Consider the following 56445-nt stretch of genomic DNA (forward strand, 5'->3'; position numbering starts at 1 on the left):
CGCGCACACCTTCGGCTTCAAGCCGGCCTACGGCCTGGGTCACCTCGTCACGGGCCACCTCAGCGAGTGCCTGGGCCGCGAGGTCAGGGTTGGAGCTCTGGAACGAATTGTCTGCGGCTGTTTCCGGGTTGGGCGTAAACGCATGGGGCCTGACCATCACCACCGCAGCGGGAGCTTGAATCGAACGCGTTGGAAGTCGCATCTGGGAATACCGGTCTGTGAGCTGGGGCAAACGTCAGGCGACGCGTCGGATGTGGCGCTTGGCTGCGCGGCCACGGGTGTGGCTGAACAGGTCCTTGGGGTCGTCTTCTACCCAGGGCACCAGGTCGATCTTGGTCCCCATGCCGCGTTTTTGCGCTTGATCGAGCACGTAGCGCAGTACGGTGTAGTCTTCCAGGGCAAAGCCTACCGAGTCGAACACGGTCACCTGGCTGTCGCTTTGCCGGCCGTCCACTTCGCCGCAGAGCACGCGCCACAGGTCAACCACCGGGAAGTCGGCGGGCAACTGCTGAATGTCGCCCTCGATGCGCGTTTGCGGTTCGTATTCAACGAAGACCCTGGCCTTGCGCAGCACATCGGCGTGCAGTTCGGTCTTGCCTGGGCAGTCACCGCCCACGGCGTTCAAGTGCATGCCGGGCTCGAGCATCTCTGGGGTGATGATGGTGGCGTAGGCTTTGTCGGCAGTGACGGTGGTGATGATGTCGACACCTTTGACGGCCTCGGCCACCGAGCCGGCCTTGCGGATCGTCAGCCCTGGGTAGTCCTGCAGGTTGCGGATCAGCTTGGCCGTGGCGAGCGGGTCGGTGTCATAGGCGACGATCTCTTCGATGCCCAGGTGCTTGTGGAATGCCAGCGCCTGGAACTCGCTCTGGGCACCGTTGCCAATCAGGGCCATCTTGCGCGAGTTGGGGCGTGCCAGGGCTTGGGCCGCCATCAAGGAGGTCGCGGCAGTGCGCAGCGCCGTGGCGATGGTCAGTTCAGACAACAGTACGGGATACCCACTGTCGACATCGGCCAATACCCCAAATGCCATCACGGTGTGCAGGTCACGCGCGGTATTAGCAGGATGACCATTAACATACTTGAAGGCATAGCGGTGGGTGTCTGCCACCGGCATCAGTTCAATAACACCTAATTGCGAATGGCTAGCCACCCGCGCCGACTTGTCGAACTCCGGCCAGCGTTTGAAGTCTTCGCGCAGGGCGGCGGCCATTTCGCCAATGAAGGGCGCTACGCCGATATCGTGAACAAGATCGGACATAGTGGGGACATCGATAAAGTAAGTCATGACTGTGCACCTGGTGAGTGCGTTTTCGCAGCTGAGGGGCCGCGTATACGCTTGAGATTATTGGGTGTTCTCCGCTGTGAAAATTCTGATGAAAGATTGAGTCAATATGAACCCTACAGGTTGCCATTTTTGCTGTCTTTCTAGACAATCTGTTCACTAATAATAGCAATATGAGCGGTTGAGTCGTCATCATGGATAATGTGGATCGGGAGCTTATCGCTCTGCTGCGGGACAATGCCCGCACCCCCGTCTTGACCTTGGCCAAGAAACTGAAGGTCGCCAGGGCCACGGTGCAAAACCGCATCACCAAGCTCGAAGAGCAGGGCATCATCATCGGCTACACCGTCCGCCTGCGCTCCGACGCGCTGGACCAGGGCGTCCGCGCGATCACCAGCATCGGCATCAGCGGCCATCATGCCGCCGAGGTCAAGCATTCGCTGCGGGGGCACCCTAATGTCGTCGCCATCCATACCACCAACGGCCGCTGGGACCTGATGGCAGAGTTGCGTGCAGATACCCTCGAGGCCTTTGATCGGGCGTTGAACACCATTCGCTCGATACCGCACATCGAGAACACCGAAACGAGCATTCTGCTCTCGACGATCAAAATGTAAGGGCTTTGCCACACGCGTTTGAAGGGTGTTGTAGAACACACTGTCAGGTGCACCTATCACTTTGTAAGCATATTGAATGCCCATGAGCACTTTGTAGCGTTCCGATTGACCCCTGTGGCTGGCAAAATGAGTCGCGCTGTTAGTGGCGTCTTGTTTTTAAATGGGTGGGCTACGGATTAACGATCAGAACATGTGACGCCTACACGGTGTGCCTTCAATGTGCATAGTTGCCGAGGCCTTGAAGTTCGCGAGAGTGGCGAATATCTGCACTAACGTCCCGATAAAGACGGCGGTGCAGGAAGTGCCGAGGTGTTTCAGAAAAAGAATAAGAGGTCAGTTATGCATCAGACGTGCAACTCGCAAGACGCTACAGCCCATGATGGCCGGGTATTGAAGCGACGGCTCGAAAACCGACACATTCAACTTATATCAATCAGCGGCGCGATCGGTACCGGCCTGTTCATGGGCTCGGGCAAGATTATCGCGCTGTCCGGGACCTCGATCATCCTGGTCTACGCGATCATCGGTTTCTTCGTTTTCTGCATCATGCGTGCGATGGGCGAGATGCTCCTTGCCGACTTGAACATGGGCTCGTTTGCCGACCTCGTCCACCATTACCTGGGGCCACGCGCCGGGTATATCCTCAGTTGGTCATACTGGCTCAGTTGGGTGGTGGCGGCCGTTGGCGATGTGGTGGTCGTTGCGGGTTTTCTGCAGTACTGGTACCCCGACGTACCGACCTGGCTGCCGGCATTTGCCACCATGTTCATCCTGTTGGCGCTCAACATGCTCGCGGTGAAGGCATTCGGTGAGGTCGAGTTCTGGTTTGGCCTGATCAAGGTGGTCGCCATCGTGCTCCTGGTGATGACGGGGTTGGTCATGGTCGCGACGTCCTATACCTCGCCTGGCGGGGTGACGGCGTCGTTCAGCCACCTGGTGGCGCCGGGGGTGATGATGCCGCACGGTATCGTCGGCTTCCTGGCGGGTTTCCAGATCGCCATCTTCTCGTTTGTCGGGACCGAGCTCATCGGCACGGCGGCAGCCGAGGCCAAGGACCCGGAAAAGACCCTGCCCAAGGCGATCAACACGATCCCTGTGCGCATCCTGCTGTTCTACATCGCATCGCTGGTGTGCATCATCAGTGTGATTTCCTGGGCCAACGTGCCGGCCAATCGCAGCCCGTTCGTGGAGCTGTTCCTGCTGGGCGGCTTGCCGGCGGCGGCGGGCATCATCAACTTCGTGGTGCTGACGTCGGCGGCATCGTCGGCCAACAGCGGCGTCTATTCGGGCTCGCGGATGCTCTACGGCCTGTCGCATCAAAGCCAGGCGCATCCCGCGTTCGGCCGCCTTTCGGGCTCGGGTACTCCGGTGCGCGCGCTGATGTTCTCGGGCGCGTGCATGGCCATCGCGCTGACGTTGCTGTTCGTGATCCCTGATGTGATGACTGTGTTCACCCTGGTCTCGACCATTTCGGCGGTGATGATCATCGTCACCTGGTCGCTGATCCTGATGTCGTACTTCGCCTACCGTCGGGAAAATGCCCAGGCTCACCAGCGCAGCACGTTCAAGCTGCCCGGGGGCAAGGTCACCGCAGCGTTGTCGCAGCTGTTCCTGATCTTCGTCCTGTGCCTGCTGGCGCTGGAGCCTGATACCCGTTCGGCGCTGTATGTGATGCCGCTGTGGTACATCGGCTTGCTGCTGGCGTATCAACGCCGGGCGAAAGTGACTGCTCGCCAGCTGGCGGCAGGTGCTGCTGCGAGCTGACGGGAACAGAGCCCCGCCGAGCGCGGGGCTTGTTTGTCTAGCGGGGCGCTCAAAATCGGCATTAGGGCCTATAATCGCTTGTGGCGTCGGTCGCATTTAGCTTGATTTTGAGCCGCCGCCCTGTATAACGTGATTCGTATGAATCAGCGAATTTGGGTGATCCAAGATGACAGTCAAAGAAGCTGCTCAACGCCGCTCCAACGTAGCCCACGTCCAGGCCACCAATAACCTCGAGGGCGCCCGCTTGAGCGCCTACATGTCTTCCAAGATGGCCGACTACGAGAAAGGACGGATCAACTCGGCAGAGCTCGTAGCCGCCGCGAAGGCCCGCTACGGCATCAATGGCTGAACCTAGTGATCCGCCTCACGGACCGGGCGTAGACGATCACTACTACGTCGCAGGCTATACCGTTGAAGACGATCCTTTCGTCGACGCAAACGGCGTACTCCTCAATAACCTTGGGCTCACCGACACTGCTTCGTTAAGTGTCGCGGAAGCTGACCTTTCCTCCGCTCGCTTGATCGAGTTGCTTGAGAACCCCATTAAAGGGGAGTTCTCGCTGGCGCACCTTTGCGCTATCCATGGTCACATCTTTCAGGATGTGTATCCCTGGGCGGGTCAACCTCGGCTGGTTGATACCGGAAAAGGCGATACCATGTTTCTCCCTCACCAGCTGATTGAAGAGCGATTCCGTGGGGTGACTGAAAGGCTCTCACGCACGAGGTTTCTGAGTGACCTCCATGGCGACCTGGAGGCGTTCAGTAATGAAGCGGGGACAGTCTTTGCCGAGATCAACCATATCCATACCTTTCGTGAAGGGAATGGCCGCACCCAGCGGGAGTTCCTGGCGTTATTGGCAGCTCGAGCTGGCTTTGAGATTAGCTGGGCAGGTGTCTCAGATCGCGCGATGATTGAGGCCTGCGCTGAAGCTCGGCAACTGCATGAGCCATCCTGTCGGAAGCTGATCCGCCTCATCAAGTTGAACGCTACGCGACTCGTAACTTATTGATGCTTCGATACGGTCTTGCGAATTCTCCAGGTTAACGCTTAGCCCCGGCCGTCCTTGTTTTCTATGTGACGACACGGGGGGAGGGGGCAGAGCGAATCTGCCCCCCATTATCAGAAGTCTACCGTCGCCGACAATTCGTAAGTCCGCGGCGCTCCCAGCCCCAGGGTCTGCGTCAGCGGTACGCCCCAATAGTCCTTGTCGCCCAGGTTCGAGATGTTCGCGCGCAAGGTGACTGGCCGGCTGGCAACGTGCGTGGCGAACCGGGCGCCAACGTCGAAGATCGTGTACCCGGGAATCGACAGGCTGTTGTCGGCACTGATGTACTGCTTGGACTGCGAGGTGGCGTTACCGGTCAGGGTCAGCCCGTCCACGGCCGGAATGTCCCATTCCACGCCCAGCTTGCCTTGCAGTTTCGGGTAGGCGGTGGCGGTCTTGCCTTCGTTGACGCCGCCTTCGGTCTTGGTCAACGTCGGGTCGACATAGGCTACGCCACCCATCAGGCGTACATCGGCCCGGGGCGCGCCGAAGAAGCTCCACTCCACGCCGCGGTTACGCTGCTCGCCGCCAAACGAAAAGACATTGGTGACCGGGTCGGTATAGCTGCTCGGCCGCTCGATCTGGTACAGCGCCAGGGTGTGGCTGAACGTGCCCAGGTCGAGCTTCAGGCCGACCTCCTTCTGCTTGGATTTGTAGGGCGCGAACACCTCGCCGTAGTTGGCGGCTGTGATCGGTGCGGAGGCGCCCTTGCTCAGGCCTTCGATGTAGTTGGCGTACAGCGACAACTCATCGGTCAGCTTGAACAGGATCGCACCGGCGGGCGTGGTGGCGTGGGTGTCGTAGCCGGGCTTGTTGCGCGCGCCGGTGGCGACGTTGAAGGTGTCGGTGATGACTTCCTGACGACGTACGCCCAGGGTCAGTTGCACACGCTCGTCCAGCACCGACAAGGTGTCGGCAATGCCGTAGCTCTTCAGGTCGTTTTCGGTGTGGGCGATCTGCGGCCAGGCCTCGGAGACTTTCGGGCCCCAGACCGGCGCATAGATGTTGGTCGTCCAGTTGGAGCCCGTAGCGCGGCGGCCGAAGTCCTTTTGCGTGTCGCTGTACTGGGTGGCGTTGAGCGACCACTGATGGCCGATGCCGACGGTGTCGAAGTGGCCACGCAGCCCTACCTCGGCGGAGGTCTTGTGGATCTGCATCTGCAACTGCCCCATGGCAGTTGTGAAGTCGCCCGCGTTGTTGTTCACCGTGGCGGTCAGCGCGCCGCTGTACTGGTAATCGGTCTTGCTGGTACCGACCGCGCCGTAGGCCAGCAACTGGTCGGTCAGTTCGTACTCGCCGCGCAGGATGACGCCTTTGTCCTGTGTTTCGACGTAGGCCCAGTCCGGGTTGAGTAGCGCGGTGTTCTTGGGCGGCTTGGGTACTGCGACACCACTCGCCAGGCCCATGCCGCGGTTCTGCCCGCGGATATGGTCGTCGGTGTCGAACAGGTCGAGCGACAACCGCGCGCGCTCGCCACGCCAGTCCAGGGCCAGGGACGACAGCACGTTGCGCTGGCCCTGGTGGTCAATGGCGGTGTCACCGTCGCGGTACATGCCGTTGAAGCGCACGCCGAACTGATTGCCCTCACCGAAGCGCCGGCCGACGTCCACATGCCCGCCGAACTGCGCGTCGGAGGCGTAGGTGGCGGTCAGCCGGGTCAGTGGCGTGTCACCGGCGCGCTTGGGGATGAGGTTGACGATACCGCCCACCGAGCCGCCGGGTGGCATGCCGTTGAGCAGGGCCGAAGGGCCTTTGAGCACTTCGATGCGTTCGTACATCTCCGGCGAGGCGCGGTAGTAGGGGGCCATGCCGAACAGGCCGTCGACGGTCATGTCGCTGACGCTGGTCTGGAAGCCGCGGATCGAGTAGTTCTCGCTGTAGGTACCGGTCAGCCCGTTGCTGAACACGGCCGGGTCGGTGGCGGCGATGACGTCGGTGATGTCCTTGGCCTGCAGGTCCTGGATGTAGGTGTCGGTGTAACTGACGGTGCTGAACGGCGTTTCCATGAAGTCCTTGTTGCCCAGCAGACCGACACGGCCGCCGGTGGCCACCTGGCCGCCAGCGTATACCGGTGGCAGTGGGTCGGCGGCGGGGGCTTGGGCGTCGATCAGCGTCGCGGCCAGTTCTGCCGCTGCGGGTTTTTCGGCAGCGGCCAGGGGCGCTTCTGGGCGGCTGTGAGCGGGTGTTTCGGCGCGTGCGGGCTTCGCCGACAGCGCGCAGGCCGTCAGTGTCAGGCCCACCAGCACGGCGTGTGCCAGTGGCGTGCGGTGCAGGGACAGGGCAGGGGTTGGGCGGGTGTGGAAGGAACGGTGAGACACGCTGTAGCTCCAGGGATGGCAGGGGTGATTTTTGGTTTTAGTAAGCGAAGAGGTAAGGCTGTTGAGAATCATCCGCTGACGTGACTAATGGCTTCCGTGCCGGCTGCGGCTTAGGGCTGATAACCCTTGATGACGTCGTCGACGATCAATGCCAGCGACGTCGGGCTGGCGCCGGTGACGTACCAGGCCTCGGGGTCGACGAACACCACGCGGCTGTTTTTCCAGGCGTTGGTCTGGCGCAGTAGCGGGTTGCCGAGGGTGTCTGCGGTCATCAGCGGGCGGTGCTCCATCACCGCCGTGCGGTCCACCACGTAGAGGATGTCGGGGTTGGCCTGCTGGATGAATTCGCTGGAGATCGGCTGGCCATGCAGGCCGGTGTCCTGGGTGGCGGTGGCCGGTTTGACGCCCAGGTCGTTGAAGATGAAGCCGTAGCGCGAGTGCACGCCAAAGGCGCTGAAGGCGCCGTTGTTGTGCAGGACCACCAGGGCCCGCTCGGGGCGGTCGCGGGTAACGTTGCGCGCCTGCGCGAGCTTGGCCTCCAGTGCCGCGACTTTCTGCCGGGCCAGGTCCTGCTTGCCGAACACCTCGCCCAGGCTGGCCAGGTGCTGCTTGACCAGCGCAACGTGCCCGGCCTCGCTGTCGCGGTAGTCGACATCGAAGTGCAGGGTCGGCGCCATGTCGCTCAGTTCGGCGAAGTGGTTGGCCTGCAGGGAGGTGATCAGGATCAGGTCGGGGCGGGCGGCATGCACCCGCTCCAGGTTGGGCTGCACGATCGAGCCGACATCGGCGGTTTGCCCGGCGTCCTTGTAGCGCGCCAGAAAGTGCGGCACGAAGTCCTTGGGCATGCCAGCCACCGCGACGTTCAGCTGGTCGAGGAAGTCGACCTCGTTCATGTCCAGGGCCACGGCGCGCTGTGGGCGCTGGCTGATCACCGTGGTGCCTAGTTTGTGCTGCACCGTGACGGCTGCGTAGGGGCTGTCGCCCGCCGTTTTTACCGGCGTTGCGGTTGCCGTCGAGGGCTCGTTGCAGCCGTGCAGTGCCAAGGTTGCGCCTAGCAGCAGCACCAACGGCCAGCGGCCGGCGGGGAGGGTGTGGTTCATCGTTGTTGTCCCGGTGGGTTGAAGTAGTTGCACAGCCGGCCACGCGCGCCGTGGGTGATTTCGAAGTCCAGCCCGTACAGCGCTTGCAGCCGTTGTTCGGTGACCACCTCGGCGACGCTGCCGGCGTACTGCACCTGGCCGCCTTGCAGGGCGACGATGCGGTCCGAGTAGCTGGCGGCGAAGTTGATGTCGTGCACCACCAGGATCACCGTGCGCCCGTGTTCGTCGCAGAGCTGGCGCAGCGCGCGCATGATCTGCACCGCATGGCGCATGTCGAGGTTGTTCAGCGGCTCGTCGAGCAGCAGGTAATCGGTCTGCTGGGCGATGGTCATGGCCAGGAACGCCATTTGCCGTTGGCCACCGCTGAGCTCGTCGAGGTAGGCCTGGCGCAGCGGCTCGAGGCCCAGGAAGGCGATCGCCTCGTCGATCGCCCGCCGGTCATCCCGGGTGAGCGCGCCGCGGCTGTAGGGGAAGCGGCCAAACGCGACCAGCTCGTCGACGGTCAGCCGCAGGTTGAAATCGACCGACTGGCGCAGGGTGGCAACCCGTCGCGCGTAGTCGCCGATGGCCATGCCGCCGATGCTGTGCCCGTCCAGGCGGATGTCACCGCTGTCGGGCTCCAGCAGCCGCGCGAGCATCATCAGCAAGGTGGTCTTGCCCGCGCCGTTGGGGCCGATCAGCGAGGTCAGGCGCTGGCGCGGGAAGCTCGCGTCGACGCCGGCTAGCACCGGCTTGCCGGCGTAGGACTTGTGCAGGTTGTGGACGCTGATCATGCGGCTCCCCGGGTACGTACCATCAAGGCAAGGAAGTAAGTGCCACACACCAGGTTCACGAGGATGCCGACGGTGGTCCTGTAGTTGAAGACATGCTCGACCAGCAACTGGGCGGCAATGAACACGGCGATGGCCACGGCACTGCCCAGCGCCAGGGTGACCCGGTGCCTGAACGTGCCGGCCACGGCGTAGGTGATGTTGGCGACGAACACGCCCATGAACGCCGTGGGCCCGAGCAGGCTGGTCGACACCGCGACCAGTGCCGCGATCACCGCCAGGTGCAGGCGCACGCTGCGCCGCTGGTCCACGCCCAGGGAGATCGCCTGGTCACGCCCCAGCGCCAGCACATCGAGCACCGCCGTGGCCCTGGCCAGCACCGCGCACAGCGCCGCGACCAGCAAGGCCGAACCAAGCAGCAGCGGCGCCGAAACCCGGTTGAAGGAGGCCTGGGTGTAGGCCTGCAGCATCGAGAATTCGCCAGGGCTGACCTTCAGCTGGACGAACTGGGTGAGGGTGCCCATGACCATCGTCAGCACCAGCCCCACCAGCAGCAGGAAGTACAGGTTGTGGCTGCCGTCCGCCAACAGCCAGCGGTGCAGCGCCCACGAATAGCCGAGCATCAGCAGCATCGACAGCAGGAAATTGCCCTCGCCGCCGAGCAGCAGCTGCCCTTGCACCCCCATGGCCAGCACCAGTAATGCCTGCAGCAGCAGGTACACCGCCTCGTAGCCCATGATCGCCGGCGTCAGGATGCGGTTGCCCGAGAGGGTCTGGAAGGCGATGGCGGAGCAGGCCACGCAGACGCCGCCGATGACCATGGCGGCCAGGCGTGCGAGGCGCTTGGGGATCACGTAGTCGAAGTCCATCCCGGCGTTGGCGAACAGGAACACCAAGGCCAGGGCGATAACCACCACCCACACCACACGTGGGCCTCTCATCGCTGCCTCCAGACAATCAGCCCGAGGAAGATCAGCCCACCCAGGCCGCCGGCGGTCAGGCCAATCGGCACTTCGAACGGGTGGATCACCAGCCTCCCGACCAGGTCGCAGACCAGCAGCAGGGTTGCGCCTCCCAGCGCCACGAGGGGCAGGGTGCGACGCAGGTTGTCGCCGTATCGCAGGGCAACCAGGTGAGGCACCACCAGGCCGACAAAGGGGATCGAACCGACGGCGATGACGCTGGCAGACACCGTGACCGCCACCAGCATCAGGCCCAGTGCCACGTTGGCGGTGTAGTTCAGGCCGAGGCTGGTGGCCATGCCTTCACCCATGCCGAGCACCGTGAAGCGCTGCGCGTACAGGTAGGTGAGCAGGATGATCGGCAGGATCACGTAGAGGATTTCGTAGTGGCCTTGCACCACCTTGGAAAAGTCGCCCAGCAACCAGCCCTGCATGCTTTGAAGCAGGTTGAAGCGGTAGGCGTAGAACTCCGCCAGCGCGCTCAGGACGCCGCCGTACATCAGGCCGATCACCGGCACCAGCACCGCATTGCGGGCGCGGATATGGCGAATGATGGCGACGAACAGCAGGCTGGCGGCAAAGCATACAGCCAGGGCGAACAGCAGGCGCAGCAGCGTGCCAGCCTGGGGCAGCAGGCCCAGTGACAGCAGGATGCCAAGCTTGGCCGCGTCCAGTCCGCCAGAGGTCGCGGGCTCGACGAAGCGGTTGCGCACGATCTGCTGCAGGATTACCCCGCACACCGCCAGCCCGATGCCGACCAGGATCAACGCCGCCAGGCGTGGCAAGCGGCTGGCGGTGAGCGTCAGCCAGGTGTCGCCGTCCAGCCTGATCAGTTGGGACCACGCCAGCTCGCGGGCGCCGACCGCGAGCGAGGCCAGGCATAACAGGATGAACAGCAGCCACGACACACGCATCAGGGCTGTTCCACTTTCGCCGCGGCGATCCGCCAGCCACTGGCGGCGTGACGCTGCTGTACGAAGCGTGCGTAGCGCCCGCCGCTGGCCAGCAATGCCGCGGGCGAGCCTTGCTCGACGATGTGGCCGGCCTCGAGCACCACGATCTGGTCGGCCATGGCCACGGTGCTGAGTTGGTGCGCAATCACCACCTGCGTGCAGCGCCCGCGCAGGCTGTGCAGGGTGGCGGCGATCACAGCCTGGTTCTCGGCATCGAGGGCGGCGGTGGCTTCGTCCACCAGCAGGATCGGGGCTTGCTTGATCAGCGCGCGGGCAATGGTCACGCGCTGGCGCTCGCCGCCGGAGAGCCGGGCACCGCCTTCACCTACTGGGGTATCGAGGCCACGCGGCAGGCGCTGCATGACTTCTATGAGGCCGGCCAGCTCGGCGGCCTGGAGAATATCGGCGTCGCTGGCTTCGGGTTTGCCGATGCGGATGTTGTCGGCAATGCTGCCTTGGAACAGCCACGTGTCCTGGAGGATCTGGCTGACCGTGTGGGTCAGGGTTGCGCGGGGGATCTGCCGTACATCCACGCCGCCAATGCGTACGCTGCCCCCGCTAGCCTCGAAGCTGCGGGCGATGAGGCGCACCAGCGACGATTTGCCGGAGCCCGAAGCACCGATGATGGCAGTGATGCCGCCTGCCGGAATCTGTAAATCGACGCCACGCAGCACGTCGGGGCCGCCGCTGGAGTAGCGCAGGCTGACACCGCGCAGCTCGATTGAAGCGTCCTGGGGGACCTGTGGCGCAACGGCTTCCGGCAGGGGCTCGGCACTGAGGATTCGCTCGACCTCCTGCAGCTGCCCCTGCGCACCCCGCAGGATCTCGACATGGCTGGCCACGTCCTGCAGCGGGTCGATGAAGCGACAGGCCAACGCCAGTGCCACGATCACCGCCATCACCTCCTGCGGCTGACGTTCAGCCTGGCCGGCGAACCACAGCCCTGCGGCCACCAGCAGGGCGGCGAACGTCGCCTGCACGGCCCAGCTGTTGAGCAGTGCCGACAGCGTAGAGCGCAGGATAAGGCCCATGCCGCTGCTGCGCTGGCGCTCCAGGCTGTGCTCCAGCAGTCGCGTGCCGCTGCCCGCGCCGTTGAACGCGCGCAGCACCGATTGGGCCTGGGCGAACTCGAGCATGCGCTGGCTGGATTCGGCAAAGTGCTGGTGATAGGTCTGGTCGGCCCGGCGCCCCAGGCGTGCGCTGAGCAGCATCAGCGCGGCCAGGGCCGGCAGTGCCAGCAGCGCGATCAGGCCCAGCGGCGGGTGCAGGGCGAACAGCGCGAGCACGACCACCAACGGCGTCACTGCGCCGCTGATCAGCGGGGTGAGTACATGCGCCGGCAACTGCGCCACGGCCATCATCCCCTGAGTGATCACATGCCCCAGGCGGGCGGTGTTGCCAGGGGTGAACCAGCCCAGCGGCAGTTGCGCCACGTGCGCACCGATGTGCTGGCGACCGGTCTGCAGCACGGCCACCGCCAGGGCGATGCCCGCCTGCTCGACAGGCCGGCGCCATGCCCAGCACAGGGCCGTGCCGGCTGCCAGCGCGCCCAGCCAGAGGCAGGCACCGCGCGTATCACCGCTCAGCAGGCGCAGCATGATCGGCGCAAGGGTGCTGATCGTCAGGCCGCTGAGCACGCCGTACACCACGGTCATCAGCAGGTAGCGGCGCCAGACCGGGGCACTGTCGCCCAGCAGTCGAATGAAGGTGTTCAGCATACTGGCAGCGCCTTTTTCACGGTGTCCGGGTAATGCCCTTGCGCCCACAGCTGGGCATACACCCCTTGCCGTGCGAGCAACTCGGCATGGCGGCCCTGCTCGCACACACGGCCTTGGTCGAGCACCAGGATCTGCTCGGCATGCATCACCGTATCCAGCCGGTGGGCGATGACCAGCAAGGTGCGGCCCTGGGCAAACCGTGCCAGGGCATCCTGGATCGCGGCTTCGCTTTCGGCGTCGGCGGCGGCGGTGGCCTCATCGAGCACCAGCACTGGCGGGTCGAGCAACACGGCCCGGGCGATACTCAGGCGCTGCTGCTCACCCCCGGACAGCTGCGCGTCCTCGCCGATGACCGAGTCATAGCCGCGTGGCAGTTGCAGGATGCGCGTGTGGATGTTGGCCAGGCGGGCAGCGGCTTCGATCTGCTCGCGGGTCGCCGTTGGCCGGCCCAGGGCAATGTTCTCGGCGACGCTGGCGTGGATCAGCCGCACCTCTTGCAGCACGAAGCCGATGCGCCGGTACAGCTCGCGGCTCTCGATCTGGCGCAGGTCGACGCCGCCGAGGCTGATGCGCCCGCTGTCTGGGTCGAAGAAGCGCAGCAGCAGCCGGGCCAGGGTCGACTTGCCCGCGCCAGACGGGCCGACGATGGCCGTGGTGGTGCCGGGTGCCAGGGTGAAGCTGACGTCGCTGATGACGTTGTGGCCGGGCGTGTAGGCATGGCTGAGCTGTTCCGCACGCACTTCGCAGCCGTTTGGCCAGCCCCCTGGAGTGGGCTGCGGCAATACCGGGGTGTCCAGCAGCGCCAACACCCGCTGGGCTGCGCCGACCGCGTTGTTGAGGTCGTGGGTGATGTAGTGCAACAGCTGCAACGGGGCACACAGGCCTGGCGTCACCAGTGCGAAGGGCAGGATCGCCAGTGGCTCGGCCCAGCCCAGGGCAACGAACAGCGTACCGGCCAGCAGTACCAGGCCGAGCACCGACACTGGCGCGATCAGGGCATTGGCCCTGGCCATCGACGCTACCAGCGGGCGAGTGAAGCCGGTGAAGGTGCCCGCGAAGGCATCGACCGCCTCACGGTAGCGGTCCTGGGCGTTGCCCTGGTCGCCAAAGGCTTTGACCAAGGGCATGCCGTTGACGAATTCGACCACCGCCTCATCGATGCGGGCCATGCCGGCGACCACCTCGTCCATATGCCGGGCGCTGGCCTGCATGGCCCGGCGCAGAAACAGGAAAAAGGCGGGGAAGGGCAGCAGGCAGATCACGGCCAGGCGCCAGTCCATGGCGAACAGGTAGAGCACCGCGATCAGCACCGCGCCCACTGCGCGGCCCAGCGTGGTGTAGAAGTGCGCGGTCAGGCTGTGCAGGGTGCCGATGTCGTCCTGCATCGCGCGCTTGACCTCGCTCGAGGCGTGCTCGCTGAACCAGCCCAGCGGCACCTGCATCAGGCGCTGGCCGATGGCGACGCGCAGGTGGTGGGTGATGCGGTTGTCGGCCTGGTGCGCCAGCAGTTCCGCGACGCTGAGCAGGGCCATGCCGGTGAACAGGCTGGCCACGCTGGCGAACACCGTCCAGCCAATGGCGGCGGGTGCGCCTGCCTCGCTCAACGCCAGGTGCGCGATATGGGCGATCCCGGCCAGCGGCACGAGGGTCAGCATCGAGCCCGCGGCTGCGAGCAATGCAGCGGCAATCAACTGACCGCGGATGGGTGCCAGCACGCGGCTGATGGGGCTGCGCAGCTTGGTCTTGACGGGGGCGTGGTGCTGAGGGGAGGACGATGAATCGGACATGAAGCGGGCCTGGACAGCTGCGGATTAATTAGTTGCATGAATATAAACTAATTTGCGAAATCCAGACAAGACGGCTACAAGACTGTCTTCACCGATCCTGGAGCACCTGATGCAACCACCACAACGAACCGGACGCGGACGCCCTCGCACCATCACCCGTGAACGGATTGCCGACGTGAGCATCGCCATTGGCTTGCCCAGCCTCACGTTCGTGGGTGTGGCCGCTGCGCTGGGGGTCAGCCACATGGCCCTGTACAAGCACGTGGCGAACATCGAAGCGCTCAAGTGCCTGGTGGCCGAGGAGATGTTCCAGCGCTGGCAGATCCCCCAGGCGCAGGGCGATGCAACGCAAGATTTGCGGGCGTACCTGGTGCGCTTTGCGGGGGCGGTGCAGGCGTTCGTCAAGGCGCACCCGGGGCTGACGCCCTACGTCATACGCAGGCTGGCCACGACCGAAGCGATGATGGGCAAGATCCACGACCACCAGGCGCATATCGCCGAGGCCTTCGCGTTGACCCTGGAGCAGGCGCGCTGGCTGCTGTCGACGGTGGCATTCCACGGGTTTGCGGTGGCGGATACGGTGTACACCGCGTCTGGGCGTGAACCGTTGCTGGACGCTGATCGCGCGCAGGAAGAGCAGGAGATGGAGGAGGAGTTGTCTGAAGGGATGCAGGCGCTGATTGTCGGCGCGCTGGTGATGCTCGGCCGGCCGACTGGCGTAAGCCCGCAGTAAGGGCCACCCGGGAATTCATCGGGATTTGCGTGGTCTGTTGCGGCATCTCAGTCAAGGATGCCAACACATGAGAATCGCCACTGCCCTCTGGCTACTTGGGCTGCCGCTGCTAGGTGGCTGCCAGTACCTGCCCCACAGCACCTTCTTCAAAGCCCCTGAAAACGAGCCCAACCCTTCCTGGGTGCGCATCATCAACTTCACCCAGCATGCCGCGATCTACCAGGAAGAGAACGGGGTAAAGACCGGTGGGGTGATTCGCCGTGGCGAGCTGCCCTTCGTCCACACCCAGGACATGAACATGCCCAAGGCTGGGCAGGACCTGACCTTCGACTTCTATGAAACCCCGGTGCGGCCGGGGGTCAAGACCAAGATCTGGATGTCGTGGGAGGGCAGTCGTACCGAGTACTGTTACAACAGCGCAGAGTTCATGCCCAAGCCCGGGCACTTCTACGAGTTCTGGTTGAGCTCTGGCCGATCAGGCACCTGCAAGATGCACGCGAGCTTGGTCGAGCGTGACGCACAAGGAGAGGGCTGGCACCTGACGCCCAATCCCGATGTCACGTATGCCGACGGCAGCGACGTGCATGACGTGGTCTATGGCAATGAGCAGTTCCGCGACTCGAACTACAAGCCGAACTACCCACTGCCGTAGGCTGCGCAGGTCTGTGCCGGTTTAGCCCGGCTGCGGCGCCAGGCGATTGCTGACATTACGCCCCAGCACCAGCACCGTGGCAAACCCGCAGCCCACCAGCGCCGTGGCCAGGCTCAGCAGCACCGAGGTGCCGAGCTGGTCGACGATCTGCCCGCCAAAGAACGAGCCCAAGGCAATGATCACCTGGAACATCGCGACGAACAGCGGCATGCCGCGTTCGACATCCTTGGGCGCCACGACGAACATCCAGATGCTGGCGCAGGCCGGGAAGGCGCCGAAGGCGAAGCCCCAGAGTGCGACCAGCATCGCCGCGCCGGTCATGCCGGTGGCGAAGTAGGGGAACAGGGCAGTGCTGGTGCCGATCATCACGGCGACCAGCAACAAGGTGTTACGCACGCTTCGGTTGGCGGCGAAGCCCGCGAAGATATTGCCCATCACACCGGCCACGCCGTACAGAAGCAGCAGCGAGCCAATGGTCGGCCCGTCGAAGCCGGCACTCTGCTTGAAGAAGGGCGCGACATAGGTGTACGCGGCAAAGTGCGCCAGGCCAATCAGCAGTACCGCGATCAAGCCAACCCGCGCTTGCGGATTGATGAACAACGCCGGCAGGTCACTGATGCGAATCGCCTTGTCCGGGGTCAGCCGCGGCAGCAGGAAGATCTGCGCCAACAACACCGGTACGCCCACCAGCGCGGTGACCAGGAAGGTCATGCGCCAGCCCATCAGGCCACTCAGCCAGGTGCCCACCGGCACGCCCAGCACGGTGGCCAGGGTCACCCCGACCATGATGATCGAGGTGGCCTGCGCCACGCCGACGCCCTTGGGCGCCAGGCGGCCGCTGAGGGCAATGGCGGTCGCCCAGAAGCCGCCGATACTGATGCCCAGCAGCACGCGGCCGAACAGCAGCAGGTTGAAGTCGCTGGCGTAGGCCACCACCGCGTTGGCGATGATCATGATCAGCGTCAGGCTGATCAGCAGGTAGCGACGGTCCATGGCGCCGATGAACACCGACAGCAACGGCGCGGCGAGGGCGGCCATGATGCCGGGCAGGGTGACCATCAGGCCGGCGTGGCCCGCGCTGATGCCGAGGTCGCTGGCGACATCGTTGAGCACGCCCACTGGCAGAAACTCACTGGTGACCAAGGCGAAGGCACCGACGGCGACCGAGAGAATCGCCAGCCACTGCTGCTTGACGCTCTGTTGATTATGTTCGGGGATGCCTTGAGAGGCCTGAGGGGTGCTTGGCATGGGTGCGGGGTTCCGAGGTAAAGATGTCGCCTGCAGCAGGCGCGGAGAGGGGAGAAACTGGAGGCCATTATAGAAGTGGGTCTTGGCAACCCTATAGGCAGCCCGTTCGATAGTAATCATCAGCGCAATCGATAAGACCCGCCGGGGAGAGCGCCCGCTGCTGGCCGACAGCGGGCGGTCGAGCTTACATCAATGCGCCATGCCCAGCTCGGCATCGTCCATCAAGGCCTTGGCCAGCGCGCTTAGGTAGTGCGAGGCCCAGATCAGCTGTGGGTTGTCTTCCATCACGCCGGTGATGGTCAACTCGCGGACAACGCCGATCAGTTCCGAGGCCTGCTCGCGGGCGTGCTGGCAAGGGATGCCGGGCTCGATGCAGAACAACGCCTGGGTCATGCCTTCGCCCTGGTAGAAGCGGGTCTTGCCGACGGTGGTGTTGGGTGGAGTCTTGTCTGTGCTCATGGGTCGTTCTCCCTGAAATCATCAGTGTCTGGCCGGGCCCCATCGCGGGCAAGCCCGCTCCTACAAGGGCGCGCGATGCCCATGCTTGCGCCTATCCCTGTAGGCGCGGGCGCGCGATGCCCTCGTTGCGCCTAACCCTGTAGGAGCGGGCTTGCCCGCGATAGGGCCCGAACAGACAACACATAACGTGCGCCTCAGTGCACCGGCCGCGGCTCAGCCGGCGTCTGCACCTGGATCAACCAGAGGGCGTACTCGGTGGCTTGGATGATGGTGTCTTCGAGGGATTGGTGGTTCTGGGTGGATCGGGAACGATCTTCAGCATTGCCGGTATTCCTTCCAGTAGGGGCGGCCGCATGTCTGCTGTCAAACAGAAGGGTGGCAGCTGTACGTGGGTTGACAGACCGGCGGAATAGGCAAGTTCCGGCGCACGCAAGCGTGCCCGCACGTACAGCCGCCATTGAAGACGAACCGTATGCCTAATACCGCAACAGCCTGTCAAAGCCGTATCGTTGATGAGCAACGACCCGCCGAGACTAGAACCCAGCCAGAGCGACCGCAACGGAAAAAAGGCGGCAGCAGTATGTTTGGGAAATGGACTACACGGTAGCGGTTAAATCTGATTGTTCAGCCAATCACGATGTAATCGCTGTGCTGAAAAATACCCTGATGCTCACCCTCGACCAGGTGAACATAGCGCCCAGCGACCAGGTCGATCGGCAGGCAATCGTCGATATCCAGTACCGCGTCGGTATGTGGCTTCAACCAATTCGCCGCCATGCGCTTCTTGCCCAGTTGCTTGGCTGCGGCCTTGTCGGCGGCCGCCACCAGCAGGTAGCGGTGCGCCTCGCCGAACACGTTTCGCTCGTAGCCCCCGAGGTTCAAGAAGAACAGGCGCATGGCCCCCGGCTGCGGCGCGGCCTGGCTGAACTCGACGCGATAGCCCTCCACCCCGTGAACCTCGAGCCAGGAGTCGATGTGCAATCCCTTCGGGCTACCGAACCAGGCGTTGCGCAGTTGCGGGTAGGTGTGTTCAAGCGCGTCGGCCTGGGCGAAGACCACATCGTGGACCTCGATGCTGGCGCGAGGGTGGCGGCCTCCGAGCATGACAACGTAGAGCATGGGTGATCCTTGGGGCTGTAACAGCGTGATGCCATGTCGGCACAGGTATTGGGTCAGGACTGAAACCTGGGCGCAGTGCGAAGTCAGAATGCGCCAGGTCCGGGAATAATACCTTGATGTTCTGCCGGCGCGGACATCGGCCACCTGACGGGTCCACGCTACTCGTTATTGTCTTACCGCCCGGGCTAACGCTAGGCGTGGGATCAAAAGAAGCTCTCGTCAAACGGATAATGGGTCAGCAACTCGTAACCCGTTTCGGTCACCAGCAGCTGGTTCTCCAGTTTGATGCCATCGCGGCCGCCGACCTCACCGATATAGGCTTCGACACACAGGGCCATGCCGGGCTGCAGCACGCCTTCATAGCCATAGGCCTCGAGATCTTCGGGGTAGCGGATGCAGGGGTATTCGTCGCACAGCCCGACCCCATGGAACAGCACCCCGTAACGCTGAGCGCGGCACGACTCGGGAAGGCGATGGGCGAGGGCGGTCAATTCGGTGAAGCTCACGCCGGGTTTGACCAGCTCGGTGTTATGGCTGATGTGCGCATGGGCAATCTGGTAGAGCCGTTTCTGTTCGGCGGTTGGCTCCAGCCCGCCACAGATCCAGCTGCGCGACATGTCGACACACATGCCGTAGACGCCAACCAGGTCAGTGTCGAAGGACAGCAGGTCACCGTCGCTGAGCATCCGCGGCCCTGACTCCTGGAACCACGGATTGGTCCGTGGCCCGGAACTCAGAATACGTGTCTCGATCCACTCACCGCCGCGGCGGATATTGCCCGCGTGCAGCGCTGACCAGACATCGTTTTCGGTGGCGCCTGCGCGCATGGCCTGGCGCATTTCGTGGATCGAAGCTTCACAGGACGCGACGGCGCAGCGCATGGCCTTGATTTCGTCAGGGCCTTTGATCACCCGGGCGAACTCCGTGACCTCCTGGCCACTGTGCAGTTGCACGCCGAGTGCATCGAGCGCACGCACGCCTGACAGCTCGATACGGTCCACGGCCAGTCGACGATTGGCCCCGCCATGCTGGCGCAGCAGGTCATCCACCTGCTGGGCAAAGCGGCGGGCGTGTTCATCGGTGCGGTCACCCGTCTCGAAATAGAAGAACGACGCGCCGCTGCGCAATTCACTCACCAGCGGAAGGTGGGCGCTGAGGTGCTCGCACCCGTGAAAATCCCACAGCACGACGTGCCCGCTGGCGGCGACGAAACAGGCGCGCGCAGGGTTGTGGGTGGTCCACAGTTGCATGTTGGTGGTGTCGGTGGCATAGCGAATGTTCAACGGGTCGAACAGCAGGATGCCGGCCAGGTCGCGCGCCACCAGTTGCTCTTGGATGCGCTTCAGCCGGTACTCGCGCAGGGTCGGCAAGTGCGGCGGCGGCAACCCCAGCGCTGACCATTCCGCGAACGCCAGCGGGGTCGGGCCGATCTCCGTGCGGTCGTTGTCATCAGGCGAGCCATCGGCTTTCAGCGCTCCGGCCCGGCGCCTGGCCGGATCGATACGGCGGTTATCCGGGGTAATGGAAAAAGGTGAGGTCATCAGCGGCTCCGGTGATCTGGTTGTTGTTCTGATTTAGCGTCCGCGCCGATTGCGCGATCGGCCTCAGCCTACCGAGCGGAGCGGGATCGGACCTTGCAAACGCTTGAGCAGCGTCTCGCAGTACCAGTCGTCGAACTGGCACACTCCGTTTTCAGCATTTTCGGAGAACGGGCCTGGCTCATAAGACGGTGAGCTGACGCCGGCGTGGGTGCCCTCGACCAATTGGCGGTCCTGGTCATTGGTGGCCAGCCATACCTTGGTGAGCCGGTCGAGGTCGTAGTCGACCCCTTCTACCGCCGCCTTCGGTACCAGCCACTTGGTGGTGACCAAGGTTTCTCCAGGCCCCATGGGCAGTACACGGAAACTCAAGGCGTGGTCGCCGAGGAAGTGGTTCCACGTCGAGGGGTAATTGAAGTACAGCAAGGCGCCGATGTCGTCCTCACCGCTTTGGTCCAGTCGCCCAGCCACGGCTGGCTGACCGTCCATGGTGTAGCTGACGGCACCCGCCGACAGGGGAATACGCGTCATGCGGAAGCGGCCATCAGGGTCCATCAGCAGCCGACTTGGCATACCTGCCGCTTCACAGCGGTGCCAGTGAGCCACGAGTTCCGGATCATCGTCGCCTCCCACCCCGGCAACCGACAGGTTTTCAACGAACGAATTCATCAGTTCCGGGTGCGTACCATCGCAGTGGTAGCATTCGCGGTTGTTTTCGAAGACCAGTTTCCAATTGCCTTTTTCGACAAGGTTGGACTCGAAGGCAACTTTGCAGTTTTCCAGGAAGTGCGGCGCAATGAACGGGCTTACCGATTGACGGAAGCCCTCGAAATCGGGTGCCTTTTGCGCGACGCACACGTAGATGTAAGTATGGACGATTTCACAGTGCACGGTCTTCAGGCCGTACTGCGACTTGTCGAAGTCGGCCCCCATGTTGCCGGCGAACAGCAGGTTGCCATCCAGCTCATAGGTCCACTTGTGGTAGGGGCAGACCATTTTTGCGACCTTGCCTTTGCCGTGTTCGCACACCTTGGCGCCCCGGTGTCGGCAGGCGTTATGGAACGCACGGACTTGACCGTCCTTGCCCATGACCACGGCCACCGGGTAGTCGCCAATCTGCAGGGTGAAGTATTGCCCAGGCTTTTCAATCTCAAAGGTGTGCCCGGCAAACACCCAGTCCTTGTGCCAGATCTGATCGAGGTCGTGGCGGTATACCTCAGGTTCTATATACAGTTCTCGTGGAAGCGCATGCTTGGCCTTCCTTTGTTGAATCAGGCTAATGACGGAATCTTTGCTATTCATTATTAGGCTCCCTCGATCAGTGACTGTGATTTTCGGGCTCGTCTGGCGGGGCTGACAAACGAGATTTGCGCGGTGCTCACTTAACTTTTAGTTAAGGGTCATTTTTCACCCGGGCGGGGCTAGGACAGGCTGAGGCCGGCGCGTAAGCTAGCGAATCATCACCGCAGTGAGTCACCATGAGTTTCGTCAAGCACCTTCCTCCGTTGAACGCCTTGAAAACGTTCGAAGCCGCTGCTCGCCACCTCAGTTTCAAGCGCGCGGCCGAGGAGCTGTTCGTCACCCAGGCAGCGGTGAGTCGGCAAATCCAGGTGCTTGAAGAGTTCTACGGGCTGAAGCTGTTCGAGCGTCGCAACCGCCAGGTGGTGTTGACCCCTGAGGGGCGGGCGTTGTACGACGCGGCATCGTCGGCTTTCTTGAGCCTGAGCACGGCCTCGCACACGTTGTTGAACAGCACCGCCACGGATTACCTGTCGTTGTCGACCACGGGTGGGTTTGCCCAGTTATGGTTGATGCCGCGCTTGGGCGCCCTGCGCCAGGCCTGCCCAGAGCTCAAGCTGCAACTGGTCAGCAGTGAGAGCAACCCCGATTACCGCGAGCGTTTTCAGGCGGCCATCACCCTCGGGCTGGAGGATCACGCCCACTACGTGGCGACGTACCTGTTCTCGGAGGAGATCTTTCCGGTGTGCAGCCCCGACTTCCTCGCTCGGCACCCGGGCATCAGCGGGCTTGCAGCGTTGAGCCAGGTGCCCCTGCTTGACCTGGATGCACAGCACTGGGGCGCCAGGCTGTGGGAGCCTATGGACTGGGCCTATTGGTTCAAGCAGTTCGGCGTAGCACCTACCGGCAATACACAGTCGATGAGTTTCAGCCATTTTTCGGTGCTGCTCGACGCCGTACTGCAAGGGCAAGGGGTTGGCCTGGCCTGGCGGCACCTGGTGCAGCACCAGCTCGACACCGGGGTGCTGGTGCGGCCGCTTCCCGAACGGTTGCTCGCGCATGATAGAAAGCACTACTTCGTGTACAACCGCGACCCGGCGATGGAGCCGCGGATGCTGTGCATGCGTGATTGGTTGCTGGCACAAACGGAGTATCTCAGGCGCGATGACCCCCGCTGACGGGGCCCGCTCAACGAAAACTACCGCCTTCCCCCTAAGTGGTCATCTAACCGACACACGTGACGGCTAGAGTCGAGACAGGAGCGATGTACAGGCTCCAGTCCAGCCAATTACTCGGGATCACCTATGAAGGCAATGGACCCTGCTACCGCCAAGCGCAAGGGCATCAAGCTTCGTGCCACGGTGATCTACCGCAAGGACGGGGAGGTCCTGTTCGTGCGCAAGCGCAATTCGAAGTGGAACCTGCCCGGCGGAAGAGTCGAGCGAGACGAGACTCCTCTGCAGGCGGCGATGCGAGAGATGGCGGAAGAAACGGGGCTGGCCTTCGATGAGCTTCGTTATCTCACGGAGTATCGGGAGGAGAAGGTCATACACTACCTCTTCGAAGCCAGAAACTCGGATGACAAACCTCGGCCTCGCAACGAGATCGATGCGTGCCGCTGGATAAAGCCGAGGGACGTTGCCAAGCGCCGGGTGAGGCGGCCCATCAGGACCCTGCTGAAATGCTGCGCCTGATCAGAGTAAGCGTGATAAACAGCCCTTGTCCCCCCCTGCGCCCGTTATCCCTCTGCCTCAGTACACCGGCGGCACCATGAGTTCCACTGGCGTCGGGCTGCGGGTGTAATCCTCCTTTCTGACCCGCTGCGGCAGTTCAATTCTCGGCACCTCGACCTCTTCGTAAGGCATTTGCCCGAGCAGGTGATGAATGCAGTTGAGCCGTGCCTTCTTCTTGTCGTCGGCTTGCACCACCCACCAAGGGGCCTCGGCGATGTGCGTGCGTTCGATCATGATTTCCTTGGCCTTGGTATAGGCCTCCCAGCGCCGACGGGATTCCAGGTCCATCGGGCTGAGCTTCCACTGCTTGAGAGGATCATGCAGGCGGCTGAGAAAGCGCAGGTGCTGTTCCTGGTCGGAAATGGAGAACCAGTACTTGATCAGCTGGATACCCGAGCGCGCCAGCATGCGTTCGAACTCTGGCACGGTACGGAAAAACTCCTCGTACTGGTCGTCGTTGCAGAACCCCATGACTTTTTCGACGCCCGCGCGGTTGTACCAACTGCGGTCGAACAGCACGATCTCGCCCGCTGCCGGCAAATGGGAGACGTAACGCTGGAAATACCATTGGGTGCGTTCGCGGTCATTCGGGGCGGGCAGGGCCGCCACTCGGCAGACCCTGGGATTGAGGCGTTGGGTAATGCGCTTGATCACACCCCCTTTGCCGGCGGCATCACGCCCCTCGAAGAGGATCACGACTTTGTGCCCCGTCTTGACTACCCAGCTTTGCAGCTTCACCAATTCGCCCTGAAGTCGGAACAATTCGCTGAAATACAGCCTTCGCGCCGCCTTTTCGCTACCGTCCTCGACGTGCTCATCAAACAAAGCGTTTAGGTCATGGCCGTCTTCACACAGCTCCAGTTCCAGCTCTTCATCACTGTGATCGCGCAACTCGCGGTGGATGCGCGTTATCAAACTGTGTTCGGTCAAGGACATCGGGGAGCACTCGGGTCGCAGAGGATGCCAAAGTGTTAGTCGCATTTGGTTACCAACGAGTGACAAACAACCCGTTCACAATCGGCACGCCGCCCGTGTTGCCACTCAATGGTCATAAAGCTGTAACACAGCTGCTGCAAAGTGTGGACGCCATCACAAGGAGCGCTGTTCGATGATACGCCTGATGAAGTCTGCTGCACTCGCCGTTGCGGTTTCGCTTTGTGCCACTTCGGCCACCTTCGCTGCAGAAAACGTCCGCCTGACCGGTTCTGGCGCGAGCTTCCCTGCACCGATCTACCTCACCTGGTTCAAGGACTTCAGCAAGAATACCGCTGGCGTCACGGTTGACTACCAGTCCAAGGGGAGCGGGGCGGGTGTTCAGGACTTCCTGAACAAGACCGTCGACTTCGCCGCCAGTGACTCGGCGATGAAAGCCGAAGAAATCGCCAAGGTCGGCGAGGGCGTGCAGTTGCTGCCGATGACCGCCGGTGAAATCGTCCTGGCGTACAACCTGCCGGGCAACCCCAAGGGTCTGAAGCTGTCCCGCGAAGTGTATTCCAACATCTTCCTGGGCAAGATCACCCAGTGGAACGATCCCAAGATCGTCGCCGCCAACCCTGATCTGAAACTGCCGGCAACCCCGATCACCGTGGTCGTGCGTGCCGACTCGAGCGGTACCACCGCCGTTTACACCAAGCACCTGTCGGCCATCAACCCTGAGTTCAAGGCAGCGCTGGGTGAAGGCAACACGGTCAACTGGCCGGCCACCGACAAGTTCATCAAGTCGCCGAAGAACGATGGCGTAACCGCCACCGTGCGCCAGACCCCAGGTTCCATTGGCTACATCGAGTACGGCTTCGCCAAGCTGGCCAAGGTCGACTTCGCCCAGTTGGAAAACAAGGCTGGCCAGTACGTCGTGCCAAATGCCGAAAGCGGTGCCGAAGCGCTGGCTGCGGTGAGCATGCCGGAGAACCTGGTGGCCTGGCTGCCTGATCCGGACGGTGCCAAGTCCTACCCGATCACCTCCTACACCTGGATGATCTTCCGTAAGGACAACGGTAACCCGGCCAAGGCCAAGGCCATGCGTGAAATGGTCGAGTACAGCTTGACCGAAGGCCAGAAGATCGCTGATTCGATGGGCTACATCCCCCTGCCACAGTCGGTTGTCGATCAGGTACGCAAAGCCTCCGCCAACATCCAGTAAGACTTGCCAGGACGCTCTCGGCGTGACGCCGAGAGCGTTTGCCTCTGTCCCGGGACTCACCCATGAACACACCTTTTGCCATACCGGACAACCCCGACTCTGCTTGCCGGCCACCTTCCACCAAAGACTTCCTGGTCGACCGTACCTTCCGTGCGCTCGCGCGCATCGGTGTGGTGCTGGTGTTGGCGCTGGTCTTCGCGCTGATCTACGAAGTAGGCCGCAAGGCCCTTCCAGGCATGGAAAAGCATGGCTTTGACGTGGTGTTCGGCAGCGTCTGGGACGTCAACCAAGGCAAATACGGGATTCTCCCAGCGATTTGGGGCACGCTGTACAGCGCCTTTATCGCACTGCTGATTGCCGGGGTTTTCGGCGTCAGCATGGCCATCTTTCTTACCCAGGATTTCTTGCCGGCCAAGCTCGCAGCGGTGTTTCGCACCATCGTCGAACTGCTCGCGGCCATCCCCAGCGTCGTTTATGGCCTGTGGGGCATCTATGTGGTGATCCCGGCGATTCGGCCGTTGACCACCTGGTTGAACAGCGAACTGGGCTGGATTCCCTTTTTCAGCACCTCCTTGAGCGGCCCTGGCTTGCTCCCGGCAGCTTTGGTGCTCGCCATCATGATCCTGCCGACCATCGCCGCCGTCTCGCAGGATGCGTTGACCAGTGTGCCGATGAAGACCAAGCAGGCGGCCTACGGCATGGGCACCACGCATTGGGAAGCGATCCTCAAGGTCATGGTGCCCTCTGCGGCCACCGGTATCTTCGGCTCGCTGGTACTCGGCCTGGGCCGCGCACTGGGTGAAACCATGGCCCTGGCCATGTTGGTCGGCAACGCCAACACCATTTCCCTTTCCGTGTTTGCTCCGGCCAACACCCTGGCGGCGCTGCTGGCCCTGAACTTCCCTGAAGCCGGGCCGAACGAGATCGAGGTCCTGATGTACGCCGCACTGGTCCTGATGTTCATCACGTTGCTGGTCAACGTCCTCGGCTCGATGATCATGCTCTACGCCCAGCGGGGGAACCGATAATGACCGACCTGACAACGCCTGTTTCGGCATTGCCCAGCCTGCAACGCAGGTTCGAAGGGCGTGCCTTGCGCAGCCTGGTGCTGACCACGCTGGTGTGGCTCGCGGCCCTGGTGGCCAGCGTGCCGCTGATTTCCGTGTTGTGGATGTTGATCACCCGCGGTGGTGCACGCCTGAGCCTGGAAGTGTTCACCGAGCTGCCGCCGACCGGCTTCGAGATGGGCGGCGGTTTTGGTAACGCGATGGCGGGTACCTTCGTCATGGTCGGCATTGCTGCAGCCATCGCCGTGCCGGTCGGTATCCTGGCGGCGGTCTTCCTCGCCGAACTGGGCCCGGACAGCAAGCTGGCGAACGCTTCGCGCTTCGCCGCCAAGATGCTCACCGGCTTGCCGTCGATTCTGGCCGGCGTGTTCGCCTACGCATTGGTGGTGATGACCACGGGCACCTACTCGGCGCCGGCAGGGGGTGTCGCATTGGCGGTACTGATGCTGCCGATCGTCGTGCTGACCGCCGAAGAGGCGATGAAGATGGTGCCCAAGATCATGAAAGATGCCGCTTATGGCATGGGCTGCACCCGTGCCCAGGTGATCTGGAAAATCGTCTTGCCTACCGGCATGCCGGCCATCCTCACCGGCGTCATGCTGGCCGTGGCGCGCGCCGCAGGCGAAACAGCGCCGCTGCTGTTCACCGCGCTGTTCAGCAACTACTGGATCTACCACGACGGCGACCTGGCGGTAATGAACCCCACGGCATCGCTGGCCGTACTGATTTACAACTTCTCCGGCATGCCGTTCGACAACCAGCTCGAGCTCGCCTGGGCGGCCTCGCTGGTACTGGTCATGATCGTGCTGGTAGTCAACATTTTGAGCCGGATCTTCGGCAAGCCCAAGTATTGAGAGCGGGAGCACCTGAACGTGAACACCTCAACAGCGCAAAGAACCGCTCCCTTGGTGAGCCCGTCACCAGTGGTCATGGACTGCAAGCTGGACAAGATCTTCTACGGTAACTTCATGGCGGTACGCGACAGCCATGTCCCGATCGAGAAGAACAAGATCACCGGTTTCATCGGGCCTTCCGGCTGCGGCAAGAGTACCGTGCTGCGCAGCCTCAACCGCATGAACGACCTGGTGAAAGGGTTCCGCTTCGAAGGGCATGTGCACTTCCTGGGGCAGGATGTCTACGGCAAAGGCGTAGACCCGGTGGTCGTGCGTCGTTACATCGGTATGGTATTCCAGCAGCCGAACCCGTTCTCGATGAGCATTTTCGACAACGTCGCGTTCGGCCTGCGCCTCAATCGCTACAAGGGCGACCTGGGCGATCGCGTCAAGCACGCACTGCAGGGCGCCGCACTGTGGGATGAGGTCAAAGACAAGCTCAAGGTCAGCGGCCTGTCCCTCTCCGGCGGTCAGCAGCAGCGGCTGTGCATCGCCCGCGCTATCGCCACCGAGCCAGAAGTGCTGCTGCTGGATGAGCCGTGCTCGGCACTCGACCCGATCGCCACGCGGCGGGTAGAAGAGCTGATGGTCGAGCTGAAGAAGGATTACACCATCGCGCTGGTCACCCACAACATGCAGCAGGCGATTCGTGTGGCAGACACCACCGCGTTCTTCTCGGTCGACATCTCTCAGGGCAGCCGTACCGGCTACCTGGTCGAAATGGGCCCGACCGCGCAGATCTTCCAGAACCCGCGCGAACAGCTGACGAACGACTACATCAGCGGCAAGTTCAGCTGATTGCCGTGCCTGCCCAGAGCAGCCGGACGCTTGCCCCCAGAGGCACAAGCGTCCGGCTGCTTTACCTTATTTTCAATGCTTATCAGGATTCCAATGCGTTCGACGCGTCGTCTTGACCTGCCAGCGGTAGAACGTGCACTGCGCGAGGTGCAGGCCCGTTTTTGCGAACTCAGCCAGCACTTCACCGAGCCGCGCGACCCGTTCACCGACGAGGTGCTGCTCAATGTCGTTGAAGGCTATGCGCTGATTGACGACTATGTCGCACAGGGTGTCGACCTGCTCGATCTTCAGCAACTGAACCTGATGCTGGAAATTAATGCCACCGTGCTGTGTGGCACTGACCCGGCGCGCCGCCGCGAGTTTGCCCAGCACCTGGCCGCGACCGAGGAGCACTTCTTCAACAATGTCGAAGGTGGCATCAAGGATCTGTACAACTGGTATTGGGCGTACCGCAGTGACTCGGTCTGGAAACGCGCGGCCGGCGTTTACGTGCGAATCCTCAGCAAGCCGCAACTGTTCATCGAAGGCAATAACCGCACCGGGTCGCTGATCGTCAGTTACCTGCTGATGCGCGCGGGGCTGCCCCCGTTCGTGCTCACACTGGATAACGCCGAAGGTTACTTCAACCCGTCCTCGGTCATCCGCAACTCCGCTAAACATGGTGTCAAGGCATTGTACGAACTGCCCAAGATCAAGAAGAAATACGCGGCCTTCCTCGAAGCGAAGGCCCCTGATCCCAGCGCGTTTTTCCTGAGTGGCAGCTACACGCGTGTCTGTCAGGAGGGTCGCTGATGGGCCGGTCTACAGTGCTCGAAACCACCCGAACGCACGTTCTCCGGGCGTGGCACGCCATCGAACGCATGTGCAGGCGGCCACAGGTTCGCATTTCATTCGATGTCGATGACACGCTGGCCTGCCTGCCTCACCATAGCGCCGCCGAGCACAGCCGGCTGCCGATGTTTATCCATCGCTGGCTGGGCGAGCCCCTGCGCATCGGCACGCGTTCGCTGATCCGTGACTTGCGCCGCCAGGGCTACAGCGTCTGGATCTATACCTCCTCCGGGCGCACACCGTCCTATATCCGGCGCTGGCTCATGCTGTACGGCATCCGCGTCGACGGGGTGGTCAACAGTGACCGGCACCAGCATGTGCTGAACCTGCACGGGGTCGTCAAACCCCCTTCGAAATACCCGCCGGCATTCGATATCGATCTGCACGTCGATGACTCCGACGGCGTGCGGCTTGAAGGTCGCCAGCACGGTTTTCGAGTGGTGGTGGTCGATCCGCAAGACGAGGGTTGGGCTAAGAAGGTCCTGGATGCCGCAATGGATGTCCAGGTACAGCTGGCGTGGCAGCAGCCGCAGAAACATCAGCTGCCATCGCTGAAGCGCTCGTCGGTGCTTACGTCCTAGCATTTCTGCAGCCGTGTTGCTCAGTGCAGAGGATCCCCGTCATCAGCCCGATGGCAGGATCCTCATGAGCAGTGTCCGCGCGGCTGACGGGGCCTTCTTCGGCCCGCAGCAATCTTTTCAAATTGTATCTCCTCGAAGTGCTCTCAGAGCCCCGTCCCCGCAATACCGCCGGCTTGGCGCTATTGATGAATCCCCCTCACAGCCATATGTCGTTTGCGCGGTGTAGTCGCCTTTCTTGTGTGTCGCTAGATTCGCGCCATGTCGAACAGCGGGGTCGAGTCATGACGTATCGAACTTAGCCTAAAAAGAAACCGGAGGCGTCAGTGCTGATACGTACCGTGATGGTGGCCTTGCGTCGCCCCTATACTTTTGTCGTGATGGCCTTGCTGGTGTTGATCGTGGGCCCGCTGACGGCGTTGCGCACACCGACCGACATCTTCCCTGAAATCCGCATCCCGGTGATCGCCGTGGCCTGGCAGTACACGGGTCTGCCGCCTGATCAAATGGCCGGGCGCATCTCCACGGTGTTCCAGCGCCTGCTGACGGCGTCGGTCAACGACATCGAACACATCGAGTCCAACACCTACCCTGGTGTTGGCGTGGTCAAGATCTTCTTCCAGCCCGGCGTCGACATTGCGGTGGCCAATGCGCAGATCACTGCGGCATCGCAGGTCGCCCTGCGGCAGATGCCGGCGGGTATTCAGCCCCCGGTGATCCTCAACTACAACGCCGCCACCGTGCCGATCCTGCAGTTGGCGCTGTCTGGCGAGGGGCTGTCCGAGCAGCAACTGTTCGACCTCGGCATGAACACCGTGCGCACCCCGGCGATACCCGAGTGCTGCTCGGCGATGTGATGCCACTGCCTTACGGGGGCAAGCAGCGTCAGGTGCAGATCGACGTCAACCCGCAAGCGCTGCAAGCGCGGGGTTTGTCAGCCCAGGACGTGTCCGCGGCGCTGGCTGCGCACAACATCCTGGTGCCGATAGGTACCCAGAAAATGGGCGAGCTGGAATACACCCTGCAGCTGAACGGCGCGCCTTCGGCCATCGAGGAGCTCGAGATGCTGCCGGTCAAGGTGGTCGATGGCAGCACCCTTTACCTTCGCGATGTGGCTGATGTCCACGATGGCAACGCCCCGCAAACCAACATCGTCCATGTCGATGGCAGTCGCTCGGTGCTGATGTCTGTGCTGAAAAATGGTTCGGCCTCCACGCTGGCGATTGTCGATGGCATCCGTCAACAGATCGAGACCCTCAAACCCGGCTGGCCGGAAGCATTGAACGTTCAGCCGATCAACGACCAGTCGCTGTTCGTCCGGGCAGCGATCAAAGGGGTGGTGCTTGAAGGCGCCATTGCCGCGGCGCTGACCAGCGTGATGATCTTGCTGTTCTTGGGGAGCTGGCGGTCGACCGTGATCATCGCGGTCTCGATCCCTCTGGCCATCCTTGGCTCTCTGACCCTCCTGGCAGCGCTAGGCGAAACCCTCAACCTGATGACCCTGGGCGGCTTGGCACTGGCCATCGGCATTCTGGTCGACGATGCAACCGTGACCATCGAGAACGTCAACTGGCACCTTGAACAGGGCAAGGACGTGGAGACGTCGATCCTCGACGGTGCTCGGCAGATCGTGACGCCGGCCTTCGTGTCCCTCCTGTGCATCTGTATTGCCTTCGTCCCGATGTTCTTCCTCGACGGGGTGTCGCGGTACCTGTTCGTGCCGATGGCGCTGGCCGTGATCTTCGCCATGGTCTGCTCGTTCATTCTGTCGCGCACGCTGGTGCCGACGATGGCCAAGTACCTGCTCAAGCCACACCCGGCACAGGGCGCGCCTCAAGGCCCATCGCGCAACCCGTTGGTGCGCTTTCAGCAGGGTTTCGAGGCCCGCTTCGAGCGCTTTCGCCAGCGCTATCAGCGCGTGCTGGAGGCCGCATTGCGTCGACGCAAGGCCTTCCTGCTGGGGTTCATGGCGGTCGTGATGTTGTCGTTCGGGCTGGTGCCGTTCATTGGTAGCAACTTCTTCCCGTCCGTGGATTCTGGCCAGGTGCTGATGCACGTCAGGGTGCCGGTGGGCACGCGCGTCGAGGAAACCGCCTCGCGCTTCGCCGAGATCGAAGAAGCGATTCGCAGCGTCATCCCCGCTGAAGAAATCACCACCCTGGTGGACAACATCGGCCTGCCTCCCAGCAACATCAACCTGACCTACAACAACACAGGGGTCATGGGCTCGCAGGACGGCGACTTCCAGATTGCCTTGCGCCCGGGTCATCAACCCACCGAGGACTACGTCAGAACGCTCAGGGAGGTGTTGCCCGAGCGCTTCCCGGACACCACGTTCTCGTTCCCGCCAGCGGATATCGTCAGCCAGATCCTCAACTTCGGTGCGCCGGCGCCGATCGATATCCAGATCCGCGGTAACGACGTAGACGCGAACTTCGCGTACGCCCAGCAATTGCTCAAGAGGATTCGCAACGTGCCAGGGCTGGCCGATGCGCGCATCCTGCAGTCCAACAAGGCGCCGGTGTTCAACGTCGTCCTGGATCGCACTCAAGCCCAGCTGCTGGGCCTGACCACCCGTGATGTGACCAACAGCCTGGTGGTGAACCTGGCCGGCAGCAGCCAGGTGGCCCCCACGTACTGGCTCAACCCGGCGAATGGCGTGAGCTACCCGATCGTGCTGCAGACGCCACAGCCCCGCCTGGACGCGTTGTCTGCCCTGGCGAACCTGCCCGTGGGCAATGGCAGCACCGCCACGGTCACGACCCTGGGCGCGGTTGCTGATTTTGAGCGCACAACCGGCAGCGGGATGGTCAGCCAATACAACGTGCAGCCCATGGTGCAGATCCACGCGGCGACCCAGGACCGTGATCTTGGTGCGGTCGCCAAGGACATCCGCTCGATCATCGCAGCGATGGCTGGGGACGTGCCGCGTGGCAGCACCGTCAACCTGCTGGGCCAGGTCCAGACCATGGAGCGTGCGTTTTCGGGGTTGGTGTACGGCCTGCTGGGCGCCGTCGTGCTGATCTACCTGCTGATCGTGATCAACTTCCAGTCGTGGCGCGATCCGGCGGTCATCGTGTCGGCGCTGTCTGCGGCACTCGCCGGCATCGTCTGGATGCTCTTCGCCACAGGCACCACGTTGTCTGTGCCAGCCCTTACCGGGGCAATCATGTGCATGGGCGTGGCCACGGCCAACAGCGTGCTGGTCATCAGCTTCGCCCGCGAGCGACTCGAAGCCCTCAGAGACTCGACCGCAGCCGCCCTGGAGGCCGGCATCGCACGCCTGCGGCCGGTGTTGATGACGGCCCTGGCGATGATCCTGGGCATGCTCCCGATGGCCTTGGGCATGGGCGAGGGCGGTGAGCAGAATGCCCCGCTGGGGCGCGCCGTGATCGGCGGCCTGCTGTTCGCTACGGTAGCGACCCTGCTGTTCGTGCCCGTGTTGTTCAGCCTCGTTCACCGCCACGATTTCCGTACTGCACCTGTGCAGCACCCCGTTCCTGGAGCGATCTGATATGTCTGTGAAAGCCACTGCAAGTACCCGCGGGCTTGGCCGAACCTGGTTCATTCTGGGTGGGCTGGCGACTGCGGGGGCCATCGTCGTGTTCGGCCTCATGAGTCGCCATTCCCAGGCCGTACAGCTTGACCAGGTGTCGGAGCGCAAGCGCATCGCGACCGTAGCCCTGGTCGCGCCCAGCGTGGTGACGCCGGCCTCTCTGCAGCTTCCAGGGCGTATCGAGGCCTGGTCGCGTGCGCCGCTGTATGCGCGCGTGAGTGGTTACCTCAAACGCTGGGACAAGGACATCGGGTCACCGGTCAAGGCGGGTGAGCTGTTGGGAGAAATCGATGCGCCGGAGCTCGATCAGCAACTGCGTCAGGCCCGTGCGCAGCTGGCGACTGCTCGCAGCGAAATGACGCTGGCCAGCTCCACTGCAAAACGGTGGCAGCAGCTCAGCGAAAGCCAGGCCGTGTCGCGCCAGGAGGTGGAAGAGCGCCTGGGTGACCTCGCCACCAAGCGCTCGCAAGTGAACGAAGCGCAAGCGAACGTCGACCGGCTCCAGGCACTTCAGGGTTATACCCGCATCATCGCGCCGTTCGAGGGGGTGGTGACGGCCCGCAACACCGATGTCGGGGCGTTGATCAATGTTGGCATGACGGCGGGCAGTGAACTGTTCGTGGTGTCCGACATCAGCAAACTGCGGGTTTACGTGAGTGTGCCGCAACGTCAGCTGGCGTGGGTGCAGGCTGGCGCCCGCGCCACGCTCAGAGTGCCTGAGCACCCCGCAAAGACCTTCGATGCAACGGTGCAATCGCTGGCTCGGGCGGTGGATGCGGGAACAGGCGCGATGCGTGTTCAGTTGAGCGTGGACAACGCCCAGGGTGAGCTGCTGCCGGGCTCGTTCGCGACCGTTCAGTTCGAAGGCACCCTGGCTCCGTCGACGGTCAGCTTGCCACCCAGTGCGTTGATCGTCGGCAAGCACGGCATGCAGATAGCCACCGTGGACGGGGAGGGCATCGTGCAACTCAAGCCGGTGAAGGTGAACCGCGACCACGGCACCTACCTGGAGTTTGCGGATGGCATCAGCCTGGCCGACCAGGTGATTGCCAACCCACCGGATGGCCTGAGCAGCGGTGACCAGGTCCGCATCGCCCAGGTTGACGCAACGAGCACGAAATAGTCACCCACGTTAGCGTTTACAGGAACAGCAGCGAGACTGCCGAACCCGCCAGAACGGCTGCCATGGTGCGATTGAAATTGCGAATCCGGCGTGTACTGGTCAGAAAGCGGCGCAGGTACGCACCCGCAAACAGCCAGCTGGCCACCGACACATAACAGACGATGGAACAGATCAGGCAGAGCATCCATACGGTGCTGGCTTCGCCATCGGCGGCAAAGGCGCCGATGCCCGCGGCGGCAACCATCCAGCCCTTGGGGTTCAACCACTGGAGGGTGGCGGCGCGCCAGAACGCGGGGCGCTCGGCTGGCTTGGCCGATGACAGTTGGCCATTGTCAGCGGCCAACTTCCAGGCCAGATACAGCAAGAATGCAGTCCCGGCCCAGCGGATGAAATCCGTTAATACGGGCCAGCGCTCCAGCACCTCGTGCAGGCCAAACCCGGTCAGCACCATGATCAGGGTAAAGCCCAGCGCCGAGCCCAGCGCGTGACGCTGGCTGCGGGCCACGCCAAACTGGGACCCATAGCTCAGAGCGACAATGTTCGAAGCCCCTGGAGTGATACACGCGGCGAGGGCAAATGCCGCCATGGAGATCACGACGCTTGGTTGCGACTGAATGGCCATCATGAATAGTTGAACTCTATAAAAACGACTACTTGCCAGTGCCGGACAGGTCCACCACCGCTTCGACTTCTACCAGGGCGCCTAGAGGGAGCCAAACGACGCCAACGGCGGTGCGCGCCGGAAAAGGCTTGGTGAACAACTCAGCCATTACCTGATTCACCATGCTCCAGTCATCACGGGATACAAGGTAAACGGTCAATTTCGAGATATGTTCCAGTGAGGCGCCGGCCGCTGCGCAGATACCCGCGATGTTGGCAAAGGTCTGGCGGATTTGCGCCTCGACACCGTCAACCAGCTCAAGTGTCGTGGGGTCCAGTCCGACCTGGCCGGAGGTGTAGAGGCGTGATTTGTCCGCGTTGATGATGCCTTGCGAATAGCTGCCCAAGGCCGAGGGCGCATCGTCAGTCACAATGACGCTTTTGCGATTGGTGCCAGGTTCCATTACGTCACTCCACTGTTCCGGATGAGGGTTTGAAGGCTGCCCGAAGGGGTGTTACACGGTAGCGTCGAGCTGTGCTCGGCACCATTGGCCTACGCCTATAGCAGATATTAGTCTTGCCAATATCTGGACGGTTGTTTGTGCAAAGGGTGGGGGCAAGGCTGCGGTTCAGGCGCGTTGTGAGGGTCTCACTGAGCGAACAGCTCGACGATGGATGTCTGCAGCCACTGCACGCCATGGTCCTCATGGCTGCGTTCATGCCAGTGAACACGGATATCGAAGGTTGGTAGATCAAGCGGCGTGGGCGTGATGTGGAAGGCCGCGGGCGAGCTGAACGCTGAAACCGCCACGTGTGGCACCGTGAGGATATAGTTGCTTTTCGCGAGCACTGACTCGACCGCCAGATAATGAGGGACCGTCAGGCCGATCCTTCGTTTGATACCGCTCGCACGCAATACCTCTTCGACCAGGCCATGCCCGCTACTCGTGGAGTCGATGACGAGGTGCTCAGCGGCGCCGTACGCTGTCAGGTCCAATGGCGCTTTGGCCAAGTGGTGTTTTTTCCGCATGACCGTCACGTAGTGCTCTCGGCGGAGGGTCCGAGCGTGCACGCGCCCCTTGATCATCGGCAACGACCCGATGGCCGCGTCCAGCGCGCCGGAGGCGAGCGCCTCTTCGACGACATTCCACGGCAGGTTCTCGACCCGCAAGCGAACCTGCGGCGCCACCCGATTGAGAAAGGCGTTCAGCTCCGTCAGAAAGACCAGCTGGCCAATGTCTGACATATGAATGCTGAACACCCGATCCGATTTCGCCGGGATGAACCCGGTCGGCTCGGCAATGGCCAGTTTTATTTCGTGGACAAGGGGCTGGATCTTCACATGCAGGTTTGCCGCTGCCTCTGTCGGCGTTACCCCATAGCGCGCCCTGACGAAGAGCGGGTCGCCGACGATCTCCCGCCAGCGCTGAACCAGCTGGGATACCGAGGACTGGCTGATCCCCATCACCAGCGCGACCTGGCTCAGGTTGCGCAATTCGCAGATCAGGCAAAAGGCCCGCAGCTCGCGGAGCGTGAGTGTTTCCACCAATTCAGCGTTAGCAGTCTGCATCTGATATTCCAGCGAGGGCCTAGCCGTTCATTATTGGCCATAACCGCTGGCTGGCAAAGTCAGGCGGTTGTGCGCTGCTGATCACACGCGCAGGACGATTGATTGCGCTGTTTTCCTGGACTCCAGTAACGCATGCGCTTGGTGAGCATCTTTCAGGGCAAACGTGATCGGTGGTTCCACGCGTAGATCCCCGTCCAGCAGCGCTTGGAACAGCAGCCCGCTGAGTTCCTCGAGGTCCGCTCGCCGCGTCAGGTAATGGAAAATGATCGGCCTCGACAAGGTCAGGGATTTGGCCGCCAACGTCGAGACGTCCACAGGCGCAATAGCACCTGAGGCCTGCCCAAAGTTGATCAGCGAACCGCGCAAGGTCAGAACCTCCAGCGATCCCGCGAACGTGTCTTTGCCCACGCTATCAAAAACGATGTCGACCCCGCGCTGCTCGGTGATCGAGTGGACGGCTTCGACGAAATCCACTTCCCGGTAGAGGATGGTGTGTTTGCATCCCATCTTGCGCAGCAGGTCGGCTTTTTCCGGCGATCCAACCGTGCCAATGACATTGGCCCCGAGCTTCAGCGCGCCTTGCACAAGCAACTGACCGACCCCGCCAGCAGCTGCATGAATCAGCACCCACGAGCCGGGTCGAACAGGGCTCAGCTTGTGCAGCAGCATCTGCACGGTGAGGCCTTTCAAATAGCACGCGGCGGCATCAGCTTCACTGATGCCTGACGGTAGCGGGATCGCCACCTCAGCGCTAACAAGCCGTGACGTGGCATAAGCACCGTATTTGGATGAGAGGTAGATCACGCGATCACCTACCTGAAAACCCGTTACACCGGCGCCGATCTGCTCGACGTAGCCAACCCCTTCGAGGCCGGGAATGCCGGGCAATGAAAGCGTGCGGTATGAGCCTGATCTTACATAGACATCATGAAAGTTCACGCCGACGAAGGTCTGGCGCAGCTTGAGCTCACCCGGTCCAGGAGCCCCCACGTCAACAGGCTCGTAAGTGAGGACTTCTGGCCCCCCGTAGGCATGAATGCGTGTCGCGTGTTCCATAGCTGCTCTTCCTTGTAAGACGCTCAGCCCACTGGCATTGAGTACAGATCAGCCAAGGAGATCCCGTGAGTCTGGGTTTTCTTCTACTGGCGTCGTGAACGAGCAGCATACGCAGATGCCCGCACGGTTGGGCGTGCATGTACTTCTATTGGATATTAGCGAGATCAATAACTGAGCGCATGAAACTTACAGCTGATGGAAGATGTAATCGGCACTGGCTGTTGTTTGCAGGGCAAACGAGCGATCTTCGAGCGCTTCGTGTAGCGCGACATCGTCTGCTCTGATCCGCCAGGGCTGCGTCGTCTGGCCCTCAGAAGCCAGGCCCTCGAGGGCCGCCAACATACGCTCGACCGTGGGCATGTAGACGGTGAAACCATTGCCTTTCCACGCCGCGGTGGTCAGCCCCAGTGCCTCGCATAGTTGTACCTTGCGCTGGGCATCATCTCGATCTGCCTGGCGTGACTGCAGGATCTGATGGGTTAGTTCGCGGTCCGAACCGAGCAGGTTTCCTTGCTCCCAGCTTTCCGGTGGGCAGTCTTTGGAAGACGGTGCGAGCGCGATGAACGGGTTGATTTCCATGGGGTAGATGCGGCACACCAAAGGCCGCTCGGTATAGATCGCACAGAGATCGTCTGCCCCCAGGTTAGGGCATTGCGGGATCACGTTGGCGGCGAAGATTGCCGTCACCTGAAGTGAACCTGCTCCGCAGGCCACAGGCGCCGACCGCAACAGGTTGTAGTCAAACTCAGGGGCCCCTGAGGGCCATGCCGACTCATCGAAGCCCTCCAGCAAGACTGCAACCGAATGACCCCGACGAAGCCAGGCAAGGGTCTCCGCCAAGGTCAGTGGAACGAAGCGTCCTCGACAACAAGCGCCACATCCGACGCAGGCAAAACGGCTGGTGTTATCGTGGCTGTTGGAATCAGTCACTGCTTGCTCACAGTCTAAGGCACTGGATTCCTGGATCCAGGTGCAGGCTAGGTATTGGCGTTGCGCCTGACGAAGAGTGCCGGGGCTCGCCGGTGTATCGGCGAGTCCGAGCTGCGCTTCGCAGCGTTCGATTGCCAAGCATTCGGGGCGTCCATAATATCGCGGATCACTACTGACGATCATTGCGAAAGTTTTACCAGGTTTTATGACTGGCCTACCCAGTAGCCGCTGTGCAACGGGGAGGCCTTAGCGGTTGACGTTTTTCTGCAGGTGCGCGGGGTAGCGGTCGCCAACAATCTCGATCTGCTCAAGCGCGATCGCGATGGACGCCAGGTCGCTCGTGCTCAGACTGAGGCTGGCGGCCGCCGTGTTCTCTTCGAGCCGATGCAGTTTGGTCGTGCCCGGGATCGGCACGATCCAGGGTTTTTGTGCCAGCAGCCAAGCCAACGCTACCTGAGCGCGGGTAGCGCCTTTGGCCTCGGCGATGTCGCCGAGCACGTCGACCAATCTGGCGTTTGCAGCGCGGCTTTCTTCGGTAAAGCGCGGCACGACGTTACGGAAGTCGCCCTCTGCAAATCGGGTGTTGGCGTCGATGGCCCCGGTGAGGAACCCTTTGCCCAGCGGGCTGAAAGGCACGAAGCCGATACCCAGCGCTTCCAGGGCGGGCAGGATGTCTTGCTCCGGCTCACGCCACCACAGCGAATACTCGCTCTGCAGGGCTGCAACCGGCTGCACGGCATGGGCTTTGCGGATCGCATCGACCCCGGCTTCGGACATCCCGAAATGCAGGACTTTGCCTTGCTCGATCAAGTCTTTGACCGTACCCGCAACGTCTTCCACGGGCACTTGAGGATCGACACGGTGCTGGTAGAGCAGCTCGATACGGTCGGTGTTCAGACGCTGCAGGGAGTGTTCCACCACCTTCCTGATCGTCTCGGGACGGCTGTCCAAGCCTTCAGCAGGCAAGCCATGCTTGAAGCCGAACTTGGTGGCGATGACGACCTGGTCGCGCATCGGTGCAAGGGCTTCGCCGAGCAGCGCTTCATTGCTGAACGGCCCATAGGCCTCTGCGGTATCGAAAAAATTCACACCTTTGTCGAAGGCGTCGCGGATCAAGGCAATCGCGGCCTGCTTCTCCAGCGCTGGGCCGTAGGCGAAGCTGATGCCCATGCATCCCAGGCCCAGGGCCGACACTTCCAAGCCGCTTTTGCCGAGCTGACGTTTCAGCATGTTTCGTCTCCTTCGCAAAGAGGTAGAGGGGATGTAAACTCTAAACTCGTGTGACATGTTCAACAATTGGCATTTCACTTAATGGGTAGCTGAGGGATATTCACTAATGAACCGCACGGGTGTTCCTGAGCTAACCGCCTTTGTCGCGATTGCCGAGCAAAAAAGCTTTACCGGTGCGGCCAAGACGCTAGGTGTTTCTCCCTCCGCGCTGAGCCATTCGATGAGAGGCCTGGAGGCTCGCCTGGAGTTGCGCTTGTTCAACCGCACAACCCGTTCGGTGGCACTGACCGAGGCCGGGGAGGCTCTGTTTCTGCGGGTGCAACCGCTTCTGACAGACCTGGAATGCGCGGTGAATGACGTCACGTCCGAGCGCAGCACGCCGTCCGGATCCATCCGCCTGAGCGCCTCGGAATCGTCCTTCAAGCCGCTGATACGCCACGTCATGCCAGATTTTCTGCGGGACAATCCCAAGATCCATATCGAATGCGTGGCCGACAGTCGCTTGGTCGACATCGTCGCCGACGGTTTCGATGCCGGCATTCGGCTGTATGACGATGTGCCCCGAGACATGATCGCCGTGCGGTTTGGCCCGGATATCCGATTCGCTGCCGTGGCGTCGCCCGAATATCTGACGCGCCACCCGGCCCCGAAGGTGCCTCACGACCTCAAGTCGCATCGCTGCATCAGGTTTCGCTTCGCCAGCGGCACGCTGTTCCGCTGGGATCTCGATCACCTGGGCAAATCGGCCAGCATCGATGTCGATGGGCCGATGACGATGGACAACATCAACTTGATGATCGAGGCCGCAGTCTCTGGTATCGGTATTGCCTGGGTGCCTGAAAACCAGGTGGACGCGCACCTGCAGGCGGGGACGCTGGTCCATCTGCTGCCCGAATGGGGGCCGTCCTATGGCGGGGCCTGTCTGTATTACCCGGCTAACCGACACCCGCCGATGGCGTTGCGGATGTTCGCGGAAGCCGTGCGCGAATGGGCGCGCCAGCAGGCCTGACCGGCCGCCAGCTGTCTACCCGCGTTATTGACCCTCGCCCCACCAGTACTGGGCCGTCACACCACCGTCCATGAGGAAGTCACTGCCCGTGATGAACGTCCCTTCGGGGCCCATCAACAGCGCGGCGACGGCGCCTACTTCATCCGGCGTGCCGCCACGCTTGGCAGCGCAGGACTCGATCATGCTGCGGTATCCCGCGCCGCGCGGTCCGTTGAGCTCATCGCGTGCCAGCGGGGTGAAGATGATGCCGGGGCTGATCGTGTTGACCCGCGCGCCACGCTTGCCCCAACGGACGGCCTCGGCGGCCACGCGCAGCGAGTTGCCCCGTTTGGAGAGCTGATAGGCATGCAAAGGGTCGGTCACGGTCTCTGGCTGCAGCATCGGCAGCGCCAGAAGCGCCTCGACGGGCGTCAGCGCCAAGGCTTTGTTCTGCTCGGCGGTGAGTGCCTGCAAGCGGTGGCCGGACTGCGACGCGATGACGATGGCAGCGCCACCCTTGGCAATGACGTTACCGAACAGCTCCAGCAACAGGGCCGTGCCGTACAAATCCACTCGCAAGATGGTGGCGGGGGGTGCCTGGGAGGGGGAGACACCGGCGGCGTGGATCACCCCGGTGATGGCACCGATGGCAGAGGCCGTCTCAACCAAGGCTTGAACCGAGTCTCGGGAGGCGACATCGACCACGGCCGTACTGACCTCGAATCCGGCGTCGTTGAGCACCTTGGCGGCGGCTTCGGCGGTCTCTTGGCGGATATCCGCGAGCAGCACATGCTTGCCTGCGCTGACCCTGCGAGCGATTGCCTGGCCGATCGATCCGGCGCCGATCACCACTGTTACGTCTGTCATCATCTGCTCCCTTGAGTTAGCTGGGAGCCTCAGCTTAGGGCAGTTTTTGCCGGTTGATTAGCCGAATGGAACTGAGCGGGCTTGTGAGGCGAGTTCATTAATGCCGATCGCCGATCGAACACGGCATATCAACCTCTGTAAACAAGCGCGCGGTCCGCTGGCTGACTGAAATGCTCGGAGGAATCCTTGGAATAGGCACTGATGCCGACAAAACGGGCAAATGATCCCGGCAAGTGCGCCGCATACTGAAACCGAGATTAACCCGGAGTGTCGACGGGGTTAAACAACGTCTATCCCATGCCAGCAAGTTACAGGTAGGACGCGATCATGCAGCAGTATCTTAGTGGCACATCAGAAAACACATCCCAGGATCACCCAGGCTTTAGTCGCCGGGAGGTTTTGATTGGCGGTGCGGTGGTTGGGACCGGTTTGAGCATTGCACCGCTGTCTTGGGCGGCTTCACGGGAAAGCGCAAAAGGCGCTGGCGGCTCAGTAAGCGGAGCACGGGTCACAAATACGCGCAAGCTGGGCTCGCTGGAAGTCTCCGAACTCGGTGTCGGGTGCATGAGCATCAGCGCCAATTATGGTGCGCCTGCGAGCAAAGAGCAGGGTATCAAGGTCATTCGCTCGGCCCATGAGCAGGGCGTCACTTTTTTCGATACGGCCGAAGTGTATGGGCCCTATACCAACGAAGCATTGGTGGGTGAGGCGCTTTCGCCGTTTCGCAATGCTGTTGTCATCGCCTCGAAATTCGGTTTCGACATGGATGCTGGCGGCGCACTCAATAGTCGCCCGGAACATATCCGCAAGGTGCTTGAAGGCTCGCTGAAGCGGCTGCGCACCGACCGTATCGATCTCTATTATCAACACCGAGTCGATCCGAACGTACCGATCGAGGATGTCGCGGGCACTGTCCAGGACCTTGTAAAAGAGGGCAAGGTGTTGCACTTCGGTCTCTCGGAGGCCAGTGCAAGCACCCTCCGCCGAGCGCATGCCGTTTATCCCGTGGCGGCGGTCCAAACCGAATACTCCGTCATGGAGAGAAGCGTCGAGCACAACGGAGTCCTGGATACCTGTGAACAGTTGGGTATCGGTTTTGTGTGCTGGGGCCCGCTGGGCATGGGCTATTTACCCGGTACGCTGACTGGCAGTTCGAGGTTCGACGCCAACACCGACCTGCGCTCGGGGTTTGAGCGATTCACGCCTGAGAACCTGGCTGCGAACGAGCCGATCATTGCTTTGCTCAGGCAGTTCGCACTGGAAAAGCATGCCACTCCCGCCCAGATAGCGCTGGCATGGTTGCTTGCGCAAAAGCCTTGGATCGTTCCGATTCCGGGCACGCGCAAGCTCGATCACCTGCAGGATAACCTGGCATCCGTCAACGTGAAGCTGACGTCCGCCGAGCTGTTGGAAATGGATGCAGCTCTGGCAAAGCTCACCGTGCACGGTGGTCGAATGAGCCCAATGCACAGGCGTGCCGTCGACGTCACCCAGTGACTGTCAGGACGTGAAGCCGCTGAAGGCATTCAATTGCGATCCTCCTCCATTCGGCGCGTATTGACGCTGGGTTGAGAAGGGCGCGTTCAACCCGTTTTTTTGGGTACTCAAATGAATCAGGTTATGCGTAAGGTGTTCGAACCGTTTGTGTTCGACAACGGCATCGAGTTGCGTAATCGCGTAGCGATGGCCCCCATGACGACGTGGGCCGGCAACGCGGACGGTACAGTCTCCGACGAGGAAATTGCGTATTACCAGCGTCGGGTAAACGGTGTCGGTCTGGTGATCACCGGTTGCACGCATGTGCTCGCAAACGGGATTGGCTTCACCGACGAGTTTGCGGCTTTCGACGACACCTTCGTTCCCAGTCTCAAGCGCTTGGCCACGGCCGCGAAGCGCGGGGGTGCAACGGCAGTGCTGCAGTTGTTCCATGCGGGTAACAAGGCCGTTTCGGAGTTGGTGCCGGATGTTGTCAGTGCCAGTGCAGTGAGCACCGACGCAGGGCCGTTCAATGTTTCCGCCACCCCGCGGGCAATGACCAAGCAAGAAATCCACGACGTTATTCAGGCGTTTGGTGACGCGGCACGTCGTGCCATCGAGGCAGGATTTGATGGTATAGAGCTGCATGGCGCCCACGGATTTCTGATCCAGAATTTCTTCTCACCACAGTTCAACCAGCGCGATGACGAGTGGGGCGGCTCACTCGAGAACCGTCTGCGTTTTCCATTGGCGGTTGTGCATGAGGTTCATCGCGTCATCAAGGCGCACGCTGATCGGCCGTTCCTGTTCGGCTTTCGCATTTCGCCAGATGAGCCTGGCGAAAATGGATTGCGCATCGACGACACCTGCGTGCTTGTCGATGCACTGATCGAAAGCGCTATCGACTATGTCCACGTCTCCTTGGGAAGCATCCTGGAAACGGTGCCCGTCGATGGGCAGGGCGCCCAGACTACGGCAAAGGTGATTCTGGACCATGTCGACGGACGCATTCCAGTGATTGCCGCCGGGCAGATCAAGACGCCTCGCCAAGCCGAGGAAGCGCTTGAACTCGGGATGTCGCTTGTTGCGGTTGGGCAGGGCCTTGTCATCAATCCTGAGTGGGTGGAGCTGGCAGAAAAAGGCCACGACGATCAGATTCAAACGGTGCTGAACCCGGCACGCGTTTCGCAGATCGCAATCCCGCCGAAACTGTGGGGCGTCATCGAGGCCACCACGGGTTGGTTCACGCTCCACGGCCCGCCGTAAAGCTCGCCTAGGCTCACGTCACCCCGCTGCGGTGGATCCCGCCGCGCACCACTTTTACGTACTTGAGATCGATTGAATCAAGCAAAGATGCCACTCGATCGAGCAAACGCACCCGCTATGCATTTCACATACTCCCGAGAAGCACCAAGGCCTGCCTGCGCTGTAGGTGGGCACTTCCGTGGAAAGTCGAACATACGGGCGAGTAGCGATATGCAAAACAACAGCATCCGGTTTGCGTGCAGTGGCTGCGGGATCTGCTGCAAGGGGCGTTTAGTTCCACTGACGTTGAACGAGACAAGGCAGTGGTTGGATAGAGGGCATGAGGTCGCGATCATGCTGGAGGCGTTCGAGCAATCGATCTGGACTGCTGGGCCGCAACAGTTTGCCCACGCCGCAGGACGCGCAGTCGAGGTGCGTTGCGGTAACTCCCTCGTGCGAGTCGTTGCAGTGTTTGCGGGCAATGCGCTGGTGCAATGCCAAAACCTGGGCGATGACGGTCGTTGCGGTATCTATGAAGAGCGGCCGCTGGTGTGCCGTATATACCCGGCGGAGGTCAGTCCGTTCATTACGCTTGATCCGCAACACAAGATTTGCCCGCCAGAAGTCTGGGAGGAGGGCGAGGTACTGTTTACAGATCGGATCGTTGATCCGGTTCTTGCTGATCAGATCGAACGCTCCCGCCACGCTGACAGAGAGGATGCGCAGGCAAAAATCGCGCTGTGTGAAACGTTGGGGCTGAACGTGGCTGCATGGAAGGGAAATGCGCTAGCGGTGTACCTACCCGATCGCCTGCAGCTCGACGAGGCGATTGCTCGTTATGATGCTGGAAACGTGCAACCTGGTCGTTCCAACTGGAAGGTCCGCGCCGATGCTCCCGCATTGCGCCAGCAGCTTCACCGGGTTGGCTTGGCGCTCGATGAGCAGCGGCCAACTGATTACATTTTTCATGTGCTGTAGGTGTGGGGCGTTCTGATTGATTCGGGCAGCCTTTACATACGGTTACAGGCGCTGGCCTCAAATCTTAAATCGAAATGGGCAATAGTGTCGTTTGATCAGGCAATCATCGCCAGGTTCAAAGACCCATACTGAGTCGATGTGCCGTCTGCCTATCAGGCAGTGGTCCTCGGTTGAAGTATCGGTTTGAGACCCTCCATGCAAAATCTTGACGTGCAGGTCATTCAGCAAGCCCTCAAGTGGATCGAGCACGGCCATCGAGTGTGGCTGTGTACGGTCTTGGCAACCTTTGGCTCTGCACCGCGTGGCCCTGGGTCAATGTTGGTCGCGTTGTCGTCCGGTGCGTGCTGTGGCTCGCTGTCCGGTGGCTGCGTGGAAGACGACTTTCTGCAACGGCTGGGTCGACATGAGTTCGACGACTGCAACCAGATTGTTCGTTATGGTGAGAGTGGATTGGCCCCGTCGCGGGCGTTGCCCTGCGGCGGGGTCCTGGATGTTCTGGTAGAAAAATTCGAACCTGATTGCGCCGCCCAGGAACACTTCGCGGTGTTGCTGAGCGCGCTTGAGGGGCAGCATCTGTTGGTTCGCCATATTGCCCTCGGAACGCGCAGTCGACGCATTGAGGTCGGAGTGAGTGTCGACGCCACTGTCGCTGTAGACGCTGACCACGTACGAATTCGCGTGGGGGCGGCCCGGCGCCTGCTGGTTGCAGGCCTCTCACCGGTGGCCGAGTTCTGTGCCAGTTTTGCATGCTCGCTGGGCTATGAAGTGATCGTATGTGACCCACGCGAAGAACTGACTGCAACCTTTGCCATGCCACACGTGAAGCTGATGAAGATGATGCCCGCCAGCTATATTTCTCAAGGCGGATGCCATGCAGCGACGGCGATTGTCGCCTTGACCCATGATCCTCGATTTGACGACCTGACCTTGCTCGAAGCCGTCAGGACACCCGCATTTTATATCGGCGCCATGGGCTCCCGGCGTACCAGTGAAAAGCGCCTGGAAAGGGTCAGACGAATCGGCGGGCTGGACGACGAAGCGCTTGATCGCATCCATGCGCCGATCGGACTCAGACTGGGCAGCAAGACCCCGGCAGAAATCGCACTTGCGGTCATGGCCGACATTGTTCGGGTGAGTAACGGCGTGAGCCTTGCCCATCTCTGAATCGGGCTGTAGTGGGAGTTGAATGTGAATAGCGATCTGGCAAATGGCCACCTCATGACGGATATCACGCGGCTCGCCAGATCGGTTAGCCAACTGGTGCCAGGTGATGCTGACCGCATCACCGACATTCCCGGTCTGAGCCTGCACCGGCGTAAAGCGCTTACGGCGCCCATGCACTGTATCTACGGCCTGGGCATTGGCGTGACCTTGCAAGGTGGCAAGCAGGTGATCGTCGGCAGTGAGGTCCTCCCCTATGCGCCCGGCGAGTCGATGGTGACCAGTGTCGATCTCCCGGTCACTTCCCACGTCACTCAAGCCAGCGTACACAAGCCATTCCTCGGCATGATGCTGGCACTCGACAGCACCACCGTGATGCAGGTCGCCGAGCGCATGCGGTTATCACAGCGCATGCGCGATGACGCGTTTCGTCCCGTGACCGTACAGCCTTTGGATGCCGGGGTGCTGGATGCGCTGCGACGCTTGGTGGACTTGCTCAAGGAGCCCCACTGGATTGAAACCCTGGCTCCGCTGATCAAGGAAGAGATCATTGCCCGGCTGTTGAACGGCGCGCATGGCCCGCAGTTGCTGCATGTGATTGCCGCGGGTTCTCCGAGCCAGCAAATTGCCAAGACACTCGCCTGGCTCAAGGTGAACTTCCGTCAGGCATTGCGCATGGATGATCTGGCGGCACAAGCGCACATGAGTCCTTCCACGTTTCGCCAACACTTCCGGGCCGTGACCGGGATGAGCCCGCTGCAGTATCAGAAACAATTACGGCTACAAGCGGCTCGCCAGTTGATGCTCATCCAGAATATCGATGCAGGCAGTGCGGGTGGGCTGGTGGGGTATGAAAGCTCATCGCAGTTCAGCCGCGAATACAGCCGGCTGTTCGGCGAACCCCCTCAGCGTGACATCAAGCGGATTCGCCTGTGACAGGCTCAGTGCCGTGTGAGGGGAGCCTCTAGCCAGCCGCTTCGTCGTTCTATGCCAGCTTGAACGGCAGTTCGCGTATGGGCTTACCCGTCAGGCTGGCAATGGCGTTTGCAAAAGCGGGGGCCAGTGCCGGCAGGCCCGGCTCGCCCATGCCGGTGGGCGGTTCGGCGCTTGGGACTACATGGACCGCGAACTCGGGCATGTCGGTGATGCGCGGCACGCTGAAGTCGGCAAAGTTGCTTTGCTGTACCACGCCGTCTTTCAGGGTGATGGCATTGCCTGGCAGGCACATCGACAAACCCATCAGCGCCGCGCCTTGCACTTGGGCCTCGACGCTGCGCGGGTTGACCACCAGGTTGCAATGCACACCGGCGGTCACGTGGTGCAGTACCGGGCGACCGTTCTGCACTGAGGCTTGCACCACATAAGCCACTACCGAACTGAAACACTCATGGACCGCAACGCCCCACGCGTGCCCGGCAGGCAGTTGACGTTTGCCATACCCGCTCTTGTCCACCGCTAATTGCAGCGCTTGGCGATGACGCGGGCTCTGCTCGCCAAACAGCTTCATTCGGTAAGCCACCGGGTCTTGCTTTGTCGCGCGCGCAATCTCGTCGAGCAGCGTCTCCATCACGAACGCCGTGTGGGTAGAGCCCACGCTGCGCCACCACAGCACGGGGATGTTGAGCGTGGGATGGTGGACTGTCAGCCGCATCGGCAGGGGATAAGGGTCACGCATGCCTTCTGTCGCAGTCGGGTCGATGCCGTTCTTGACCCGACCGCCGAACACTGTGCCGGTGATGATCGATTGCCCGACCAGGACGTGGTCCCACGCCAAGACCTTGCCGCTGTCATCAAAGCCTATACGCGCCCGATGCAGGTGCATGGGGCGGTAATAGCCGCCCTTGATATCGTCCTCGCGGCTCCAGAGCGTCCGTATAGGGGCATTCAGCCCAACTGACTGCGCGGCTTTAGCGACTTCACACGCCTGCACGACGAAATCACTGGTGGGCACGCCACGCCGGCCAAAGCCACCGCCAGCCGTCTGCACGTGGATTTGAATCTGCTCGGGTTTTAGATTCAGTACCTTGGCCGCTGCGGCACTGTCGCCCCCGGGGAACTGAGTGCCAACCCACAGTTGAGCGCTCTTGCCGGAAATCTGCACGGTGCAGTTCAGCGGCTCCATCGGGGCGTGAGCCAGGTAGGGGAAGACGAACTCGGCCTCCACTACATGCTTGGCTGTTGCAAGCGGTGCCATGTCGGCGTCGAAGTGGGTCAAGCCCGGTTGATCCGCTAACGCCTGGTACTGGATCAGTTGCTGTTGGCTGTCGACCTTCTCGACGCTGGCCAGGTCCCATTGCAGCTTCAATGCGTCGCGTCCAAGCTTCGCCTGCCAGTAGCCATCGGCAATCACCGCGACACCTTCGGCGCCGCCGTCCAGCGGTACGCGCAGCACGGCTTTCACCCCCTTGGTTGTGCGTGCGGCGCTGTCATCCAGAGAGGCGATTCTTGCCCCGAACACCGGTGGGCGTGCGATGACGGCAGTGAGCTGTCCAGGCAAGTGCATGTCGATACCGAAATCCTGCTGGCCACTGCTCTTGGCCTTGGCATCGATGCGCGTAGTGGCCTGGCCAATGATGCGAAAATCCTTGGGATCCTTGAGCGTGACCTCGTCTGGCACGGGCAAGGCCATCGCCGCCTCTGCCAGTTCGCCGTAGCTCGCTTCGAGGCCGGCGGGGCCACGCACCTTGCCCGCGTGAGTACTGAGGCGCGTGACCTCCACGTTCCAGCGTGCGGCCGCTGCCGCGAGCAGCATGGCCCGAGCGCGCGCACCCAGTTCGCGGTACTGGGTGTAGCTGTTTTTGATCGAGTTGGAGCCGCCGGTAAGGTGCATACCGAAAATCGGATCCTGGTAGGCACTGTCGTTACTGCCGTTGCGGCTGCGCACAAGGCTCCAGTCGGCATCGAGCTCCTCGGCAAGAATCATCGGCAGCCCGGTCTGAACGCCCTGGCCGAACTCCAGCCGGTTGATGGTTACGGTGACCTGTCCGCTGGAGTCGATCTGCACGAATGCAGCGGGTTGCTGACTCGGTTTGAGCAGCGCGGCATCACCGCCAGTGGCCTCTTGCGCCAGCGCCAGGTGCGGAAAGGCACCCAGCGCCAGGCCGCCAATCCCGACGATTTTGAGGAAACTGCGGCGTGGAAGTGTGAGGGCGCCGTCGTCTTGATCGCGTTCGAGCAGGTGTTGCAAGGCACGCGGGAGCTCGGGAGTGAAGAGGTCGTTCAGCATGGTGAGCTCCGATCAGGCAAGGACTTTGGCGGCATCCGCCACGGCTGCGCGAATACGCGCATAGGTACCACAGCGGCAGATATTGCCCGCCATGGCCGAATCGATCTCGGCAGCGGTGGGTTGCTTGCCTTTGGGCTGCGCCTGTAAAAACGCCGTGGCGCTCATGATCTGCCCGCTCTGACAGTACCCGCACTGCGCCACATCGTGCTTGACCCACGCCTCATGAACCGCCGCACCGACCGGGTCGCTGCCATCTGTTGCCGCTTCGATGGTGGTGATCTTGCGACCCTCGGCCGCGGCTATTGGCGTCACACAGGATCGAATGGCCTGACCATCCAGGTGAACGGTGCAGGCGCCGCACAGCGCCGCGCCGCAGCCGAACTTGGTGCCGGTCATCCCCAGGGTGTCACGCAGGGTCCAGAGAATGGGGGTGCTGGGATCTACGTCAACCGTGTATTCACGGCCATTGATGGTGAGGACGCTCATGATGGGACAGCTCTCCGGAATGTGTGTGCGCAGCAGCTTGCACTCATTAACGGCTAACTATAGAGCGGTGCCTGCGGGGCTGATTGCACAATCCGAGCAAATGATTGCCCGATCATTGACCTTGCTGTGCGCTGAGTTGCACCGGGTCGAGCAGGGCATGGCCATTGACCACGATCCGCACATTGGCTGCACTGAGCTTCTCGATATCGCTCAGCGCCGGATTGCCGTAGTTGATGAGCATGATCGGCACGCAAAGGTGTGAGGTGAGTGCCTGCAAGTGCTGCAGGTCCTTGACGCCGACAAGGCAAATCGCATCGGCCCCGGCTTTTTGATAGGCGGCGGTGCGGGCAATGGAATCCTCCAGCGTGGTCACCGCCACATTCGTACGGGCGATAATACTGAGTGCGTCATCTGAACGGGCAAACCGCGCAGCGTAGATCTTGCTGGTGGCTTCTTCCAGTTCGATAAGAACGTGCGTCTGCTCGTCGTACTTGGCCGGTATTTGGGTGTCTTCAAGCGTCAGCGCGGCCACACCGGCTTTCTGCAGCTCGGTCACTGTTCGCATGACATTGAGCGTATTTCCAGACCCAAGATCAGCGTCGCCAATGATCGGGATTTGGCTGGCCCTCCCAACTCGACACACCTGCTCGACGTAATCCTCGAGCGTGAGCAATGCAATGTCCGGTGCCCCGAGCACTTGCAGCGAGGCGACCGAACCACCTTGGATGGCAACCTCAAAACCAAGGTCGGACGCCATGCGGACCGAGAGGGGATCGAAAACGGACGCGGCAAATTTACAGGCGGTGCCCTGAAGCAACTCAGCAAATGCCAAGCGCAGTCGATGATGTGATCGCTCGATCATTGTTGTCTCCCTCACCTCGTTCGGGTAGTTGCCTGGTCTCGTTCACGCGGAGCGAGACCCGCAAAGCACTGCCGGTCATCGCCGTTTTCGACGGGCGATGACCGGATGGTGGTGCGGGTTATTTTTGTGCCAGCAATGCCTTCCTCTGCGCCTTTTCGTGTTTCATGGCGGCGATTTCACGCTCGCAGGCCTCGGCATCGAACGAGTTGTCCCACTTGGCAATGGCGAGGGTGCCGATGCCATTGCCGATCAGGTTGGTCACGGCCCGCGCTTCGTTGAGGAAGCGGTCGATGCCCAGGAGCAGGACCAGGCCTACCAGAGGAATGGAGTGGATGGTCGTGAGCGTTGCAGCCAGCGTCACGAATCCGGCGCCCGCCACGCCAGCCGAGCCTTTCGAGGTCAGCAGGAATACGCCCAGCAGAATCATCTGATCCATGAACGTGAGTGGGGTATTGGTCGCCTGGGCGATAAAGATGGCCGCCATGGTGAGGTAGATGCAGGTGCCGTCCGCATTGAAGGTGTACCCCGTTGGCAGCACCATGCCCACCACCGATTTCTTGCAGCCAAGCTTTTCCAGCTTCACCATCATTCGTGGTAACACGGCTTCGGTGGAACAGGTGCCCAGCGTGATGAGAATTTCATCCTTGAAGTAACGCAGAAACTGCATCAGCGGCATGCCCGACCATCTGGCCACGGCACCCAGCACGACCACGATGAAGATCAAGGTGGTGATGTACAGCGCCACCAGCAACTGCCCGAGAGACAGCAGGGTGCCAATCCCGTATTTGCCAATCGTGAACGCCATTCCGGCACCCGCACCGATCGGCGCCAGGCGCATCACCATGGCGACGATCTTGAACAGGCCTTGCAGGAACAGGTCGATGGTGTTGATCAGCGGTTTGCTGGTTTCGCCCATTTGAACCAGGGCAACCCCCATCAGTACCGAAAGCAGAATGACCTGAAGCATGATGCCGTTCGAGAATGCGCCAATGAACGTATGCGGAATGATATTGAGGAAGAATTCAATGGTGCCGCCTTGTTCGCTTGCGGCTTGGCTGTATTTGCTGATAGCACTGGCGTCGAGTGCACTGGCGTTGATGTTCATGCCTTCGCCAGGCTTCACGATGTTGACTACGATGAGGCCGACGACCAACGCGATGGTTGAAAGAATCTCGAAGTAGATCAGCGCTTTTACGCCAATCCGCCCGACCTCCTTGATACTGCCCATCTTCGCGATACCCACGACGACGGTACCGAAAATAATGGGCGCCAAGAGCATTTTGATCAGTTTGATGAAACCATCGGCAAAGGGTTGAAGCTTGGCGCCAATGTCAGGGACGAAGTAACCGATTGCGGCACCGATCACGATGCCGATCAGCACTTGCACGTACAGCTGGCTGTACCAGCGGGAACTGGAAATTTCCACGGAAGCACCTCATTTTATTGTTGTGATGGGCATGTGGCGCGGCGTCGGTGGGGTGACGCCGAAGACTGCGGCCTCTTTGCAGAGGCCGCAGAGCGAGGGTGATCAGCCTTCGCCCAACTCGCGCATGACGGCGTACAAGGCAGACTTGGCTTCGAATCCGACCCCTGGGATATCCGGCAGGCCGACATAGCCGTTCTCGACGCGGATACCATCAGCGAAACCGCCGAAAGGCTGGAACACGTCCGGGTACGATTCATTGCCGCCCAGGTGCAGGCCGGCCGCGATGTTCAGGGACATCTGGTGGCCACCGTGCGGCACCACGCGGCGGGAGGACCAGCCCATTTCTTCCATCACCTTGAGGGTGCGCATGTACTCCACCAGGCCATAGGACAGCGCACAGTCGAACTGCAGGTAGTCACGATCCGGGCGCATGCCGCCATGGCGCAGCAGGTTGCGGGCGTCTTGATGGGAGAACAGGTTTTCACCGGTGGCCATGGGCAGTTCGTAATGGTTGGCCAGCTCGGCCTGCAGTGCGTAGTCGAGGGGGTCGCCGATCTCTTCGTACCAGAACAGGTTGTACGGCTTGATGGCTTCGGCGTAGGCGATGGCGGTCTTCAGGTCGAAGCGGCCGTTGGCATCGACGGCCAGGCGGCGGCCGTCACCCACCACTTCGAGCACGGCTTCGATGCGGCGGATATCTTCGTCCAGCGGGACCGCGCCGATCTTCATCTTGACCACGTCGTAGCCGCGGTCCAGGTAGCTCTGCATCTCGGCCTTGAGTTTGGTTTGATCTTTGCCGGGGTAGTAGTAGCCGCCCGCTGCATAGACCCAGACCTTGTCATCCGCCACGCCGTCCCGATAGCGGTCGGCCAGCAGGCGATAGAGCGGTTTGCCTTCGATCTTGGCGACAGCATCCCACACCGCCATGTCGATGGTGCCGACGGCGACCGAGCGCTCACCGTGCCCCCCTGGCTTTTCGTTGGTCATCAGGGTCTTCCAGATGGCGAACGGGTCCAGGTTGTTGTTTTCGTGGTCGATCAGCGTGTCGGGATCAGCTTCAGTGATGCGTGCCAGGAAGCGATCACGCATCAGTGCGCCTTGACCGTAGCGGCCGTTGGAATTGAAGCCGTAGCCGATGACGGGTTTGCCGTCGCGAATCACATCCGTGACGACAGCGACGACCGAGCAGGTCATTTTGGAGAAGTCGATGTAGGCGTTGGCAATGGGCGAGGCGATAGAAACAGTTTTTTCACGGATGTCTACGATGCGCATGACGGGTTCCTCTTGTTGTTTGTGGCCCCACGTTATGCTTTGCGATGTGACCCGCCCAATGCTATTAATGCCGGACCCTATGCACAGGAGGCATGGCCCTTGGAACTCGTCTGGCTCGAAGATCTTTCAGCGCTTGCCGAATACGGCAGCTTCGTTCGGGCTGCAGAAGCGCGGCATGTTACCCAGCCGGCATTTAGCCGCAGGGTCCGATCATTCGAGAACTGGATGGGGGTTGAATTGCTGGTGCGCACACCACAAGGCGCCACCCTGACCGAGGCAGGCAGACAAATTTTGCCCAGTGCCCAAGAGGCTGCCAGGCAGTTGTACAGGATGCGCAATGAGGCACAAGAGGTCGCAGGAATGGCCGCCAGGTCGCTGCAATTCGCGGCCACTCACTCACTGTCGTTTACATTTTTCCCCAAGTGGCTGCGAAGCTCGGAAAACGGCGCCCCCATCGAGGCAGTGAAGCTGCACTCGGACAGCATGGCTGTCTGTGAGCAGATGCTGATACATGGCCAGGTTCAGTTCATGCTCTGCCACCGCCACCCCGACGTGCCGCCTTTACTGGCGCCTGATCAGTTCATCAGCAAGAAGGTTGGTGAGGACGTTCTGGTTCCGCTTGCGAGTGCATCCGCCAACTTCGGCACCTCACCCTCAGCGTTGCCCTACCTGGCTTATACCCATGAGTCGGGATTGGGGCGTATCGTCGCTCACAGACTGCGTGGCAAAGAAGATTACCTGCACCTCAAGCCACTGTTCAGCAGCCACCTTGCAGCGGTACTCATGTCCATGGCTCTGGAAAGCAAAGGCGTAGCATGGCTGCCCAAGAGCCTCACCGAGCAGGAGATCCTGGAGGGGCGCCTGGTCAGAGCGCTCGATGAAAGCTGGGATATACCCCTGGAAATTCATCTGACCCGCCCAAAAGGATTGCTCAGTCAGTCTGCCGAAGCGTTTTGGGGCAAGGCCGGTAATGACCCGCAGCCGGTAGACAGTCATTGAGCGCTGCGCCGGCTTGATTCAAAGGCTGTCCGGATTCCCGAAGAACATCTGGATAGAGCGCTAGCTCGGACTTTGCGCTCGGTTTCAAGTAACAGCGGGCTGGCTCACCTTACGACTCAATCCAGGTGTTTTTCCCGTAATACGCTTGAATGCACGGCTGAAAGCGGCCTGCGAGGTATAGCCCAAACGCTGCGCTACCTCTTCGATCGGTAGCCTTTCGAGGGTCAGCCACTGGCTCGCAAGCCGCATTCGCAGTTCGGTGACATAGCGCAGCGGGGCCATGCCAATCGTGACCTGGAAGCGCTCCGCGAAGACCGAGCGTGAGGTATTGCAGTGCTCGGCCAACTGCGCCACGGTCCAGTCGCGGCCCGGTTGCTGATGGAGCGCAAGCAGTGCACCGGCCAAGCGTGGATCACGCAAGGCGGCGACCAGGCCTGAGGCATTGCCGCAGGCGCACTCCACCCAGCCGCGAACGACCATGGCCGCCACCACGTCGGCCAGACGCGCGAGGATACCGGCGAAGCCGACACGTGCGGCGCTAACCTCGCGTTCCATGGTTGTCAGGATCGGTACCAGGCCGGGGTAACGCTGGCCGCCGGCATCAATCAGCATCAGGCCCGGCATCAACTTGCCAAGGCCATGGATACTGCCCAGTTCAAACTCCATACAGGCACTGAACAAAATAGTGCTCGGCGTGGGGCTGGCATCGGCTCCGGTCTCCACTGCGCTGATGGTGTCACCCAGCGGGGCGCCATCCAGACGGTCGATATCCAGTACAGGCGCGTCTGGATGTGAAAGCACTTGATGGGCCGCGCCATGGGAGATGAACACGGCGTTGCCGGCAGACAGCGCGTAGGTAGTGCCATCCTCCATTCGCAGCAGCGCATTGCCGACGGCGATGAAGTGGAACCAGGCGTGCCCAGGTTTTTCCGCGAAGCCCAAACCGAAGGTAGGGCCTGCCTGGATACGCCGGTATTCGACACCCCGCAGGCGCATGCCGCGCAATAGCTCGTTGATGAGGTCCGAGGAGAGAGCAAACTGGTCAGCGGGCATGGTTCAGGTGTTTTAGTCAAAAATTAGGGATTTACAATCATAGATCGTCCGGCTGCCCGCGCCTAGACTTCGGTTCGGAATGAAGTTCAGGAGATCCGTACCATGACCGACTGTGTATTTACTGCCGTATCCGACCGCCATCCTGGCGTCGGCTTGGATGAAGCGCCTGCGACCCCCGCGTGGATGGCCGTGTTTTCGTTGGCAATGGGGGTGTTCGGGTTACTGACCGCTGAGTACCTTCCGGCCAGTTTGTTGACGCTGATGGCGACTGACCTGAGCGTGTCCGAGGCGCTGGCTGGCCAGGCGGTAACGGTGACAGCCGTAGTAGCGCTGTTCGCCGGCTTGTTGGTGCCAGGCCTGACCCGTGGCATCGACCGGCGTTGGGTGTTGCTGGGGTTTTCCACGTTGATGGTCGCTTCCAATCTGTTGGTCGCCATTTCCTCCAGCTTCGCGGTGCTGTTGTTGATGCGCATCTTGCTGGGTATTGCCCTTGGCGGGTTCTGGAGCATGGCGGCGGCGGTAGCGATGCGCTTGGTGCCGAATGCTCTGTTGCCCCGGGCGCTGTCGATCATTTTCAGCGGCATTGCCATCGGGACGGTCGTTGCAGTGCCGCTGGGCAGCTATCTGGGCGGGCTGTATGGCTGGCGCAGCGCGTTCTTTGCAGCGGCGGCGGTAGGCATGCTGACCCTGGCTTTCCAGTCGTTCACGTTGCCGCGCCTCGCGCCGCGTCGGCCGGCAAGGCTACGCACTGTTCTAGAGGTGCTGCTGCGCCCAGGCATAGCCATGGGGATGTTCGGGTGTGTGCTGGTGCACAGCGGGCACTTCGCGATGTTCACCTATGTTCGGCCATTCCTTGAAGGGACCATCGGCATTGGCGCGCAAGGGCTGTCACTGATGTTGCTGGGGTTCGGTGTGGCCAACTTCGTCGGCACGCTGTTGGCCGGGAGGCTGCTGGAGCGCTATCCGCTGGCCACGCTGGTGTTGATGCCCGCA

General features: G+C 61.7%; 51 protein-coding genes and 1 pseudogene (2 of these 52 running past the window's edge). 24 read left to right on the forward strand and 28 right to left on the reverse strand.

The features are described 5' to 3' along the window. Both ctlX and CCOS865_RS14295 read right to left on the reverse strand, forming a co-directional pair. A protein-coding gene (gene ctlX, locus CCOS865_RS14290) for a citrulline utilization hydrolase CtlX (RefSeq protein ID WP_415842599.1) crosses the window boundary here: on the reverse strand, positions 1-202 show its 5' portion. 737 nt of this gene lie to the left of the window's left edge; 202 of the gene's 939 nt are visible here — the first part of the coding sequence; the start codon lies at positions 200-202; its stop codon lies off the left edge, out of view. A gap of 33 nt (positions 203-235) precedes the next feature. Further along, positions 236-1288 (reverse strand): ornithine cyclodeaminase, encoded by a 1053-nt coding sequence (locus CCOS865_RS14295; RefSeq protein ID WP_119141874.1) that lies wholly within the window; start codon positions 1286-1288, stop codon positions 236-238. A gap of 191 nt (positions 1289-1479) precedes the next feature. On the opposite strand from CCOS865_RS14295, the gene CCOS865_RS14300 reads away from it, so the two are divergent. The 4 genes from CCOS865_RS14300 to CCOS865_RS14315 all read left to right on the forward strand — a co-directional run bounded on the left by CCOS865_RS14300 (position 1480) and on the right by CCOS865_RS14315 (position 4676). After that, positions 1480-1902 carry an Lrp/AsnC family transcriptional regulator gene (locus CCOS865_RS14300; protein ID WP_119141876.1) on the forward strand — a complete coding sequence of 141 codons (423 nt, stop codon included), beginning with the start codon at positions 1480-1482 and terminating at the stop codon, positions 1900-1902. A 339-nt stretch (positions 1903-2241) separates the two neighbouring features. Beyond that, positions 2242-3666: an amino acid permease gene (locus CCOS865_RS14305; RefSeq protein WP_119141878.1), complete on the forward strand. Its 1425-nt coding sequence runs from the start codon at positions 2242-2244 to the stop codon at positions 3664-3666. Between the two features lie 166 nt (positions 3667-3832). After that, positions 3833-4015 (forward strand): antitoxin VbhA family protein, encoded by a 183-nt coding sequence (locus CCOS865_RS14310; RefSeq protein ID WP_119141880.1) that lies wholly within the window; start codon positions 3833-3835, stop codon positions 4013-4015. Further along, complete coding sequence (locus CCOS865_RS14315) at positions 4008-4676, forward strand: Fic/DOC family protein (protein WP_119141882.1); 669 nt, start codon at positions 4008-4010, stop codon at positions 4674-4676. Before CCOS865_RS14310 ends, CCOS865_RS14315 begins: the two co-directional genes overlap by 8 nt. Positions 4677-4786: 110 nt before the next feature. Here CCOS865_RS14315 and CCOS865_RS14320 read toward each other — a convergent pair whose 3' ends face one another. The 7 genes from CCOS865_RS14320 to CCOS865_RS14350 form a co-directional block, all read right to left on the reverse strand. Continuing rightward, entirely contained in the window at positions 4787-7030 is a 2244-nt protein-coding gene (locus CCOS865_RS14320; protein ID WP_208644535.1) for a TonB-dependent receptor, read from the reverse strand. 110 nt (positions 7031-7140) lie between these two features. After that, the gene (locus CCOS865_RS14325; RefSeq protein WP_119141886.1) at positions 7141-8130 is read right to left on the reverse strand and encodes a siderophore ABC transporter substrate-binding protein; all 990 of its coding nucleotides are present in this window, start codon (positions 8128-8130) and stop codon (positions 7141-7143) included. Then, positions 8127-8903 carry an iron ABC transporter ATP-binding protein gene (locus CCOS865_RS14330; protein ID WP_119141888.1) on the reverse strand — a complete coding sequence of 259 codons (777 nt, stop codon included), beginning with the start codon at positions 8901-8903 and terminating at the stop codon, positions 8127-8129. The genes CCOS865_RS14325 and CCOS865_RS14330 overlap by 4 nt, the downstream gene beginning before the upstream one ends. Continuing rightward, on the reverse strand, positions 8900-9841 hold the full coding sequence (locus tag CCOS865_RS14335) for an iron chelate uptake ABC transporter family permease subunit (protein ID WP_119141890.1): 942 nt from the start codon (positions 9839-9841) through the stop codon (positions 8900-8902). Before CCOS865_RS14335 ends, CCOS865_RS14330 begins: the two co-directional genes overlap by 4 nt. Continuing rightward, positions 9838-10776, reverse strand: coding sequence for an ABC transporter permease (locus CCOS865_RS14340; RefSeq protein WP_119141892.1), 939 nt, complete (start codon positions 10774-10776; stop codon positions 9838-9840). Before CCOS865_RS14340 ends, CCOS865_RS14335 begins: the two co-directional genes overlap by 4 nt. After that, positions 10776-12533, reverse strand: coding sequence for an ABC transporter ATP-binding protein (locus CCOS865_RS14345; RefSeq protein WP_119141894.1), 1758 nt, complete (start codon positions 12531-12533; stop codon positions 10776-10778). Before CCOS865_RS14345 ends, CCOS865_RS14340 begins: the two co-directional genes overlap by 1 nt. Continuing rightward, positions 12527-14320, reverse strand: a complete 1794-nt coding sequence (locus CCOS865_RS14350; RefSeq protein WP_119141896.1) for an ABC transporter ATP-binding protein — start codon at positions 14318-14320, stop codon at positions 12527-12529. The genes CCOS865_RS14345 and CCOS865_RS14350 overlap by 7 nt, the downstream gene beginning before the upstream one ends. Before the next feature lie 109 nt (positions 14321-14429). Between CCOS865_RS14350 and CCOS865_RS14355 the strand changes: the two genes are divergently transcribed. Both CCOS865_RS14355 and CCOS865_RS14360 read left to right on the forward strand, forming a co-directional pair. Further along, positions 14430-15053: a TetR/AcrR family transcriptional regulator gene (locus CCOS865_RS14355; protein WP_119141898.1), complete on the forward strand. Its 624-nt coding sequence runs from the start codon at positions 14430-14432 to the stop codon at positions 15051-15053. Between the two features lie 67 nt (positions 15054-15120). Next, positions 15121-15705, forward strand: a complete 585-nt coding sequence (locus CCOS865_RS14360; protein WP_119141900.1) for a hypothetical protein — start codon at positions 15121-15123, stop codon at positions 15703-15705. Positions 15706-15726: 21 nt separating this feature from the next. Here CCOS865_RS14360 and CCOS865_RS14365 read toward each other — a convergent pair whose 3' ends face one another. The 5 genes from CCOS865_RS14365 to CCOS865_RS14385 form a co-directional block, all read right to left on the reverse strand. Further along, a complete protein-coding gene (locus CCOS865_RS14365; RefSeq protein WP_119141902.1) occupies positions 15727-16953 on the reverse strand; it encodes an MFS transporter in 1227 nt (408 codons plus the stop codon). A gap of 189 nt (positions 16954-17142) precedes the next feature. Further along, entirely contained in the window at positions 17143-17412 is a 270-nt protein-coding gene (locus tag CCOS865_RS14370; RefSeq protein WP_119141904.1) for a DUF3077 domain-containing protein, read from the reverse strand. A 624-nt stretch (positions 17413-18036) separates the two neighbouring features. Then, entirely contained in the window at positions 18037-18531 is a 495-nt protein-coding gene (locus CCOS865_RS14375; protein WP_119141906.1) for a DUF1543 domain-containing protein, read from the reverse strand. 203 nt (positions 18532-18734) lie between these two features. Then, positions 18735-20072, reverse strand: a complete 1338-nt coding sequence (gene dddP, locus CCOS865_RS14380) for a dimethylsulfonioproprionate lyase DddP (protein WP_167469061.1) — start codon at positions 20070-20072, stop codon at positions 18735-18737. Positions 20073-20135: 63 nt separating this feature from the next. Then, positions 20136-21371 (reverse strand): aromatic ring-hydroxylating oxygenase subunit alpha, encoded by a 1236-nt coding sequence (locus CCOS865_RS14385; protein ID WP_119141910.1) that lies wholly within the window; start codon positions 21369-21371, stop codon positions 20136-20138. 176 nt (positions 21372-21547) lie between these two features. Between CCOS865_RS14385 and CCOS865_RS14390 the strand changes: the two genes are divergently transcribed. Continuing rightward, positions 21548-22486: a LysR substrate-binding domain-containing protein gene (locus CCOS865_RS14390; RefSeq protein WP_119141912.1), complete on the forward strand. Its 939-nt coding sequence runs from the start codon at positions 21548-21550 to the stop codon at positions 22484-22486. A 126-nt stretch (positions 22487-22612) separates the two neighbouring features. Next, on the forward strand, positions 22613-23002 hold the full coding sequence (locus tag CCOS865_RS14395) for an NUDIX hydrolase (RefSeq protein WP_208644536.1): 390 nt from the start codon (positions 22613-22615) through the stop codon (positions 23000-23002). 57 nt (positions 23003-23059) lie between these two features. Here CCOS865_RS14395 and ppk2 read toward each other — a convergent pair whose 3' ends face one another. Next, positions 23060-23977: a polyphosphate kinase 2 gene (ppk2, locus tag CCOS865_RS14400; protein ID WP_119141914.1), complete on the reverse strand. Its 918-nt coding sequence runs from the start codon at positions 23975-23977 to the stop codon at positions 23060-23062. A 172-nt stretch (positions 23978-24149) separates the two neighbouring features. On the opposite strand from ppk2, the gene pstS reads away from it, so the two are divergent. The 8 genes and pseudogenes from pstS (at position 24150) to CCOS865_RS14440 (ending at position 34027) form a co-directional block, all read left to right on the forward strand. Continuing rightward, entirely contained in the window at positions 24150-25181 is a 1032-nt protein-coding gene (pstS, locus tag CCOS865_RS14405) for a phosphate ABC transporter substrate-binding protein PstS (protein ID WP_119141916.1), read from the forward strand. A gap of 62 nt (positions 25182-25243) precedes the next feature. Then, the gene (gene pstC, locus CCOS865_RS14410) at positions 25244-26209 is read left to right on the forward strand and encodes a phosphate ABC transporter permease subunit PstC (RefSeq protein WP_119141918.1); all 966 of its coding nucleotides are present in this window, start codon (positions 25244-25246) and stop codon (positions 26207-26209) included. Next, entirely contained in the window at positions 26209-27102 is an 894-nt protein-coding gene (pstA, locus tag CCOS865_RS14415) for a phosphate ABC transporter permease PstA (RefSeq protein WP_119141920.1), read from the forward strand. The genes pstC and pstA overlap by 1 nt, the downstream gene beginning before the upstream one ends. A gap of 75 nt (positions 27103-27177) precedes the next feature. Continuing rightward, entirely contained in the window at positions 27178-27939 is a 762-nt protein-coding gene (gene pstB, locus CCOS865_RS14420) for a phosphate ABC transporter ATP-binding protein PstB (protein WP_244216116.1), read from the forward strand. 93 nt (positions 27940-28032) lie between these two features. Beyond that, a complete protein-coding gene (locus CCOS865_RS14425) occupies positions 28033-28731 on the forward strand; it encodes a hypothetical protein (RefSeq protein ID WP_119141924.1) in 699 nt (232 codons plus the stop codon). Beyond that, positions 28731-29351, forward strand: coding sequence for a hypothetical protein (locus tag CCOS865_RS14430; protein ID WP_119141926.1), 621 nt, complete (start codon positions 28731-28733; stop codon positions 29349-29351). Before CCOS865_RS14425 ends, CCOS865_RS14430 begins: the two co-directional genes overlap by 1 nt. 326 nt (positions 29352-29677) lie before the next feature. Next, positions 29678-32862 (forward strand): annotated as a pseudogene (locus tag CCOS865_RS14435) (efflux RND transporter permease subunit). Position 32863: 1 nt separating this feature from the next. Then, positions 32864-34027 carry an efflux RND transporter periplasmic adaptor subunit gene (locus CCOS865_RS14440; protein ID WP_119141928.1) on the forward strand — a complete coding sequence of 388 codons (1164 nt, stop codon included), beginning with the start codon at positions 32864-32866 and terminating at the stop codon, positions 34025-34027. Between the two features lie 16 nt (positions 34028-34043). On the opposite strand, the gene CCOS865_RS14445 is transcribed toward CCOS865_RS14440, so the two are convergent. From CCOS865_RS14445 to CCOS865_RS14470, 6 genes are all read right to left on the reverse strand, one after another. Then, a complete protein-coding gene (locus CCOS865_RS14445; protein WP_244216113.1) occupies positions 34044-34652 on the reverse strand; it encodes a LysE family translocator in 609 nt (202 codons plus the stop codon). A gap of 25 nt (positions 34653-34677) precedes the next feature. After that, positions 34678-35091 (reverse strand): Rid family detoxifying hydrolase, encoded by a 414-nt coding sequence (locus CCOS865_RS14450; RefSeq protein ID WP_119141930.1) that lies wholly within the window; start codon positions 35089-35091, stop codon positions 34678-34680. A gap of 185 nt (positions 35092-35276) precedes the next feature. Then, complete coding sequence (locus CCOS865_RS14455) at positions 35277-36197, reverse strand: LysR family transcriptional regulator (protein ID WP_119141932.1); 921 nt, start codon at positions 36195-36197, stop codon at positions 35277-35279. Positions 36198-36278: 81 nt separating this feature from the next. Continuing rightward, a complete protein-coding gene (locus CCOS865_RS14460) occupies positions 36279-37253 on the reverse strand; it encodes a quinone oxidoreductase family protein (protein WP_119141934.1) in 975 nt (324 codons plus the stop codon). 186 nt (positions 37254-37439) lie between these two features. Next, a complete protein-coding gene (locus CCOS865_RS14465) occupies positions 37440-38321 on the reverse strand; it encodes a YkgJ family cysteine cluster protein (protein WP_244216114.1) in 882 nt (293 codons plus the stop codon). A gap of 108 nt (positions 38322-38429) precedes the next feature. After that, positions 38430-39413 carry an aldo/keto reductase gene (locus tag CCOS865_RS14470; protein ID WP_119141938.1) on the reverse strand — a complete coding sequence of 328 codons (984 nt, stop codon included), beginning with the start codon at positions 39411-39413 and terminating at the stop codon, positions 38430-38432. Positions 39414-39519: 106 nt separating this feature from the next. Between CCOS865_RS14470 and CCOS865_RS14475 the strand changes: the two genes are divergently transcribed. Beyond that, positions 39520-40422: a LysR family transcriptional regulator gene (locus tag CCOS865_RS14475; RefSeq protein WP_119141940.1), complete on the forward strand. Its 903-nt coding sequence runs from the start codon at positions 39520-39522 to the stop codon at positions 40420-40422. A 24-nt stretch (positions 40423-40446) separates the two neighbouring features. On the opposite strand, the gene CCOS865_RS14480 is transcribed toward CCOS865_RS14475, so the two are convergent. Further along, on the reverse strand, positions 40447-41268 hold the full coding sequence (locus CCOS865_RS14480) for an SDR family oxidoreductase (protein WP_119141942.1): 822 nt from the start codon (positions 41266-41268) through the stop codon (positions 40447-40449). A gap of 327 nt (positions 41269-41595) precedes the next feature. On the opposite strand from CCOS865_RS14480, the gene CCOS865_RS14485 reads away from it, so the two are divergent. From CCOS865_RS14485 to CCOS865_RS14505, 5 genes are all read left to right on the forward strand, one after another. After that, positions 41596-42765 (forward strand): aldo/keto reductase, encoded by a 1170-nt coding sequence (locus tag CCOS865_RS14485; RefSeq protein WP_119141944.1) that lies wholly within the window; start codon positions 41596-41598, stop codon positions 42763-42765. A gap of 123 nt (positions 42766-42888) precedes the next feature. Further along, positions 42889-44010, forward strand: coding sequence for an NADH-dependent flavin oxidoreductase (locus CCOS865_RS14490; protein ID WP_244216115.1), 1122 nt, complete (start codon positions 42889-42891; stop codon positions 44008-44010). Between the two features lie 210 nt (positions 44011-44220). Next, complete coding sequence (locus CCOS865_RS14495; RefSeq protein WP_119141947.1) at positions 44221-44967, forward strand: YkgJ family cysteine cluster protein; 747 nt, start codon at positions 44221-44223, stop codon at positions 44965-44967. A 195-nt stretch (positions 44968-45162) separates the two neighbouring features. Next, positions 45163-46131: an XdhC family protein gene (locus tag CCOS865_RS14500; protein WP_119141949.1), complete on the forward strand. Its 969-nt coding sequence runs from the start codon at positions 45163-45165 to the stop codon at positions 46129-46131. Between the two features lie 54 nt (positions 46132-46185). Continuing rightward, the gene (locus tag CCOS865_RS14505) at positions 46186-47064 is read left to right on the forward strand and encodes an AraC family transcriptional regulator (RefSeq protein WP_119141952.1); all 879 of its coding nucleotides are present in this window, start codon (positions 46186-46188) and stop codon (positions 47062-47064) included. A 49-nt stretch (positions 47065-47113) separates the two neighbouring features. On the opposite strand, the gene CCOS865_RS14510 is transcribed toward CCOS865_RS14505, so the two are convergent. From CCOS865_RS14510 to CCOS865_RS14530, 5 genes are all read right to left on the reverse strand, one after another. Then, complete coding sequence (locus CCOS865_RS14510) at positions 47114-49354, reverse strand: xanthine dehydrogenase family protein molybdopterin-binding subunit (protein WP_119141954.1); 2241 nt, start codon at positions 49352-49354, stop codon at positions 47114-47116. 12 nt (positions 49355-49366) lie between these two features. Beyond that, positions 49367-49840: a (2Fe-2S)-binding protein gene (locus tag CCOS865_RS14515; protein ID WP_119141956.1), complete on the reverse strand. Its 474-nt coding sequence runs from the start codon at positions 49838-49840 to the stop codon at positions 49367-49369. Between the two features lie 112 nt (positions 49841-49952). Continuing rightward, complete coding sequence (locus CCOS865_RS14520) at positions 49953-50702, reverse strand: isocitrate lyase/PEP mutase family protein (protein ID WP_119141958.1); 750 nt, start codon at positions 50700-50702, stop codon at positions 49953-49955. A 118-nt stretch (positions 50703-50820) separates the two neighbouring features. Then, positions 50821-52128 (reverse strand): C4-dicarboxylate transporter DctA, encoded by a 1308-nt coding sequence (dctA, locus tag CCOS865_RS14525; protein ID WP_119141960.1) that lies wholly within the window; start codon positions 52126-52128, stop codon positions 50821-50823. Positions 52129-52230: 102 nt separating this feature from the next. Then, complete coding sequence (locus CCOS865_RS14530) at positions 52231-53400, reverse strand: mandelate racemase/muconate lactonizing enzyme family protein (RefSeq protein ID WP_119141962.1); 1170 nt, start codon at positions 53398-53400, stop codon at positions 52231-52233. A gap of 99 nt (positions 53401-53499) precedes the next feature. On the opposite strand from CCOS865_RS14530, the gene CCOS865_RS14535 reads away from it, so the two are divergent. Beyond that, complete coding sequence (locus CCOS865_RS14535) at positions 53500-54399, forward strand: LysR family transcriptional regulator (protein WP_119141964.1); 900 nt, start codon at positions 53500-53502, stop codon at positions 54397-54399. An 84-nt stretch (positions 54400-54483) separates the two neighbouring features. On the opposite strand, the gene CCOS865_RS14540 is transcribed toward CCOS865_RS14535, so the two are convergent. Next, positions 54484-55452, reverse strand: coding sequence for an AraC family transcriptional regulator (locus tag CCOS865_RS14540; protein ID WP_119141966.1), 969 nt, complete (start codon positions 55450-55452; stop codon positions 54484-54486). Positions 55453-55554: 102 nt separating this feature from the next. Here CCOS865_RS14540 and CCOS865_RS14545 point away from each other — a divergent pair, with 102 nt between their 5' ends. Beyond that, positions 55555-56445: the 5' portion of an MFS transporter gene (locus CCOS865_RS14545; RefSeq protein ID WP_119141968.1), read on the forward strand. Its footprint extends 360 nt past the window's final position; the window shows 891 of its 1251 coding nt (coding positions 1-891); its start codon is at positions 55555-55557; the stop codon falls past the right edge of the window.

This window comes from Pseudomonas reidholzensis, assembly GCF_900536025.1.
GTDB lineage: Bacteria > Pseudomonadota > Gammaproteobacteria > Pseudomonadales > Pseudomonadaceae > Aquipseudomonas > Aquipseudomonas reidholzensis.

Excerpts from the sequence above, each read along its gene's own strand:
- CCOS865_RS14295 (WP_119141874.1), bottom strand. The coding sequence starts at position 1,288 with ATGACTTACTTTATCGATGTCCCCACTATGTCCGATCTTGTTCACGAT.
- CCOS865_RS14300 (WP_119141876.1), top strand. The coding sequence starts at position 1,480 with ATGGATAATGTGGATCGGGAGCTTATCGCTCTGCTGCGGGACAATGCC.
- CCOS865_RS14305 (WP_119141878.1), top strand. The coding sequence starts at position 2,242 with ATGCATCAGACGTGCAACTCGCAAGACGCTACAGCCCATGATGGCCGG.
- CCOS865_RS14310 (WP_119141880.1), top strand. The coding sequence starts at position 3,833 with ATGACAGTCAAAGAAGCTGCTCAACGCCGCTCCAACGTAGCCCACGTC.
- CCOS865_RS14315 (WP_119141882.1), top strand. The coding sequence starts at position 4,008 with ATGGCTGAACCTAGTGATCCGCCTCACGGACCGGGCGTAGACGATCAC.
- CCOS865_RS14325 (WP_119141886.1), bottom strand. The coding sequence starts at position 8,130 with ATGAACCACACCCTCCCCGCCGGCCGCTGGCCGTTGGTGCTGCTGCTA.
- CCOS865_RS14330 (WP_119141888.1), bottom strand. The coding sequence starts at position 8,903 with ATGATCAGCGTCCACAACCTGCACAAGTCCTACGCCGGCAAGCCGGTG.
- CCOS865_RS14335 (WP_119141890.1), bottom strand. The coding sequence starts at position 9,841 with ATGAGAGGCCCACGTGTGGTGTGGGTGGTGGTTATCGCCCTGGCCTTG.
- CCOS865_RS14340 (WP_119141892.1), bottom strand. The coding sequence starts at position 10,776 with ATGCGTGTGTCGTGGCTGCTGTTCATCCTGTTATGCCTGGCCTCGCTC.
- CCOS865_RS14345 (WP_119141894.1), bottom strand. The coding sequence starts at position 12,533 with ATGCTGAACACCTTCATTCGACTGCTGGGCGACAGTGCCCCGGTCTGG.
- CCOS865_RS14350 (WP_119141896.1), bottom strand. The coding sequence starts at position 14,320 with ATGTCCGATTCATCGTCCTCCCCTCAGCACCACGCCCCCGTCAAGACC.
- CCOS865_RS14355 (WP_119141898.1), top strand. The coding sequence starts at position 14,430 with ATGCAACCACCACAACGAACCGGACGCGGACGCCCTCGCACCATCACC.
- CCOS865_RS14360 (WP_119141900.1), top strand. The coding sequence starts at position 15,121 with ATGAGAATCGCCACTGCCCTCTGGCTACTTGGGCTGCCGCTGCTAGGT.
- CCOS865_RS14365 (WP_119141902.1), bottom strand. The coding sequence starts at position 16,953 with ATGCCAAGCACCCCTCAGGCCTCTCAAGGCATCCCCGAACATAATCAA.
- CCOS865_RS14370 (WP_119141904.1), bottom strand. The coding sequence starts at position 17,412 with ATGAGCACAGACAAGACTCCACCCAACACCACCGTCGGCAAGACCCGC.
- CCOS865_RS14375 (WP_119141906.1), bottom strand. The coding sequence starts at position 18,531 with ATGCTCTACGTTGTCATGCTCGGAGGCCGCCACCCTCGCGCCAGCATC.
- dddP (WP_167469061.1), bottom strand. The coding sequence starts at position 20,072 with ATGACCTCACCTTTTTCCATTACCCCGGATAACCGCCGTATCGATCCG.
- CCOS865_RS14385 (WP_119141910.1), bottom strand. The coding sequence starts at position 21,371 with ATGAATAGCAAAGATTCCGTCATTAGCCTGATTCAACAAAGGAAGGCC.
- CCOS865_RS14390 (WP_119141912.1), top strand. The coding sequence starts at position 21,548 with ATGAGTTTCGTCAAGCACCTTCCTCCGTTGAACGCCTTGAAAACGTTC.
- CCOS865_RS14395 (WP_208644536.1), top strand. The coding sequence starts at position 22,613 with ATGAAGGCAATGGACCCTGCTACCGCCAAGCGCAAGGGCATCAAGCTT.
- ppk2 (WP_119141914.1), bottom strand. The coding sequence starts at position 23,977 with ATGTCCTTGACCGAACACAGTTTGATAACGCGCATCCACCGCGAGTTG.
- pstS (WP_119141916.1), top strand. The coding sequence starts at position 24,150 with ATGATACGCCTGATGAAGTCTGCTGCACTCGCCGTTGCGGTTTCGCTT.
- pstC (WP_119141918.1), top strand. The coding sequence starts at position 25,244 with ATGAACACACCTTTTGCCATACCGGACAACCCCGACTCTGCTTGCCGG.
- pstA (WP_119141920.1), top strand. The coding sequence starts at position 26,209 with ATGACCGACCTGACAACGCCTGTTTCGGCATTGCCCAGCCTGCAACGC.
- pstB (WP_244216116.1), top strand. The coding sequence starts at position 27,178 with ATGGACTGCAAGCTGGACAAGATCTTCTACGGTAACTTCATGGCGGTA.
- CCOS865_RS14425 (WP_119141924.1), top strand. The coding sequence starts at position 28,033 with ATGCGTTCGACGCGTCGTCTTGACCTGCCAGCGGTAGAACGTGCACTG.
- CCOS865_RS14430 (WP_119141926.1), top strand. The coding sequence starts at position 28,731 with ATGGGCCGGTCTACAGTGCTCGAAACCACCCGAACGCACGTTCTCCGG.
- CCOS865_RS14440 (WP_119141928.1), top strand. The coding sequence starts at position 32,864 with ATGTCTGTGAAAGCCACTGCAAGTACCCGCGGGCTTGGCCGAACCTGG.
- CCOS865_RS14445 (WP_244216113.1), bottom strand. The coding sequence starts at position 34,652 with ATGATGGCCATTCAGTCGCAACCAAGCGTCGTGATCTCCATGGCGGCA.
- CCOS865_RS14450 (WP_119141930.1), bottom strand. The coding sequence starts at position 35,091 with ATGGAACCTGGCACCAATCGCAAAAGCGTCATTGTGACTGACGATGCG.
- CCOS865_RS14455 (WP_119141932.1), bottom strand. The coding sequence starts at position 36,197 with ATGCAGACTGCTAACGCTGAATTGGTGGAAACACTCACGCTCCGCGAG.
- CCOS865_RS14460 (WP_119141934.1), bottom strand. The coding sequence starts at position 37,253 with ATGGAACACGCGACACGCATTCATGCCTACGGGGGGCCAGAAGTCCTC.
- CCOS865_RS14470 (WP_119141938.1), bottom strand. The coding sequence starts at position 39,413 with ATGCTGAAACGTCAGCTCGGCAAAAGCGGCTTGGAAGTGTCGGCCCTG.
- CCOS865_RS14475 (WP_119141940.1), top strand. The coding sequence starts at position 39,520 with ATGAACCGCACGGGTGTTCCTGAGCTAACCGCCTTTGTCGCGATTGCC.
- CCOS865_RS14480 (WP_119141942.1), bottom strand. The coding sequence starts at position 41,268 with ATGACAGACGTAACAGTGGTGATCGGCGCCGGATCGATCGGCCAGGCA.
- CCOS865_RS14485 (WP_119141944.1), top strand. The coding sequence starts at position 41,596 with ATGCAGCAGTATCTTAGTGGCACATCAGAAAACACATCCCAGGATCAC.
- CCOS865_RS14490 (WP_244216115.1), top strand. The coding sequence starts at position 42,889 with ATGCGTAAGGTGTTCGAACCGTTTGTGTTCGACAACGGCATCGAGTTG.
- CCOS865_RS14495 (WP_119141947.1), top strand. The coding sequence starts at position 44,221 with ATGCAAAACAACAGCATCCGGTTTGCGTGCAGTGGCTGCGGGATCTGC.
- CCOS865_RS14500 (WP_119141949.1), top strand. The coding sequence starts at position 45,163 with ATGCAAAATCTTGACGTGCAGGTCATTCAGCAAGCCCTCAAGTGGATC.
- CCOS865_RS14505 (WP_119141952.1), top strand. The coding sequence starts at position 46,186 with ATGACGGATATCACGCGGCTCGCCAGATCGGTTAGCCAACTGGTGCCA.
- CCOS865_RS14510 (WP_119141954.1), bottom strand. The coding sequence starts at position 49,354 with ATGCTGAACGACCTCTTCACTCCCGAGCTCCCGCGTGCCTTGCAACAC.
- CCOS865_RS14515 (WP_119141956.1), bottom strand. The coding sequence starts at position 49,840 with ATGAGCGTCCTCACCATCAATGGCCGTGAATACACGGTTGACGTAGAT.
- CCOS865_RS14520 (WP_119141958.1), bottom strand. The coding sequence starts at position 50,702 with ATGATCGAGCGATCACATCATCGACTGCGCTTGGCATTTGCTGAGTTG.
- CCOS865_RS14530 (WP_119141962.1), bottom strand. The coding sequence starts at position 53,400 with ATGCGCATCGTAGACATCCGTGAAAAAACTGTTTCTATCGCCTCGCCC.
- CCOS865_RS14540 (WP_119141966.1), bottom strand. The coding sequence starts at position 55,452 with ATGCCCGCTGACCAGTTTGCTCTCTCCTCGGACCTCATCAACGAGCTA.